This is a genomic window from Halobellus sp. MBLA0158, from assembly GCF_041477585.1.
Classification (GTDB): Archaea; Halobacteriota; Halobacteria; order Halobacteriales; family Haloferacaceae; genus Haloquadratum; species Haloquadratum rubicundus.
Window position 1 is genome coordinate 1 of sequence record NZ_JBGNYA010000002.1, and the last position, 56,636, is coordinate 56,636.

Consider the following 56,636-nt stretch of genomic DNA (forward strand, 5'->3'; position numbering starts at 1 on the left):
ATGCCCGAGAAACCAGACGACGATCCATTCCACGATTGCGAGTTAGATCCCGACGCGGTCCTCGGGACCCGAACCTTCCACGATGTCCTGTTCACCGACGATACCGAGACGCCGGTAAACCTGCTCACCGGCGAGACACCGGCACATTCGCAGGCCACCGTCGAAGAAGCGAAGGCGTTCGCTGCGAGTATCGATACGGACACACCACAAATCGCGCTCCCGGCCTCTGTCGAGACGCAGATCGAAACCCAGAGCAAACCCTACACCTCGGCTGCGTTCTTCCACTTCAAGGCGACCGGGTCGCTCGAACTGCACCGTGCCTACCACGCCGCCTACGAATCCGACGCGTTTAGCGTCGACTTCGAGGCCGACTACGAGTCGGGCGACCTGACGATCACCGTCGAGCAGACAGGCGATTCCTGAACGCGATCTCGCGAAGCGAGTTTTTCGAGCGCCGGCGATGGGTGCCGGCGCACCGAGCAGACAAAGCCGAGCAGCGCCCGGTGAGTCGGCGTTCCGAGGTGAACCAGATGCATATGGTCATCTACGCGCTGGTTGAAGCACCGACACAGCACGACGCATTAGTCGAGGGGAAAGCGGTCTTCGACCGTCTCGTCGGGGCGAACCCCCACGGCTGCGCCGTGTTCGACTACTACTGTACCTTCGACGAAGAGGATACCACGGTAGCTGGGAAGGCTCGCTGGGGAGACCTACCGACGGCAGCACCCATCAATTCAGAGGAGGGCGGTGAACTACTCGATCGAGCCTGGAACGCCACAAAGGAAGAGTTCCAGCGGAATCTCGACCGCGTGAAGGAGGCGCTCGACGAGCTCAGCGACGAAGCGATCATGCGCGACGAGGACCTCGCCCGACACGCCTTCCATCAGGTCGGCGCCTACGAGGGGCCATCAGTCCCGATGTACGACCAGCACGCGATGGGGATTCGCCACCGCGATCAGCTCGATCGTGTCCTCGAGGAAGAGGAAGACAGCCAGACACTCTGGATTGTCCCCGCAGACGTCCACTTCTGACTGACAATGCCCAGAATCACAAACTGGTCCCGGGAAAGTCGTACACCAACACTCGCGTATCGAAACACCGAGACTGGAGCGCGAGCCGTTCTACACCGGGCGCCGGACTCATACCGGTACAAGTGGCGCGGGGCGATTCTCGTCGACGGCTACCCGATCTGGTCGCGAGGCTTCGAGACGAAGGAGGCGACGACGTTCCGAGATGCACTTCGGGAGCGGCCAGCGCCCGAACTGAGCTGTCCGGAGTGTCCGAACGACGACATCCTCGTCGGTGAGAAGACAGCTGATGGAGCAAAGGTACAGCGCTGGTACGACTGTCCGGACTGTGGGTACGAAGCCCCCTCGCGCATCGTCTACGGCCCTGAACGCTGAGAACGTACACACGCAGGGTGTTTTTCGGCCGGGGCGGAGAGAGTGACCCGGTCGAACCGGGTCGGTCCAACAATGAGTCTCGAAGTACTCGACCGACACAGCGAGGCACTGTTCGAGTTCCTCTGGTGCCCCGTCTGCGGGCAGGAAGTGTTCACCCACATTCCCTTCGAGGGAGTGTTCTGCAAGAACTGTAACACGCAGGTCGTCCTCCAAGAGTCCCGAGAAGACCGTGGCTACGAGGAGGCTGTGCTCGCGTGCTTCGACACCGACTCAACGTGGAACCTTCACGTCGACGAGAAGCTCCGCCGCGACCTGCCTGACGGCTCGGCACGGGCAAAAATCCTCGGTGCACCGGGTGCCTATGAGATCGACTGGTGGAGTCCAGCACCTGGGGAGGATTGGGAGCCGGTCGAGCGTGGTGAATTCGACGGCGAGGAGGAGCCAGACGAGGTGTCACATCTCGCGTAGCGGATAGCAATCCCGCTACGACTGCGTAGTGTTGTTCCTGCGCCGGCGATGGGTGCCGGCGCACACGCGCCGGCGAGTACCGATGTCGACACGGAGTCAACTCCGATTCGTCCAACGAGTCGAACAGACCGGTGAGACAGATGGCAGCGCCGACCGCGTCGCGCAGGTGTACCGGCATTCGGACGGCTACCCGGGGAGCGTCCTCCGGGATCTCACAAAGCTGAAGGAGCTGCTCGATGCGACCCGTGCAGAGCGGGGACCGGGCTACACGGCGGCGACCTTCGTGTTCCTCGACAAGCTCTCGACAGTCGACCTCTATCTGGATGGTGACCCAGAGCGAACGATCGACGCGGCTCAGCCAGCGGATCTCCTTGAGCCGTCCAATATGGAGCATCTCGACCAGCCGCTGTTCCTGCTGGGCCACGGCGTCGAGAATCCGGCCGATGGCATCCACGGCGACGAAGAATACCTTTACGTGGTGGAACTCCCGACGGAGAACCCGCTCGACGAGCCGACCGAGTGGACAGTCAAAGTAAGCGGTCACTCCGCGTTCCCCCGCTGGGACGGCCCGACCGACGAAGCCTTCGAGCGGGCGAGCTGGCAGTTCCACGGGTCGCTCGAGGACGCGCTCGCAGAGCTGGTCCGGGACGAAGCAGTCGTCAAGTAAAATCCCAAATCATATTTATATATTTAGGATTTAGATAGACACAGATGATTTCGAAGGCCGGACTCGCCGTGGTTGACGCGCTGAGTACCGGCCGTGAAGCAACACCGGAGGAACTCACGACGGAAACCGGTTATTCACGAGACCATCTGTACGACGTACTCGACGAATTGCTCGCAGCGGGATTGCTCACAGAAACCCGTGGGTCCAGCAATCAGCGTCGTGTCCGCATCGCGGAACATCCAGTTACCGAAGCGTATCGAACGCTGCTGTCGGAGTTCAGCCACGTGGACTGGACGGAACTGCTCTCCCCAGCCACACTCCGCGTGTGTTGGTATCTCGATAGACCACGACACATCGCTGATATCGCAGACCGACTCGGAATCACCCGACAAGGTGTCCATAGCGCGTTATCGCCGCTCAAGCACCGAGCGTTACTCTCCCAATCCGATTCGAAGTACGCCCTCCGGGACGAGGTCTCGCCGCTGTTGGCGTTCATCCGGGCTACTGTAGAACACGAACATCGAGCTCGAGTCCGGGAAATCGCTCCCAGTGCCACGATCGCGTGGTGCGATCCGAAGCGAGCACTCGTTCGCCTACAGACCGACGAGGATACGGACGCACTCCAAGCAGCTCCGGACTGAGAGATGACCGGACTGGGTCGGTTTGCAGCGTATGGTTTACAGTTTTTCCTCGCCGGCGAGCCTCCGTTCTGGTATGCTCCGGACGAAGACCTAACGCCTGCTGAAGTCGTATGCCATACGCTCCTTCTGGATAGCGGATCTCGGCGGGTCAGCTATTCGATGCTGCTGATCGAGGCGGAGGATATCGATCAGGAGACACTCGTCGAGGCCGCACGGTGGTACGACCTGAAACCCACTGTGAAAGCGTTGTATCGGCCACTTCAGGGCGACTTCGACAGGACAGATGATCTGCCAGTCATCCTCCCAAAAAAGGACGAATATATGGCACTCAAAGACCAGTACGGAGTCGCGTAACACCAACCCCGCAGTCTGGCGGAAAATTGCGACGGGTTAGATGATGCCGCCGATCACGAGTAGTCCGACAACGAGCAGCAGCGTCGCAACCACGCTCCCGCCAGCCAGCAGCTTGTTCTCCATCGCCTTCTCGTGGATCGGCATCTCGGCGTACTCCTCGCGGAACGCCTCGAGGTTCTCCTCGTCGTAGAAGTACTTCCTCTTCAGCGCGAACCGGTCGGTCACTGCACAGCCGGTACAGACCGGGTCCCCTTCGAGCCGTTCGGTCTTGATGTGGGTGTCGCAGGCGATCGCCCCGCAGTTTGGACAGTAGGTGTACGTCTCGTCGACGCCGCTCGTCTCGCAGTGGACGCACCGATGGATGCCGTCCTCTTCGGTCACTCTGGACGGCCCTGCCGCGTAGTACTCGTAGGGATAGGTGTACTCTCCGAGGTCGGTCGTCTGCCGAACCTCAGGTAGATACACCGGCTCAATCGATTGCACTGAGATGTCCGAGAGGTTCGGCTCACACGTCTTGTTGTACGTGACGTTATTGTCGCCGGTGTAGGTTACCGTCGTCGTGTGGTAATCCTGGAGGCGGTCAACAGCCCACTCCTTGTACTCCGTTTGGGTCTGGCCGAACCGTCGTTCGTCGACGTCGTCGAATACCTCGGTAAACTGCCCGCTATCGAGGGGAACCGTCGCGTGGAAGTTCTCGGTGACCAGCGTCGCGACATCGTCGTCGGCCACCTTCGGATGGCCGCGCTCAGCGTGGACAACGAACTGTGTGCGGTCGTTGATCCGGTGGATGACACCGACGGAGGTCTCGAAGACAGCGTTCGTGTCGGCGGTGATCGCAACCACCGGTCGGAACGTCACTTGCGAGTGCGGCACCGACAGATCCGCGGCCTCGATGTTCTCGATGTCGCGGAACGCTTCCTGAACCGGCGCGTCGACGTCTGCCGCCGGGTCGTACGGTCGAAGCGTCTCGTCACAGAGGATCTCGATGCGCCCGTTGTAGAGATCGAGCCCAATCTCGTCGGCGATCTCCCGGAGGTCCTCGCCGTCGATCAGCTCGATGGGAAAGGGATCATCGTTCCGCTGGAGCCGATCTGCGTACTCCTCGGCAGGGTTCGTAAACCGGCCGGTCGTGACGACCATCCCGCGCTTTGGACCGTCGAAGTCGAACGTCGCGATGGCCGAGTGCAGCTTCTGGACGACCGGTCGGCCGACCGTTCCAGTGTGCTTGCACTCGACGATGATCGCCCGTCGCGTGCCGTCGACGACCTCCTCCATAATGACGTCCCGCCCCTCGTCGGCCGTCCGCTCGGCCTGGCGGACGTTTTCGTAGCCGAGGTTGCGGAAGACGTCCTCCATCAAGTCCTCGAACTCGAATCCAGAGAGGTCGTCCAGTACAGCCATCCTCAATTATGTGGACAGTACGTTGCAACTGCCAAATACGTTGCCGAACGCTGCGCCGTCCTGTTTGTTGAATCCCTGAGAGGGGTGCGGGGGTCACCGAACCGCCCGCGAGCAACGATGAACGGGAATGTACCTATGGCCAGTTCGGAATCGGTTCCAGTCGCATCGCCTGTACAGTCTCACCGAGACGCAGTCGAGTACGTCGGCTTCCGCGTCGACGGCCAAGCCGTCGTGCTGAATATCTCGGAGCATCGGCGACTCTCCCTCAAGCGGAGTCTGGACCTCGTCAACCACAGTTCGCGTATCCAACCGAAGCTACTTACGTGATACAAGCGTATCACAGCATATGAGCACTGACAGCGACGCCGGTGGCGACGGTGAAATGGAGAAAATCAACGTCCGAGTGCCACAGTCGCTGCTGGCACAGGTCGACGACGTCTGGGAAGAGCGTGGCTACGCGAACAAATCCGAGTTCATCCGCGACGCGCTTCGAGACGCCGTCAATCCGCCAACGCAGCTGTCCGAGGAAGCACTGGCGCATCTGGCCGAGAGCCGCAAGCAGCGGGAGCAGGGCGAGACGGTATCGCAGGACGACGTGAAGGACCGGCTAGGCATCGATGACTGAGGTCGAGTGGACACCGAAAGCACTCGATTTGCTGGAGGGACTCGAATCGGAAGCGCAAGAGCGGTTGGTGAAGAAACTCGACGAGGCGAAAGACTGGACCTCCCACCGACTCGAAAAGCTCACCGGCTACCCGTACTACAAGCTTCGTGCCGGTGACTACCGTGCGATCATCACGTGGGACCGAGACGAGGATGTCCTCATCGTCGAGGCGGTCGGGCATCGGCGGAATATCTACGACCGTCACCTCCCACCGTAACTCACGCTGTCTGCAGACCTGCTCGGGTCGGTGACGAACTGGATCTGAGATTCAAGTACGATTCCGCTCGGTAGTGTTTATTGCCCCCGAGAGGGACGCGGGGGAAGCCAGTCCCCGTTACCGAGCCATGACCGATTCAGAGTACCCCTGGCGAGACGAATCGCTCCTCTACGAACTCTACTGGGAACAGGAGCTGAGTACGAACGAGATCGCAGATAAGCTCGACTGTACGCAACCGACGGTGCATAAGTGGATGCAGAAGTTCGACATTCCTCGTCGAGACGCACGTGAGGCGGCCCCGAACCGTCGACGGCATCCCGCCGTGTTCACCGACCGTGGCTACGTCATCTGTGCCTCGAACTATCGTGGAACCACAGACTCCGTCGGGATTCACCGGCTCGTAATGGTGGCAGAGCGCGGGTTCGACGCCGTCGCGGACAAGCACGTTCATCATAAAAATGGCGTCCGCTTTGACAACAGACCGGAGAATCTCGAACTCCTCAGTCGGACCGAACACGCCGAACGACACGGCTTCGGGTCCGAGATTAAACCAACAGACCACGAGTGGGACGTGTCCGATCGCGAGCGGGACGAACGGGGGCGATTCAAATGACGACGGCATACGTCGGCCGACATCGACGAGGAGAGCTCGTTGTCACTCGCCGTCCCGAGGACACAGAACTCACCCCCGACCGCAGTCTCGACCTCGTCAATCACAGTCCGAGCGGCTTCGAGGTCGGGTATCGAGGCAGCGGGCCCGCCCAGCTCGCGTGCGCGCTCCTCCTCGACTACTACGACGATGAGCAGTTCGCCCGTGAGCACTACATCGCGTTCCGGAATCAGGTGGTTTCGCAGCTGGAGTGCGATGGTGCCGCGGCGTGCTGGCACCTCCCCGGGGAGGAGATCGACGCCGCGATGGCGACCCTTACCGACGACGTCGTCGCGCTCGCCGACGGTGGACGGCCGTCACCGACGCTCCCCGAGAACTGGAGAGCTGTCTCCCGCCCGGACCGGCGGGTCTTCCAGCGCGCTGATCGCGACCACTACATCGTGCTCGGGGATGGAAGCGACGAGTGGCTGGTCGTGCTCTGTAGCCAGGGTGACCGGGCATATCCTGCCCCGCTCGCACATCGGACAGTTGTCGAGGAGGCTGACGTGGAACGGGTAATCCAAGAACTCGCCGAAGAGAGCAACGACCTCATCGAACCCCCGGAGGGGGAGCACTGATGGAGACGCTTCGACTGGCGCGAGCCACCCATCAGCTCCTCGAACGTAGTGTCGAGGTGCTCGAGAAAATCGAGCGTGAACTGGAGCGATACAACGACCGACAGGAGCGCACCGACGACACCGACTCGTGACCCAAACTCACTCTCTGGACGGAATACGGAGTACCGGCTTCCAGTATACGCCTACCCCCGAGGGGTGCTCGTGTCCCATCCATCGGGAAGGCCAGCCGGTCACGGCGCCGCTCGGTTTGCGGTTCGCAGAGCGCGTCCATATCGAATCGATCCCACGCCACGTCGCTGGCGCGATCTACGAAGCACATCATTCCTATATGGACGATGTCCCCCGGACGAATCTCGTCCATCACGGACTCTGTTATCAGAACCAGCTACTAGGTGCGATTACGTGGCGCTATCCGCTGATTCGCTCGCTGGAGTACGACGGGGCGCGATTCGAGGGCGACGAAATCGTCGAGGCAGCACGGATTTGCATCGGCGTCGATTTCCCCAATCTCGCCTCTGCCGCCCTCGCCCGGTCGATGGAACAGTTCGTGCGTCGGCACGGCCGGCGACGAGGCGTTCGACTCCTGCTGACGTTCGTGCGAGCCGACTTCGACGGCTCGATGATCAAAGCGCTCAGAGACAAGGGCTGGCACTATGCCGGGAAAACCGAGCCCGGACAGGCAGGTAACCGGCCCGACAAGCAAATCCGAGAGCGGCCGAAGTGGCGGGTTCTCTGTGAAGTCCCAGCTGAGTCGGAACGGGAACAGACCTCACTCGCCCGGTGGTTTGGTTAACCAACAGATTACCCCTATTCTTGAATCAGTGTTGGTTAACCTCGAAGCAGGGCTTGGAACAGGCCGCTCACACCTTCGGCATCATTCGATCACTCAACCCATCTGGAGAATCCGTTGAGAAAACCATTGAATGTCTCGTTATTGGGGCTTTCCGCAATTCTACATAAGAGCGCCCTTAACCCTGCAGATCTGAACGGGCAAAAGGTATTACCAGCCGGCCAAGGTTATCGCTACCACGCAACATGGTATACGAACCCGAGTCAGTCTGGGAGTTCAGCACGACGGGAAACGTTACGTTCGGTCTGGGTGCCGCCGAGGAACTGAAAGCCGTGATCCGAGAGCACGGGGCGACGAACGTTCTCGTCGTAACGGACGAAGGCGTGGCCGAGGCAGGGATCGTTGACGAGGTGATCGGTCCCATCGAATCCGGTTCGTACACGGTATACGACGGCGTGGAACCGGATCCGGCGCTTTCGACGTTCGAGAAAGCCCGAGAGGTAGCGGCGGAGGTAGATCCGGACTTCGTGGTCGGTCTCGGCGGCGGAAGCGCAATGGACGTCGCGAAGACGACCAGCATCGTCCACGAACACGGCGGCGACATCCTCGATTACGTCGCAGCACCGACGGGCCGCGGCCAAGACGTTCCCGGACCCGGCGTCCCCACGGCGTGTCTGCCGACGACCGCCGGAACCGGTTCGGAGACGTCTCCCGTAACTGTCATCTCTCTTCCCGACGAGGACACCAAGGTCGGCATCTCCAGCGGATACCAGCGACCGAACGTCGCACTGGTTGACCCGGGACTGACAGTGTCGCTACCGCCAGGCCCGACTGCTTCCTCGGGAATGGACGCCCTTTGCCACGCGATCGAGGCCTACGTCACTCGACGGTACGACGCCAAGCCAGCGCCAGCGGGCCGGTCCGAGCGCCCGGATTACAATGGCAGGTCGGTTCTCACCGACCAGTTCGCTCGTTCGGCGATCAAACACGTCGGGGCGGGACTTCGTGACGCCGTGAACAACGGGCAGGATCTTGAAGCGAGGCGAAATATGGCGCTTGGAAGTCTGATGGCGGGGATCGCGTTTACCAACGCAGGCCTCGGTGCGACACACGCCATCGCGATGGCCGCCGGTGCGATTCACCACACCCCCCACGGGGTTACGATCGCGCTCACGCTGCCTCAGGTGATCAGACACAACGCCACGAGCGCGTTCGGTCGGTACGCAGAGGTGGCCGAGTTGCTCGGCGCGAACACGGATCGGTCGAGCCCGGTCGACGCGGCCGAAGACGCCGCGGTCGCAGTCGAGCGGCTCGCCAGCGACGTCGGTATCGATGGCGGTCTCTCCACGCTGGGCATCGAAGCGGGCGACGCCGTTCACATCGCCGAACGCGCCAGTACGCTCGAACGGCTCCTCGCCGGCAATCCCCGCCGCGTAACAAAGGCCGACCTTGAAGAGATCGTCCGTCGGTCCATCTGATTCACTATGGCACACCTACGCGCGGCGGCGCCGAACCCCGAGCTCGACCCCGCATTGAACCCCACACCACTCGGGCGACTGCTGTGGAACGCGACTGCCGTCGACGACGATCGAATGCTTCGATCCAGGATAGGGATCAAAGCGGTGCGAGCGCTGCGGTCGGTGCTGTCCGATTCGCCGGCGGATCTGCCCGCGGTGGACCACGTCGCCGAGTTCGCCGTCCCTGGACCGGGACGTGACGTCCCGGTCCGCGTGTACGTCCCGGACAGCGGGGAGGAGCCGGCACCGTGTCTGGTGTACTGCCACGGCGGCGGCTGGGTACTCGGCGGTCTCGACTCCCCGGAGGGGACGCTCCGACACCTCGCCAACGACGTTCCGTGCGTCGTCGTATCTGTCGGGTACCGTCTCGCGCCCGAACATCCGTTTCCCGCCGGATTGGAGGATTGTTACGCTGCGACGAAGTACGTCGCTTCCAATCCCGGGATGTTCGGCGTGGATCCGGACCGGATCGCCGTCGGCGGGCGTTCTGCGGGGGGAAATCTCGCAACGGCGGTCGCGCTGCTGGCGCGAGACCGGGGCGGCCCGTCGCTCGTCCACCAGGTCCTCGACGTGCCCATCACTGACCGCTCGTTCGACACCGACTCCTATTCCGAGAACGCGACGGGATATCTGCTCACGCGCGAGAAGATGGTCTGGTTCTGGCGGTGGTACCTGCAGACGGAACTGCACGACACGAATCCCTACGCTGCACCCCTGCAGGCAGACCTGCTCAGTGGACTCCCCCCTGCGACGGTGATCACCGCTGGATTCGATCCGTTGCGCGACGAGGGAATCGCCTATGCAAACCGGCTCGAGGACGAGGACGTCGACGTCCGCCTGCACAACTACCCGGACATGATTCACGGGTTCACTGGGAGGGCCTACGGCGCCGGACTGTCCCGTGGTTTCGAGGCACTGGACGAGATCGGGGACCGCCTCCGGTCGGCGTTCACCGCTCCATCTGCGTGAGGGGACTGACGCGATCAGTCGTCTGCCGGTGCGACCTCTCCGTCGTGTCGGACCTCGGTGCCGAGCATCTCGAGGAAGATCGACAGGATCTCCGGATGGTCGTCCCACCCCTGGGCCGTCACGAGGTTGCCGTCCCGGGTGACCTCGTCCACCCACGCGGCACACCCTGCGGCCTCACACTCGGGGCGCAGTGCGGGATACGACGTCATCTCGAATCCCTCCACGACGTCGGCGGCGTTGAGGATATGCTGGCCGTGACACAGCGCCCCTACCGGCTTGTTCGCGTCGAAGAAGTGCCGAACAGTCTCGAGGACTTCGTCGTACGTTTGGAGGTACTCGGGCGCCCGCCCACCCGGTAAGTATAACGCGTCATACTCGGCGGGGTCGACATCGGCGAGCGTCGCGTTCAACTCGAAGTCGTGTCCGCGATCCTCCATATACGTCTGGTCCCCGCGGAAGTCGTGGATCGAAGTCTTGATCCGATCGCCCGCTTCCTTGTCTGGACAGACCACGTCGACGTTGTGGCCGACCATCTCCAGCCCCTGGTACGGTATCATAACGTCGTAGTCCTCGCCGAAGTCCCCGGTGATGAGCAGTATGTCCTTGGGCATTGGGTTCACCTACCACACACCACGTGGCGAATGCTTAAGAAACCTGTCGATTGATCAATCGGATCAGTCGGTGTGAGAGCGACGAAAGCGGGTAGATGTTCTCACCCAACCGAATACGACGGGAACCGGTGACGTCCACGGAGAATCCTGACAGCCCTCAGCTGCGAATTTGCGTGCAAGCGATTCACCGAGTCCCGGACCGACACCTGCGATGACTGCTGTGTGTGCCATAGGTCGGTCTATGAACTGGACTGGCAAAGCCGTGGTGACACGTTCCACATTACAGTTGTCAGATAATCAGCGAAGCAAATGCCCGGAATGGTTTTTATTTGGATTCGTGACTCAAACAGATACCCGTGCGTCAAGTGGAGTTCGGTATTCAAACATTTGCTTATCGAGTATATTCGTGGCTGAAATCGGGTCTAAGGGAGACTATCTAGAATATCCTGATCTTAATGAAATATAAAGTAGTGATCAGATAAGCAGATTCTATGCGAAGGCGAACGCTTGCAGCCAATTTTCGGGGGTGCTTGCTTTGGCGTGACTGAAACAGTATGTGAACTAATCTTTTCATACATATATTTTTAAAATGAAACGTTTAGCGCTGCTCCGACTACCAGATTTCTCGTATTTGTAATTGAGGGCGTTCCGGTGAAGTCCTGCCTGCAGCCACGGTATAGAATCGACGAAGAACACTGAATTATCGACGAGAGGTTTGTCGCGGGGTTCCGCAAGGAAGATTTCGGTAATCGCTTGATTTCCCCACGGAGAGAGCCATATATGCGGCAAAGGGGTTGTGTCGGGATCGACTACGCCGTATAGCTAGAACCGTTCGTCTTTCAGTTGGATCACAGCCTCATCAACCGCGACATAATCTGGATCAGCGCACCGAGCGGTTGTTGATCGGGCTTCTGCACCCAGTTGTGAACGGTCGCTGGACAGCATTTGACACCTTACTTATCTAGATTCAATATGGTATCAGAAAATTATAATATAGCCAAATGAGGCCGGATACTGAGCTTCATCGCGGACTCAGGTCTCACTTCTCCCTCCAGAAAATCCAACTCGGAGCAGTCACTATCTCCGCTGAGGGGGGCGGTTTCGAACATAAACACTCACAATCGTTCCGCCTCATTCTTCATCTTGATCTGAAAACTGCCGCGGTAAGTTAATCGTGAGGATCACTACGACAACGAGGATACCGGCCAATATCAAGTAGCCTTCGTCAAAGTACCCGGCATCACCAATATAGCCGAAAACTATTGGTCCTGTTGCACCAACTGCTGAAACGCTGGTTCGAATTATTCCGAGACCAGTGCCGCGTACTCTTCTAGGGAATGTGTCTGCGAGGAAGGACTGGGTAATTGCTCCTGATCCAAGCATTGTACTTACAAGTGCGGTGGCGGTTGCAAGTGCCCAAAATTCAGTAAGAAGTGGAAGCAATCCGAGCCCGATAATCGGTCCAAGAAGAACGAAAATTAGCGATTTCCGCATTCCTAGTCGGTCGTATGCCGCTCCGGAGAGGGGTTTCACGATGATCCCGAACGCGAAAAAAGCGCTGAACAGAATACTGGCTGAAGAGGAAGACATCCCTTTCTCTTGAACTAAGTAGGTCGGAAAGAACCCAGTGAACGAGTGCCAAGTGAGGATGTACAGGAATAAAATAAGAATCATATACGCCATATTTGGCTGTCGCAGACTCGAAAGTAGAGTGGTTGTCGACGCAGAAGAGAGGGTTACTGAACTACCGGCGGAAGTTTTGGCGGGGAGTACCGCCCAAAGGCAAACTGCGGCAAGGAGAAGTAGAGGAACGAGAAAGGTCATCCCGGCCTGCCACGTGAGAGCCACCGCAAGTACTCCGGCAATCGGTGGTAGAATTGTCTGTCCCAGATCTCCAGTTGCCATTGTTACACCGAGAGCGCTTCCCAGATGATCTGGATAGATATCCGAAAGAATGGTGATCCGAGCAATCGGATACAAGGACTGGCCGACTCCAACAGCACCTGTCGCAATAAACAACAACAGTGGACTCGGGACGATACTAACGAATCCAAGCGCGATCGCTACGATTACAGCGCTTGCAATCATAACGAGTCGTTCGCTGTAGCGATCGGCGAGAATTCCACCCGGTAGTTGCCCCAATGCGCTTCCGAGAAGAAGAATCGTGATCAAGAATCCGGCCACTGTGAGGCTGAGGTTAAATGACTCGCGAAGATGCGGAAGAAGCACCGGGTAAATCATCCGTGATCCGACGAGTGTTCCCCACGCGCCGGCGATCGCTACAAGTGATTTTCCCTTTTGGCCGTTTAACAATTCTCTTACTATCCGATTAACGAATAAAGTGATATTCATTCAAGGTTATTGGGAGGGTATTGTGCCAGTATGTAAACTATCTCTTCTTCACTAAGTCAACGGACTGTTAATTGGGTACTTCGTGATGACGAACTGTGGCTTTTCACTACTGTTAATTTCCATCTTTTTATCAATATTGAATGATCTTAGGCGTCGAGTCAGTCAGTAGTATGTACTGCCTATTACTCAATTACTGGTCTCGTCAATAGTTCAGTCCGTTCGGGGAATCTAACGATCAGACAGGGTCAACCCAAAGATTAAGAAGTATCGATTTAATTGGTCGATTGATGGTAAGACAACCCCTTGAAGAGTATTCGGTCCTGGATCTGTCACAGGGTGTGGCTGGACCGACTGCAGGAGCTATGCTCGGTGATTTCGGAGCTGATGTAGTTTCTATTGAACCGCCCAATGGAGCGAGTCAGCGGTACCTCGCTGACGGTTCAGCGTTCCCGAACGTGAGTCGAAATAAAGATGCTATCGTCGTTGACCTGAAAACAGAGAAAGGAACTGAAATCGTCCATAAACTGGTTGCCGAGGCTGATGCTCTTATCGAAAGTAACCGTCCGGGGAAGATGGCCGATTTTAATTGCGATTACGACACCTTAGCCGAGATTAATCCAGAGCTTGTTTACTGTTCGATCACTGGTTACGGTGAGGAGGGACAGTACCGAAACCGGCCCGGGATTGACCCGCTTGCACAGGCGGTTTCGGGCCTAATGTGGATGACGGGCGAGCCTGATCGAAAACCGTCTAGAATTGGCGGCCCAACGATTGACGTTGCGACTGGAATCAACGCTGCCTTCGCGACGTTGACAGCGATGGTTCACGCCGAAAAGACTGGTGAGGGACAGAAAATCGAGAGTACCCTGTTTGATACAGCCGCGATGATTATGTCAAACTGGTACACGAAGTACAGTAAAGACGGGTCTGTACCGGAGCGACAGGGTCATTCGTGGGAAGTATATGCCCCATCGGGCGTATTCAATACGGGGACACGGCCGGTGTATATTGCCGTACCAGCCCAGCCATACTGGAAACGGCTATGTCGCGCTGTTGACCGTATGGACTGGTTCGACGACGATCGATTCGCTTCCAATGAGGATCGGCTTGCAAATCGAGATCAGTTGTTCGACGAGATCGAGGCAGAGTTCGAAAAGTACGACCGCGACGACTTACTTGCGGAACTAATTACTGCAGGTGTTCCTGCATCGGAGCTACAGACTGTGCAGGAGGCAGCTGAAGACGAGCATCTTCGGCAGCGAGGCACGGTTCGAGAAATCGAGGGTGCGGAGAACGAAGAAACTCTCGTGGTCCAAACACCTGTTCAATTCTCTAAGACTCCGGGAAGATTTGAGCACGTAGCCCCTGAGCTTGGCGCAGACACTCGGGAAGTTCTACGCGACTCCGGATTCAGTGAAGAGGAAATTGATGACTTCGTCTCCGCGAATGTCGTTGAGGAAGCCTGAATAGCCGTAAATCGGGTTTCTATTTCCGCGATTTCAGAGCAGGCGGAGCGGTTACTTTGGTACCACCATAATTACGATACCGACGAGTACCACAGCGATCTGAGCCAGACGTCCTATTGCGGGCGTTACGTCTTCTGGAAGTCGCGCACTGAACCCTCGTGAGTTGAGCCCGATCGAGAGAATTGTTGTCCCAATGATGACAACAATAGCAGTCACGATCATATTCAGAGAGACTTCTGATGAGACCAGTTGTGGACTGTAGATAAACGCAAATGGAAGTACAAAGACTGGAATAGCGATCTTCATCGCTTCAGCACTACTCTTCCAAAAGTCAGCATCGGCAATGCCACTAGCGATGACGATTCCGGGAGCGATGGGTGGAGTGATCGCGGCTAAGATCGCGAAGTAGAGAACGAAGAAATGTGCTGGTAGTTCGGGAATGCCGAAGTCAATTAGGTTGGGTGCGATGAGGAGTGCAACGACGAGATATGACGCACTCGTCGGCATTCCCATCCCGAGAACGATGCAGAGGATCATCGTTATAACCAACAAAAAGAGTAACACACCCCCGGAGATATCGATGAGAGCAAATGCGAGAGTGGCAGGTAACCCGGTAGTGAACAGTGTATCAACCATCAGCCCAATGGCGGCGACGACGATGGTAAGTGGGGCGAGAGATTCGAGGCCGTCACGAATCCCGGAACCCAACTGAGAGAGTGTTGTCTGAGGTACGGCTACGAAATCTTCTGTGTGGTCAAGGAAGTTACTCGCGATTAAGAACCCAACGCCGGTGAGAACCATTGTTCCTGCGGCAAACATTCCAGCGCGCATTACCGTGGTTCGGACGACGCCCAGTTGATAGAAGAGGACACCGATCGGAATAAGAAACTGAAGTACCTCCAAGAGTCGGTAGCTGAGGGAGTGTTGCTTGGGATGGTCTTTTTCCAGCCAGTCTCGCATCTCGGGGATTTCTTCGATGACTCGTGACTTCGAGAGCGACTGGGAGTCTGTTTCTCGTTTGTTGATCTGGTACACGGAAACCGAGATGGTGAGATAGAAGATCAATGCTGGAATGGCGGCGGCCACGAAGATATCGACTAAGGGTCGAGCAAGGATGTCTGCCATCAGGAACGCTGCAACCCCCATTACCGGTGGCATAATCTGTCCGCCGGAAGACGACACGGCTTCGATTGCAGCTGCTTGTTCCTTTTTGATTCCTGTACTTTTCAGGACTGGAATCGTGAACGACCCTGTAATTGTTGTATTTGCGAGGGCGCTACCGTTGATAGAACCGATGAGCAGACTGCTGATAACAGCCATTTGGCCGATTCCGGTTTTGACCCGGGTAGAAAACCAGAATGCGCCACGAACGATCAATCCGAACCCGCCGAAACTGCGGAGTAACCCGGCTAGCAGTAGAAATGGAGCAACCATCGTGCCCATTATCTGAGTTAACGTTCCGTATACCCCTTGGAAGTCCAACATACCCACTTGAAGGCCGCGTTCAACACTCAAACCGCCGTGGTAGAGCCAAGAGGGGAATAAATACCCGAACTGACTATAGAGAAGCACCGCTATGATCATTCCCGCGAAAGCTGCACCGTACGCGTCATACGTCAAGTAGAGAATAGTGGCTATGAATACAGCCGCAAGAACGTAGTCCGCCTGGGTAGCATAGCCAACGCGGACTGTCTGGAGCACGCTAAAGTTGAGAACTACATACGATGAGACGAGAATGTTGACAACCAACGAGACAGCCAACGCAGCAGTCCGGCCTGCATTCCCTTGAGATCTCGCTTGAGAGATGTTTTTCACGGCGTACGCCGTTACGGCTCCACCGAGTACGATGACGCCGAATAACGGTCTAGCGAGTTCCTGTCTGACCGTTTGCCAAGAGATGAACAACCAGAAAGCGACTGCAAGTGCGTACAAGATCATCTCAAAGCGAGGCAACGAACGGATTGAGAGGGGTTTTGATGCCGGGTTCTTAGAGGACATAGCGCGTATGGTAGTCAGTTTGGAATTAGGATCTGGAGTTTCTTTCTATCGGCAGTTATCGCTGTGTGGGGTTACCGGATTTCACTGTGACCCAACTGCCCATTCGTCAAGGGAGATTCCACGGCTTTCGAGGTATGCCGCTGCTCCGGGGTGGAGGGTGAAGCTGGGGAGTAAGCCACTCACAAGGGCCTCATCGGTTGCATCCAAGACGCCGCCATATGTGTCCTTAACCTGATCCCAGTTCTCAATCCACGTTCGAGTCGTATGCTCAACAAGCTCTTCGGGAAGGTGGTCGCCATAAATTACGTTCGCGGTATCAGTCCACGCTGTGACCTGATCGATGTTTTCGAACGGTTCTGGCTGGATGGTTTCGATAGGCGGAGATGTGATATCTGAAACTTGCTCGCGTTGTTCGTCAGTCATTTTCACCGCCTTCAGGTCAACACGATTCATTAGCTCTTGCATTCCTCCAGACGCAGACGTCCCACGGAGCGTAGTATACCCACCACAAGCCTCGATCCTCCCGTTTTCCAGCGCAGATCCGAATTCGTTCAACGGAATCTCACGGTGCTCATATTCTCCTTTAATTCCGAGTTCCTCAAACACGGTCATAGTCAACTGATAGAGTGCAGAACCGGTCCCGAAGGTTGTAATTGTCCGGCCTTGAAGATCATCGAATGTCTCGATATCGCTGTCGGCTTTGGTCAACATAAAACATTCTGCGCCCGTAACTGAGAAACCAGCCCAGAGCGGGTTGCTCGGGGGCTGCTCAGCAAAAGGCCCAGTCTCTTGGAGGGCATCGTAGTGAAGATTGTTCGAGATGATCGCCAGATCATAGTCACTTCCAAGCGATCGGGCGTTTGCTACCTGACCTCCTGACGATTGTGCTGAGAGGTTGACCCGATCGCTCTGTTCCCGAATAACACTTTGGAGAGCCTGTCCTATCGAGAACGTGGAAGTTCCCTGTTCACTTGTTCCCATAACCCAGTTTGCGGATTCGCCGCTGGAGGTGCCTTCGTCTCCGGAACTGTTTTCGCCTCCGGAGCTGCAACCCGCCAAAGAAGCAGCGCTTGCGACACCTACTGATTGAAGAACTTTCCGTCGGCTTACCAGTGAATTGTTGTCATCGATCATCCGTGAATCCATCCGTATCAATCTAACACACTCTAATAAATATTTTGGTTACCCGTAGTCGCTAACGGGGAGTTGTTCTATCGACCAGAGAACGGCTACTCAACGATAACGACGTCCTCGTCAATGAGATTGTCAATAACCTCGGGGTCAAATCCAACTTCCTGCAGGATTTCTTTAGAGTGTTCACCGAGTCGTGGAGGGCGCTGATTGATTTGCGGTGGCTCACCAGACATCATCACCGGAGTCGAGAGAGCGAGAACGTCATCTCCCTCGTGATCTTCGGTTTGCTGAATTGTTCCACGCTGGTGGAGGTGTTCATCTTCGGTTGCTTCGGGAACTGTGTGTACTTCTGAGGCTGGCACACCTGCCTCGAGAAGCCGGTCTAATAGCTCCTCACGGTTGTACTTCGAGAATTCTTCGTCCATAACCGCAATGAGTTCTTCTCGGTTTTCTCGTCTTGCGTCTTCAGATTTAAATCGTGGATCACTGAGCCAGTCTTCACGCTCTACAGCTTCACAGACTCGTTCCCAGAGATATTGGAACGGAGTCGCCAGATAGATCTGCCCCGTCGAGGTCTCAAATATTCCAGCAGGCGCGTACGGCTCCCAGGAATGCCCTTGCCGATGTGGGACTTCCCCAAATTTGCTATAATGACTGTACCAGACGCCCATAAAAGCAGCAGCAGTATCGAAAAGCGAAGTTTCAATTTTTTGTCCCTCTCCAGTCTGTTCCGCCGTCCGAAGTCCCGTGAGAACGCCGAAGGCAGCATATACCGCGGTCCCCATATCACTCACCGAGACCCCGACACGCGAGGGCTTCCGATCCGGTTCACCAGTCATCTCCATAATTCCCGACATCGCTTGGGCTAGCGGATCAACCGTAGGTCGATCTTTGTACGGACCTGTTTCTCCATATCCTGTTATCGAACAGTAAACGAGCTCGGGATTGATCTCGCTCAACTTGTCATACCCACACCCTAGGCTTTCCGAAACTCCTGGGCGGTTATTATGGAGGAACACGTCAGCATCGGCGACCAACTCTTCTAACACAGCCTGTCCCTCTTCGGTTTTAAGATCCACGGCGATAGACTGCTTGTTCCGCGAGATGTTCGCGAGGGCGGCCCCACCAGCGTAGCCACGGGCGGTTTTCCCCTTAGGTGGTTCCAACGAAATCACCTTTGCCCCGAAGTCTGCAAGCATCGCTCCTGCTGCTGGTCCGGCAATTCCTTGTGATGCATCGATCACGAAAACATCTGACAGGGGTTTGTGTGACATATTAGGGTTCTAGCTCGGTAGTGTTGGGTGAACTGTTGCGGATCTTCTGTCTACGGATTCGGGTGGGTAAATCGGTTCGGATCATTGGGGGATTTGAATCACTCCTTCTGCCAAGAGAGATTCAATATCGTCTTCATTGTATCCGCACTCTCGAAGGACTTCCCGTGAATTCTCTCCCAATTGCGGCGGCGCCGAAGACTGGGTTGCTGGAGCCTCAGAAAGTCGAATCGGCGGTGAAACCGCCTTTACCTCATCTCCATTTGGATTCTCTATTGTTTGTATTGTTCCCCGCTCCTGGAGATGTTGATCGTGGAGTGCTTGCTCCACCGTATTCACTTCTGCAATAGGGACATTGGCATCGAGGAGAAGATCCATCAGTTCAGATCGAGAATAGGATTTGAACTCTTCGTCTAATTCAGAATGGAGAGCTTCGCGATTCCGGAGGCGGCTTTCCTTCGTCTCAAACCGAGGGTCTGCTACCCAATCTGGCCGGTCAACGGCTTTACAGAGCCGTTCCCAGAGATGTTGGAATGGAACGGACATATAGATCGGATCAGTATGCGTTTCAAACACGCCGGCAGGAGCGTACGCATCCCAGGTATGGCCTTGTCTCTGAGGGGGCTGTTCGCCCATACTGACATACGTATACCACTGTGACATAAACATCGCCGCCGTATCAATCAGTGATGTTTCGATTCTCTGTCCGCGTCCGGTTTCTTTCCGTTTATAAAGGCACATCATTATCGCATACGCAGCATAGATTCCTGTGCCGATGTCGATTGTGGAGGCACCGATTCGGGAAGGTTTCCTGTCTGGTTCACCAGTCATCGACATTAATCCAGAAACTGCCTGTGCAAGCGGATCAAAACCGGGGCGATCTTTATACGGTCCAGACTCCCCGTAACCTGTAAGCGAACAGTAGATCAGCCTAGGATTGATCTCGGAAAGGGTGTCGTAATCACACCCCAACTCCTGCATTTTACCAGGTCGGTTGTTATGAATGACGACATCAGCCGCCTCTACTAACCGGTAGAGAGCTTCGGTCCCTCGTTCGGTCTTGAGATCCAGCGCGATCGACCGCTTATTTCGATCGAAGTTAGGTAGTGGCGAGCCTTTCGCAAACTCTCGCTGCGAACTACCGCCAGGGGGTTCGACGCTCACTACGTCTGCACCAAAATCTGCTAGTAGTCCCGCCGCACTTGGTGCTGCAATGGCTTGACCGAGGTCAAGCACTGTGACATCAGTTAAGAGACTATCATCGGTCCTCATTTTTCACGCTATACTGGATTTAGAGTTCTGGTTAATATATATGTCGGTGAGAGTGAGCAGAGCTACATTAGAAAGTCTTCTTATGAGCCATACCTTGACTTTCCGTTTCCGTTTTTGTAGTCTCATAGATCTCTTTTTCTTTGTTGGGTGAGTGGTGTATTCTTTAACATCATTTTGTCCCCCCTGTGAGAAACCGGTCAGCATAGTCGGGAACGATATGGAGCCTCCTCTGCTTGCTTCTATGAGAAATTTAGTATGGCTAAATTATACTCTCGAGAGTTTCGGTCATTTTTGATTGATAATGAGGGTCCGAGATATAACAGAAGTACATATGTGATTTTAGAAAGCTGTGGACGACGCTCAGCACAATCAAAGGGCAGAAGAGAAATCTGACATTTGGCGATGCTAAAAGAAAGTGTCACCTGTCTGTAAATTAACTTCACTAATATTTGCTACCTGCTTCACCTTCAGAGGTAATTCCTCCTCAAAAAATTCGTCTTGGAGTCTGGTTGTTGGCCCGCTTAAACTAATAGAGCCCGCAATTGATCCATCATCGTGTTTAACAATGGTACCCACAGAACGGATACCGGTAATGTGTTCCTCCCGGTCATAGGCGTACCCCCGTTCTCGGATCTTTTCCAGTTCTCTTAACAACTCGTCTGGATTTGTAATTGTATTTTCAGTTTGCTCTGTAAGTGACGATTGTTGAATGAGTTCTTCAGCCCGGCTTTCATCCATCTCAGCTAAAATTGATTTACCACTTGCCGTGCAGTGTAACCAGTCATGCGCCTTTTCTCTGCGTTTGATATGATAGTTTTGGCTAACTGCATTCTCCCCGAAGATCTCGTGAAGGATAAACAATCGACCATTTTCTTCAATGTATATGTGTCCTATTTCCCCAGTTTCCATCGCCAGTGAATCGATCTCTCCTTTTGCAGCTTGAAGGACCGGAGCGTGATTCCGTACGTGAGCTCCAAATAAAAGACATTCAGGCCCAATAACATACTTTTTACCGCGCTTTTTTACCATATTAACCGATTCTAGTGTCGATAGATGATTGTGAATTGCCCCTGGGGAGAGTTCAACTATCTCAGCAAGTTCAGTAATAGTAGCTCCTTCTTCATCCCTTAGAGCCCTTAGAATGGTGTACGTGTTAATAACACTGTTAACCCCGTTCTTCGGTGGGTTTTTGTTCATACACTATCCTGTACATTAGAAGACTAATATTTTGCGATGCTAAAAGTTAGTGTATATACCTAATAAACGGCTAGTAGAGTAGATCTGCAAGCCATTAGCCGAGGGGGTATTCGAGATAACTGTGGGTTAAGACTAGCAAGGTCCTCATAACTAACACAATATAGCGGAAGAGCATTATTCGAGAGTTTCGGTCATCGCATCCTCAACCTGTTTGCGGATTTCCTGAAGCTCTGTACTCACTGTGCTACACAAATACAGCATAGGATAATCATATGCAAGATCTGCGTACAGATACTGCGGAAGGTCACCTTCGTTGGGAGATATTTCAAACTCTGTTCGGTAACGGTCGATATCGACTTGTCGTTCCTTCGTAACTTCCTCACACACATCTTCAAGCCTTCGCAAATAGTTCCTGTGAGCCTCTAAATTACCGAAATCTTGTTGATTAATGGCAATCTGATCGTATGAACAGAGGGAATGGTGTATTGATTTCAGATCGGCAGTCACATTTTCCACCGAACGTCGCTCGCGCTTACATCCTTGGAGAAACTCTTCACGCTGCTGTGATGCTTCGTTGATACGCGTCAATAATGTGTCTTGGGCTATTGGGGTCAGACACTCCGCAGTGAGAAGAAGCGTAGCGATTTCCGGACCGAACTCTTCTCGAATGGATTCGGAATACGTTTCCCCATACTCTTCATCAAAGTATGAAAGTGACATCACAGTAGATTCGTACGCCTCTCTAATCTCTGCAGTAATATTTGGGCGACTTCGAGTCGTTTGCGGTTGCGGTTGAATAATGGTCGCATCTTTTGAGTCAAGTGGCGCCGAGCACACTCCAGCACCTGATTGGCTAACTTGATCACATATCTCGTCCACGCGGGAACCGAAATTATCGAAGGCTGTTTTTTCCGCGCGTGTACGATCTATTTCCTCCTGTATCGCGTTTAACATAGCATCTACAATATCCTCAAACATTTGCTTATCGAGTGTAGTCGTTACTGACATCAGGTGTAATAGGGACTATCCAGAATATTATAATTTTAATGGTAGATGGGGTAGGGTTCAGATAAGCTGCTTCTATGCGAAGGCGAACACTTGCGCCCAATTTGCAGTAGTGATTGCTTCAGCGTGACTGAAACAGTTTGAGGACTGTTTTATTCGTCATTATATTTATAGAAACATATGTTTGACGTTGTTCCGAGTACCAGATTTCTCGTATTTGGAACCAAGGCCACGCAGGTGGAGTGATGTTTGCCGCCACGGCGCAGAATCGACGAAGAAGGCACTGTATATTCAAAAATTCCTGGGAGCGTGAGCGGACGGCGGCAACCGTCAGGGCGTTCGCTGTCCGACTCTACGCGACTAGCTGTTCACTCAGAGAGACAGCTGCGATTCTTAGCTCGATCGGTGTGGAACGGTCTCATCAGACAATTTAGCAGTGGATACATCGGCTGGCTGACAGCGTTCCCGACCCGGTGACGGCGCAGCCGACGCGGGTCGCCGTCGACGAGACCGCTGTCCGAATCAACGGCAATCTGTCTTGGGTATATGCTGCAATAGACCTTGACTCAAAGTTACTCTTCGAGGGTGCTCTCTTCGACCGACAGGGTACCGATCCAGCAATAGAGTTTTTTGAGCAACTCACCGAGAAACACGATCTCTTGAACACTGAATTTCTGGTTGATGGCTATGGATACCTGACTGCCCTCTTTCGATTAGACTTGAACGGTCACCTTGACTACGTTGACTGAAACCTCATCGAAAAGTGGTGCCACACCCTCCAAATGAGAATCGACTATTTCCATAATTCGTGGGTCGGCAGTCGGGCTTCCATCGCCCAATGACTTGCACAGTTCGTGTATTATTATTAATTTCCAACGACCAAATCAAGCGGTAGATAATCGAACGCCAGCTGGGGTCGTTAACTAGACCGTGTCACACAAAATCAATTATAATATATTTTAGTTTGTCAAAAAATAATCAACAAAATAATATTAATCGTTTGCCTTGGCGTAGAACCAGCTAATCTGAACACTACTCGTAGCACCGGTCTGTTTTTCGTACCCCCGAGAGAGCGAGGGCTCCATCGAGAATCCTCAGAGTTGACATCTTGTGAGTCTACAACAGAATGTCGACAACGTCTCAATTGACGATATCCCCGTCGATATCGACAACACGCAATCGGCGGAGGTCGATCCCGCCGACGTCCCCGACGAAATCGAGTCCATCACCCGTGGGCTCGCCGGTGAGCAGCCACCGACGAGTCCCATAGTAGTTCTCAAAGCGGCCCGGTGGTGGTATCTACACGGCAAGGGCGGCACAGATCCTGCCTTCCAGTGGGCTATCGAGTGGGTACGTCACCTGGCGATCGACACGCCCAGTGACGTCGAACGGTTCGACGCGTTCCTCAAGTACCTCGTCACGGTAGGCTTCGCGGACGAACGTCACGAGCTCCGCTGACCGAAGCCCGCGGTTTCGTTTGTAGGATCGAAGGGAGCTCAGTCACCTTGTAACATCAAGATCAAGGAGCTGATTGGGAGCTTCCGGCACTAACCACGCCGGGACGACTCGCGTGAGGACGACCATCCCCGTTAGTTCGACGAGCGTCTGGGTGACCACGACCGCTGGTGCGAGCGCATAGCCCGACGGCAACGCGAGTGCCAGCGGAAGAATGACCAGCGAGTTCCGGGTGATGGAGGTGAACACGAGCGCCCGGCTCTCGCCAGCTTCCATCCCGAGCACTCCCGCCACGAATCGACCGAGGAGCGGCATAATGACCAAGAACGCGACGTAGACGGGGACAACCGACGCGATCTGTCCGATCGAGTCCTGCACGCGCGGCAGCTGGGAGGCGATGACGACGAACAGCGTCGCCCCCATCATCGGGACCGGCAACCACCCCATCGTGGCCTGCCACTGTGCGCCGCGGCTGGAGTGCTCCGCCCAGTATTCGGTCGCCCACGCGAGCGTCAGTGGCAGCGCGATGATGACGATGAACGCCTCGATGAACGGCCCGGCCTCGATAAACTCGGCCACCTGCTGACCCATAAACAGCCAGAGGTACAGGGGGAGCAACAACAGCTGGATGAGCATCAGCGCCGGCGTCGCGGCCGTGATCTGTTCGGCGTCACCGCCCGCGAGTTCGGTGAACGTGATGACGTAGTCGATACACGGCGTCAACAACATCATAAACGCGCCGACGAGAATTACCGGCTCCTGCGGAAGGAACCGCGTGAGGCCGAACACGACGACCGGCACGACCACGAAGTTCATACCCAGCGCAGCCGCCATAAACCGTCCGTTTCGGAATGCTCTCCGGATCCGGACGAACGGTATCTCAAGGAACGTGACGTACAGCAAGACAGCCAACACCGGATTGATGAGCGGTTCCAGCATCGAACTCGCACCGGGGAGCCCGAGCCCGACCCCAATCGCGAGGAGAACGGCGACAGCGTAGATGGCGACCTGATTGTGCTGAATCCACTGTTTCGAGAGTGTGGTCATAGATGAGCGGAGAGAGGGGCCAGTACCTACGTCGATCAATCCGGCCCTCGTTTTGTAGAGATAGTAGGAGCAGTCGTAAGTCCCCATCGGTGACCGAGCGGTCGTTATTATTCTTCGAGTGTTCTCCCGCAGAGTCGCTAAAACCAGTCAGTTGCGCTGTGGAGATGTGTTTTTTGAACGCCCCTGAGGGGTGCGGCGCGGTCTGAACAGACGCAGTCGCCGTGAACTCGATTCGGTGATCATAATGTCTACGACCAGAGACTCGTCGGTCTCCTTCGACCAGACCGACACGCGATCAGACGAGATGAACAGTACGATCGAACAGTGGATCGACGACCTCGTCGCCGGCGTCGACAACGCGCAGACTAGTGAGGAGTTCCAGGAGTGGCTAGACGTCCAGAGCCGCTTCCACGACTACTCGTATCGGAACACGCTCCTCATCAAGCGCCAGTACCCGGAGGCAACCCGGGTGGCGGGCTACCGGACGTGGCAGGAGGAGTTCGACCGGCACGTCCAGGAGGGGGAGTCGGCCATCTGGATCTGGGCGCCGATCATCACCAAGCAATGTCCAGAGTGCGAGAACTCGCCAAGCTACCACGAGGACAGCGACTGTGAGTACGACGAGACACCGCCCGAAGAGTGGTCCGAGGGCCTCGTCGGGTTCAAGCCCGCGCCGGTGTTCGACGTCTCTCAGACCGAAGGCGAACCGCTTCCTGACCTCGACACGGAAGCCACCGGGGACGCCGGCGACCTCGTCGGTCGGCTGACTGGAGCCGCCGACGAACTTGGCGTGACGGTTCGGATCGTTCCGGAAGCGGAGTGGACGCACGGCGAGGCGAAAGGCATCTGCGAGCAGCTGAGCCTCGTCGATATGCAACCGCGTGTCGAGGTACGTGATCGGGAGAACGAGGCCGACCTTGCGCGGACGTTGATCCACGAGTACGCCCACGCCCTGCTTCACTTCGACGTCGACGACGACACCGAGCGGTCGAAACGCGAAGTCGAGGCCGAAGCCGTCGCGTACGTCGTCGGGCGGTACTGTGGGTTAGATACCAGCGGGTCGGCGTTCTACTTGGCTGCGTGGGAGTCGGACGATCCCGAGATCGTTCGCGACCGTCTCGACCGGATCAGTTCCACAGCAGAAGAACTCATCGACGTGCTCGAAGACGGCGCTTGAATCCTTAACCAACGCACGGTTCCACACCCCGATTCTGTTGGTTAAGTCTGCTCGTCTCCGCTGTCCGCGGCAGTCACAAGGCTAAAGCAAGCCCGTGTTTATACTCTATGTAAGAAACGCAGGTATGAGTGCCATAGAACAAACGCAAAATATACGCCAGGGGCTCTCGACTCGAGAAAGTCGACTCCTTGCACGACTCGCTGGCGCGGGTCACCAGATCATCTCCGTCGACGACATCGAGACGACGCTGGAGGTCCCCCCAAACACCGCCCGCGAGATCGCCTCCCGGCTCACCGAGAAGGGCTGGCTCGACCGGCTCTTCCCGGGCACGTATCTCATCATTCCACTCACTGCCGGCGAGGAAGGCATGTACACGACCCACGAGTACCTCATCGCCGCCCACGTCGCCGAGCCGATGTACATCGGCTACTACAGCGCTCTCAGCCACCACGGACTGACCGAACAGGTCCCACGGACGGTGTACGTCGTCACGCCGAGCCGAGCGCAAAGCCGAGAGATCCACGGCGTCCCATACCGCGTCACGACAGTCACCGAGCGGAAATTCTTCGGCGTTGAGCCGACATCGATCGAGGGCACGACCGTGCAGGTCAGTGACCTGGAGAAGACGCTGGTCGACTGTGCGGACCACCCCGAGTTCAGCGGTGGCCTTCCGGAACTCGCAACCGCGATGCGTACTGCCGACGAACGGGGTTGTGACTGGCTCACTGTCGGCGAGTACCTCGAACGCCTCGACAACGGCGCTGCGACTAAGCGGATCGTCTACCTCGCCGACCAGCTCGGAATCGACCTCCCCGCTCGCGAGGAGCTCGTCGCGTCGTTCACGAGTGGCTATTCCCCACTGGACCCGACCCGGCCCGACACCGGATCGACCGACAGCACATATCGCCTCCGGATCAACGTCGAGCCAGCCACGCTGGAGCCGACGGAGTCCTGATCGCGATGATCAGCCAGGACCGGCTCCGGATTCTCGCTCGCGAACTGGGCGTTCGGCAAGGGTACGCCGAAAAGAACTACGTCAACTCGTGGCTCCTCTGGTGCATCTTTACGAGCGACTACGGCGACAACCTCCTGTTCAAAGGCGGGACCGCGCTGTCCAAGCTGTATTTTCCGCAGTCGTGGCGGTTCTCGGAAGACCTTGATTTTGGCGTCGGAGGGGAGTACCAGGGGTCCCAACAGGAGCTCCGAGCGGTCCTCGATACGATTGCCGACCGCTCTGGCATCGAATTCGAGATTCGAGAGCATCACGAATCTCAGCAAGACCACTACCCGACCCACTACGTCGACATCAGCATTCAGTATCGCGCCGTCCTTAACCACCCCAACACGACCAGCATCGACGTGATGGTCGACGAGCACGTCGCCTTCGACCCTGTTCAGCACACGCACGCGTACGAAGACGTGCCCGAGTTCGACCTCCAGGCGTACAGCGTCGAGGAGATCTTCGCCGAAAAACTCCGAGCGATCTACCAGCGCGGGGCCGCCCGTGACTACTACGACCTCTATCAGCTGCTCGAAACCGATTCGGTCGCGATCAACTTTGCAGACGTGGGGCCCGCCTTCGACGCGAAGTGCAAACACGATGGGCTCACCGTTGATCTGAACGACGGACTCCCGGACGAACAACAAGAAACGATCCGCCACCAGTGGGAGACCACGCTGCCGGATCTAACCGGTGATCCGCCGGCGTTCGAGATGGTCTGGGAGCAGTTGGACACGGCGATCTCCCGACAGGGATCGTCGTAGGCAACGGCCGATGTCGGTGTTGATGCCCGATGGGTGTCCCATCCGGAGCTCTGGTGATTAACCAACAGTTCGGGATCTCTGGCTGGTGCGTTGGTTACGTTTTTGGAGCGCCCGCCGAGGGGCGGAGGCGCATTCCAGCCTCACCGAATCATGACAGAGCGACATCTCAGAGCCGTTCTAACGGAAGCGGAGCGAGTCGCAGAGCAGTACGACCAAGTCGCCCAAACCACGAACTCCCCTGTACACGAGTATCTCCGGTACGCGGTACTCCGACTCCTCGAAGGCGATGCCAACTCGATCCCCGAGGAGGTCCCGCAGGTCGACGGCGTGACGGTCGGATACGGTCGGGATCAAGCGATGTACGACAGCTGGGGGTCCGACGTCGAGTGGTGGGACACAGTACCGCCACAGGACGACTGTACGCGCTTTCGAGTGTTCTATCCTGAGGAACGGACAACAGTTCCCCGGGGCATCCTCACCGTGATGGCCGCGCTGGGGGCCTGGCGAGTCTGGGAAGGGAGTGCCGCTGCCTGTGGCTCCTACGATCATCGAGAGCGTCGAGAAGTCCACTTCCTCTGGCCGGAGGGGAACCTTGCGGAAGCACTCTTGGAAAGCCGGATTCAGGAGACGGGCGGCGCTGTCGCTCCAGACGGCGGACAGGCGGGAGACGTTCGCGACCGAATGCTCGTATCGGATGGCTCCACCTCAGCTGAAGATCTCGAGCCACGAACGAAACGCGCTGTCGAGGAAGCGATGACCGTCTCTCTACTCGCCAAGGGTGGTCGCTACGAAGTCGAAGCGGCGTCCGGAAATCGATACGAAGTCAATATCATCGGGCAATCCTGTACCTGTCCCGATTGGCAGCAGCGCACTCCAGACGGTGGCTGCAAACATATGCGTCGCGTCGACCACGAAATCAAACAGGGGAAGGTCCCACGTCCAGATGGTCAGCTTCCACCACAGGCGTAGGTCCTATCTTGCTCCTCAGTTTTTCCTGCTCAGTAGTTTACTCTGGGGTAAACTACTTTGGCTACTCGATTGAACACACGAATATGGACGATGGCCTTGGGAACGGTGAGAGCACGACACCACGGGAACTCATTCATTTTGTCACCCAACAGACGCAGTTCGCGCTGATCAACAACATCCTCCAGCACCCCGACCAGCTCCCCTCGATGTACGAGCTCGAGGAGCTCAACCCCAGCGTGAGCGATGCCACCGTCTACAAGCACATCCAAAAGCTCATCGACGCCGGCATCGTCAAGGAGGTCGTCCTGGGTGACGATCAGCGCCGGCAGGGCTACCCCTGGAAGTTCTATGGACTCACGGAGGAGGGACGGTAATTCCTGGAGGAACACAACCTGCTCGCTGCGGAGGAGACGCTCCAGCAGATCTACGACAGCATCTCCGACAAGCCCGAGAAGATGGTCAAGTACGAGAACGCGCCCCGTCCGGAAGAAGCGTAACTCCCGAAATTCGTTCCAAATTAGCACTCGATCATTATTCGATTTTGTAATCAGCCGCCAGCTCCTGGAACTCGTCCCACTCCGGGAGCCGAGCATCGTCGATCTCGCCGCGCGTCTCGAGGTCGACGTTGAACTCGTAGTGGCCGTCGTCCCTCCCGACGAACCTACTGTCGCGAAACCGCTTGAGGACGCGGTTGATCGTGTTGCGGTAGTTGTCGCTCCGGGTGGCGATCTCGGAGACAGTTCGCGGCTGGTCGAATTAGTACAGCACCTCGAGTGCCTTCCCGGTCGGCAGCTCGGGAAAGTCGATGTGGGCGTGCTGGCGAACGAGGTCCCGATAGAGTACGAAACTAACGTCGATAGATGGTCCTTGTGGCAATCTGTTAGTAACGTCTCGGTCAACGCCTTGTTTCTGACAATAGAATTAATAGATTACATCTACCTATCATTTCGTTTTGTCGAGACAGCGTTTAAACCAGTAATAATACACAAATTTCAATCGTAATAATTTAAATATAACAAATAATAATGAGATCAAGCCCAATTAAGAATTTTGGAACGAGCGAGTACAAGGCACCGATCGAATACAAATCCAATTATCATCATCACGATTAGACTTGCGTAGGTTTGAGTGGAGTTAAAATCTCTGACCCCCGATATTTCAAGGAAGCCAAGACCACCTCCGCCTGCCGTCATCTCGAAGACAAATGTAATAATAAGCGATAATGGAAGTGCAATCTGAACTCCGGAAATAATTCCAGGTGCTGCCGCTGGAATCACAACCCTACGGATTAGTTCCCGATCTGACGTACCCATCATTTTTGCCGACCAGATGATATTTTTGTCTATATCTCGGGTTGCGTTACGGGCGTTGATTGCTACAGGCCAGAAACAGCCAACAATAACAAGAATAACCTTTGAAACATCCCCAGAGCCAAACCAGAAGAGAAATACTGGGATCAATGCGATAATCGGAACGGGATAGCCAATTTCAATAACAGGATTCCAAAACCACTCCATAACCCGAATTCGGGCGGTCAATACTCCAACAACAATACCTAGTATACAGGCAATTATCAAACCGATAATTGCTCTCTTAACTGTTAGGTAGGCATGATGCACCATAACCCCGGAGACTGTAAGTTCATACAATTCGAGAAGAATATCAGAAATCGGGGGGAGGAAATAATAATGAATCAATCCAAACTGTCCGATGATTTCCCAGAGAACAATAAAGAGTGCAATTGAATAGATGGATGTTAGGAAATCAACCACATCGCCATAACTAATAGAATAGTTATTGACTAAATCCATTGTACTAACCTCCGTTCACCCAATTCGTACAAACGTACCGAGAAGAATGCGATAAGTGAGATCACGACAATTACGGCGAACATAGAGGTGTAATTACCAATTTGTCCGTGTCGAAGAATCTCGAAACCAACGCCTCTGTTTGATGCTACAAGCTCTGCACCAACAAGTGAGATGAACGCGATTGGGATAGCCTGACGTATACCAGTTAGAATACTTGGAATTGTGGCCGGAACTACAACTTTCAGAGGTATTTTCCAAGATTCCATTCCCATCATTTGTGCCGACCAAATCAAATTCTGATCTACGTTTTGGGCAGCATTGTATGTATTTAGCACAATTGGTAGTAGACAGGCTAAGAACACAATCACTACTGATGTTGCTGTTCCAACTCCAAGCCATAGAATCGCTAAGGGAACTAGCGCTATTTTTGGGAGAGGATAGATTAGTGCTAGAGGGATCTCAAAGAAGTTCTCAATAGCCTGTACCCTAGCCATACCGATCCCGAGTAATACAGCTACTGTAACACTTAGGGCTAGGCCAGAAGCGACTCGGAAAAGAGAAACCTGGATATGTGGTACTATCTGTCCCGTAATGGTAATATCCCAGGTAGCCAGAACCACATCTGAAAAAGGTGGTAGAATTTCACTTGAGACAACAGACCCACTTATTATCTCCCAAAATCCGGCGACAATTGCTATTGGTATCCACTTAAAAATGAACCAGCAAAGATTCCGAATCGGATCCGGGAGTGCTCTTTTTAACTGGTTAAGTTGAGGATTCTCGTATGACATATTAGATCTCACGATTGTGATTAGTTTCTTCGCGAAGTGATTTCCATACCTTATTTTTCATATCTGTATATTCATCGGATATAATAACGTCTTCACGGCTTTTGGATCGATCAAGGTCGATCTCAAAACTCTCTTTCTTAGTTCCGGGGTGGCGAGTCATAACCATAACCCGTTCAGAGAGGTAAACAGCCTCCTCGACGTCATGTGTGATGAATATTACTGTCTTGTTGAGATCCCGCCATATATCAAGTAGTTGTTCCTGTAGCAACTCTCGAAGTGGTTGATCAAGCGCTCCGAATGGTTCATCCATCAGGAGAATTTTCGGATCGTATGCTAGCGTTCTAGCAAGCGAGACACGTTGTTTCATCCCTCCTGAGAGTTCTTTTGGGTATTTATCCTCAAACCCATCGAGATCCATCATATCTATGAACCGTTGGGCTCTCGTCTGCTGTTCTTCTTTATTCATCCCTTTTTGCTCGAGCCCATAGGTGACATTACCCATAACTGTTCGCCACGGAAACAATGCATAGTCCTGAAAGACAACTCCACGGTCGGTTCCAGGCCCGCTAATTGGATCACCATCGACTGTGATTGTACCCTCACTCTCGTCAAGGAACCCTGCGATAAGATATAATAATGTACTCTTCCCGCAACCACTCGGTCCCACAACGCTTAGAAATTCACCGCTAGGGACCTCGTGAGAAAGATTGTCAATTGCTTTCGTTCGTTCAGCACCTGTGCCATACACTTTATCGAGATCTGAAATTGTGACTTTTCCTTCTACCATATTTTATGTAAATTAGTTTTGAATATTAGGGACACTACACGGATTTCGTTTCTGTCTGACACATTCATTGTTGGTAATATTAGTCTATATTTGTTTCTTAGCTGCTCCACGGAAACCTCCTGTCAAATGGCATCATAAATCACACTCAATTAAGCGAATATAAAAATACCGGTATTTTTTCTACTTAAAGTCACTCAATAAGCACAGTTTGGAGTTGATAAAGCGGTTAAGGGCTTGGTATAAAAATGCGCAAAGATTGCTCATCAAGGATTTAGACGATGAATTAACTAACGCTCTTCGGAAGCAGGTTGTTGGTTGAGTAGAGCTGGCGCTGTAGAAGCGTAGCGGGCAAGGGTGACGCGGCAGCGTCACCCGAATGCAATGTTCCCGTTTGAGTTGCTGAACTCAGAGGCGAGCGCCGCGAACCTGCTCCAGCAGGTTCGCTGGCGCGACGGCCTCTACTGCCCGCGCTGCCGGTCTGCGTCAGTGATCAAACACGGCAGCTATCGAGAGTATCAACGGTATCTCTGTAAGGATTGCGACCGCACGTTCAACCCCAAGACCGGCACGATCTTCGCGCACGCGAAGATCGGCCTTGACAAACTCTTGTTCGCGTTCTACGCGTTACTCCGATTCAACACGAGTATCCGCCAGCTAGACGCTGAAATCGACGTCTCCTATCGGTCGCTCCGGCGGCGCGTCGAGCAGTTCGCCAGAACGCTCGACGCGCCAGCCATCGATCTTGTTGGCCCGGTCGAAATCGACGAAGTCTACGTAACTGCGGGACTGAAAGGCCGCGAGCGCGACCAGGAGTCGCGCTCGCGTGGTCTCTCGAAGCGTGGTCGTGGAAGCTACGTTGAGGACAAACCACCGGTGTTCACACTCGTTGATCGTGGCAGCGGTCAGCGATACGTCGTGCCAGCGAAATCCGCTGACGAATCGACCGTGCGACTCCTGCTGGCCGACCGCCAGCAGGAGTCGCTCACCGTCTACACTGACGGATTTCGAGCGTACGATCCGCTCGAAGATGACGAGAATTACCAGCGAAAAGCAGTGATTCACAGCGATGGTGAATACGTCGACGGAGACGCGCACGTGAATACCTGCGAGAGCCACGCGTCGCTGATGCGACGGTGGCTCTCGCCGCACCGAGGCGTCTCAAAAGATAAGCTCACGCCATATCTCAGAGCTTTCCGACTGCGCTGCCGAATCTTACGTAAACCTGGTCGAGAAGCTCTCAAAGAAATCGTCCGAACCATTCTCTGACTCACCAACAACGTGCTTCACATGAGCGATTAACTAATATTGATCGAACGCCAGCTGAGGCAGGTTGGCTATATGGGGCTAAGCAAGCACTCCGAATGAAATAAAAGCGGAGATCGGCTGTTGGACTCTGGAAACCTAGGATTTGTTTGTTACACGATCGTCCCAAGTGGTTACGGGAGGTATTCGTTTGTGGCGTATTCAGTCACATCAAATGATTCTTCGATAACATTAACTTCGTTAACTAGGTCAACCGCATACTGAAGTCCTTCCATATCAAGCTCAGCAGATCCACGGTAGTAATCATTCTCTGTAAGATAGAATGCATCGACAGTCTCTTCAGGAATCTCGAAGTGCTCGCTAGCAAGCGACACTATTTGGTCCCGATTATTAAATGCATAGTCAATCAGTGCTTGATAATCTTCAAGGAAGGCACGCACGCTATCTTCCTTTTCGTCTAGCACATTATTCCCAGATGCGAGGAACGCATGCGGGTATGGATCAAGGATATCTTGGCTACTAAATACCTCTGTGAACCCTTCAGAGCGTGGCTCTGGGGCAAACAGCGCGGGGAATATTGCTGCGTCAAATATTCCGTCTCGTAGGCCCGCGGTAAACGTCGGGAACCCTTGCTCGACGAATTCAACGTCTTCCTGACTAAGTCCGACCTCCCGTAGTTGGTGCATCCAAACAGCGAATATTCCGCCCCCAAGAGTGTTGACAGCGAGGGTAGCACCTTCAAGATCTTCTGGGTCAGTTATGTCAGAGTCCGGAAGAGAATATACGGTAAACCCATATTGGTCCTCATAAGCGTCTCCGAACCCGCTCGCAATTGCTGTTAATCCACCAGGGACTGCTTCACCGAGGACAGTATTTGAATAGCTGACATTTGCCACCAACACTACATCTGTTTCTCCGGCAGCTAACGCATTTACCGAATCTGTTGTGGCGCCATCCCGTGAGACGGTGAGTTCATATTCCTCACCCACATTCGGTAGTTCATCCTGAACCTCAGGGATATCAAACAGCGAACCCGTATTCTCAATTGGTACCGTGAAGTTAAATCGGAGCTCCTGAGTTCCCCCGCCACCAAGGATACTACTACAACCTGCTAACCCCGACAGACCGATTGTCGTCCCCAGAGCTGTACCTCGCTTTAGTGCTCCCCGCCGAGTATAATCTGGCATACTACGGTTTATCATTACATTTCCGCTATAAATATCTTTTCTTTTGGAGTCTGGTTGTATTTAGTTACGGATGAAGAGTGAGGACACGTACAACTATTGTGTCGGGAAAGAGGGGTGGTAAGTGGTGCAAAGATTGGGTTCTGTGAAGTGGATGAGAAAAGTGATCCGGAAAGGATCAACATCCCCTCAGTGGCTGTTGAGAATTTAGAGAAGACGGTCACTCAAACGTCAAATGAATGGGAAAGTACCGTTGAAAAAGAGCCGTTGGCATTGACGATGAGAGGAGAGCAGTTTTCCTCACTGACCCACGAGGTGTATGATGTAGAGTTGATCTAAGAGCAGCGATAACTACCAGGCGAAATTACTGTTCGGTGATACCGAACTATATCGGGGAGGTTGTCATATTATATTAACATACCTAAAATAAATAACAGGCGTACGCTTGTGATTTCAATCTATATTTCAGTTTTTAGCACGGTAACTGCCTCTAAACAGGATCCGTGAGAGAGATTTGTTCGCAATCAGCGAACAATGAACTGCTCAGATGAACTGATTGAAACAGACGGCAAATACTTCGACCCACGTTTCCGCAGTTTCTGGACGAACGAAGTGTTCATAAAGGCATCCATCCGGCGTTTGAGCGCCTTGAAGACACGTTCGACAACATTCCGATTCCGGAGGACGTATTGGAATCGGAGCAAATGGCGGCAGGCGGCCGGCAACCACGGCGCTCTATCGGTCAGAAAGATCGCGTTAAAAACGAGATATTTCTCGCGGAGTTCTATTCAACCAGTTGGTTGAAAAGCATATCTGCTATACGTCGTCTTCTTTCTTCGAGTGAAGTTGGCTCCCACCATCGACTTCAAGAACAGTTCCTGTAATGTATTGGGCTTCGTCAGAGGCCAGAAACGCCGTTGCTTCAGCTTGATCTTTCGGATATGCCCATCGGTTCAGAGGTACATCCTCGGCAAATGCATCTCGTTCTGCCTGTGTTGTTGTCCGTTCAGCTAACGGGGTAAGAGTCAAAGAGGGACAAACCGCGTTTGCCCGGATACCGTAACCTCCTAAATCGAACGCTGTGTGCTTGGTAAGTCCGATCATTCCCCACTTTGAGGCCGTGTAGTTTGCTGCACCGTTATAACTGATACCCCGGCCCGCCATTGAAGAGATATTCACAATACGCCCATCTTCTTGTTGGATCATCGCGGGGATTGCTTCCTTCGTACAGATGAACGCTCCTGTCAGGTTAATATTGATAATACGCCGCCACTCAGATAGAGATAAATCCTTAATGGACCCCGTCGTGGCGACGCCGGCGTTGTTGACCAAAACATCTACACTCCCGAAACGGTCAAGCGCGCGGTCAACCATCATCGCCACGTCGTCTTGGTCCGTCACGTCGCAATCCACGGTCTCAACGTCACATCCGGTGGCTTTTAATTCGCTTGCAGTTGATTCAAGTTTATCAACATCAACGTCAGCAAGAACGAGGTCAGCACTGTACCCACTGAGCGTCTCCGCGATTCCACGTCCTATACCCCTCGCGGCACCTGTCACCAATGCTGTCTGACCGCTAAAATCCGGCATAGATTATCGTACTTCATACCCTATCTTTTGTACATTTAAATTTTGTGGTGATATTGGCGGTAGTGTTTAGTTAGGAACATTGAGCCAGGTGGCAAATGCTTGGAGCCAATTTTCAGCAGTTTCAGGCTGTACGTGGCTGAAGCAGTTGGAGAACGACGAAGTTCGACGCTTAAGTTCTCAAAAGATTCGCTCGATCCCATTCCGATTTCCATTGCGTTCAGTTTGAAATCGGAGCCCAACTCCGGCCAGCGCAGTTTGGAGGTATTGAGCGACATCGACCAGAAATACGGCGGATTCGACGCCATATTTTTGCCGAAGTTCTCGGAGAAAGATCTCAGTTAATGCGGTCGTCGTAGTTGAAAATAACCGCAAATAAAGCAGATCGTTTGTGTCGAGATCAGCTCCAGTATACAGCCAGAATTGCTGATCGTTGATTCGAATCACAGTTTCGTCGACCGCAACGTGATTCGGGCTTCGACCCTCGATCGGCTGTAGATCGGCCTTTTGCACCCAATCGCGGATTGCTTTGCGAGATCGCTCGACACCCAACCCTTCGAGAACAGAGACGGTATTCGACAGCGACAGCCCCGCTAACTGCCATTGAATACCGAGCTTCATCGCACGCTCGGGTGTCCGCTACCGCTCCACAAAACCCAAATCAATCCAGTCCGTACATCCACTGAGGCGGTTGATTTTTGCCATAGACCGGCAGAAAATCACGCCGCCTCACTCTTCATCCGTAACTAAACACGACCCGATCTACCGAGGAAAGATTTATACACATACAATTTATTTTATTGGTATGGTTGGAGTAGAATACTCCCACGTGACGATAGTGGTCGAAAATCTCGACGAAACCGCCGAGTTCTATGAAGAGGTCTTCGATGTCGAGGAGTTACCGACACCTAACTGGGACGTTCCCGTCAGATGGTACCGAATTGGTGAAGCCCAATTGCACCTCCTCAACGATCCCTCTGCTCCAGCGGCAGTCAGCCACTACGGACTCCACGTCGACGAGTTCGAACCCGTCTATGAGAGCGTCCTAAACCACGAATCTGCAACCTTCGAACCGTTCACAGACCGAACAGGCCACGGGATTGTCGACGGTCATCCGCCGGTGTATTACCTTCCTACCGGTACCGTACAGTGGTATATCCGCGATCCTGCGGGGAATATGATTGAGATCAACTATCCCAATGTAGAAGATATCGATGAATCAATAGTTCCCAACATCGTTGAGCGGACTGACGTGGAGCCAGGTAACGGTCCTCACCCAGGCGATATTTACGGGAAGTTCGGTATCCAGCCCGCAGACGGCTAAGGAAACGAATAGGTACGTAGTCAATACCGTGGTAGACGCCACAATGGAAACGCTTCCCCCTGTGATGTTTTTGCACGCTCTTATGAAGCACGTTGTTGATTTTCAGAGGGCAGCATCGAGAGCATATTTGAGCGCTTCGTCACCTGATTTTCTGTAGAGTTCGCGGTGGAGTTGGAAGGCTCTGAGATACGGTGTTAGATTGTCTTCTGATACTCCTCGGTGAGGCCAGAGCCACCGTCGCGTCAGCGACGCGTGGCTCTCGCAGGTGTAGACATACACCTCGCCGTCGGCGTATTCTCCTTGGCCGTGGACGACGTATTCGCGGGCGAATGCGTCATCTTCTTCGAGCGGTTCGTAGGCCCGAAATCCGTCCGTATAGACGGTCAAAGACTCCTAATCGTGATTTTCGAACAGGAGTCGAATGGTCGATTCGTCGGCGGATTTCGCTGGCACGACGTACCGATCGTTCGAGCCACGATCGACCAGCGTGAACACTGGCGGTTTGTCGCCGTCATACGATCCTCGTCCACGCGTGGATAGGCCACGCGAGCGCGACTCCTGGTTGCACTCACGGCCTTTCTTCCCGGCAGAGACGGATACTTCGTCGATTTCGACCGGCCCGGACAGCGTGATCGACGCGCCGTCTCACCGTCCGGTACGAGAGATCGAGTTCCGCCTCGATCTGGCGAAGGCTGGTGTTGAACCGTAAGAATACGTAAATCGTGAAGTACCATTCTTTGAGTTTGAGCTTCGAGTGAGCGAAAATCGTGTCGGTTTTGTCGTTAACGTGCGACCGCAATTCTTACACAAATACCGCTGATACACCCGATAGCTGCCGTTTCTGACCGTCAGGTCAGAACGGCGGCGGGGGCACTCAACGCCATCACGCCAGCGAACCTGTTGGAGCAGGTCCGCTGCAGCCGATTCCGACACGAACCGGCTTATTGGGAACATATCGGGCACCGCTGGCGCGGTGCCCTTGCCCTCTTCGACTTTCAGCCGTAGCTCTCGCTATCAACAATCTCCTTCGCAAGAGCGTTTTTTGCAACACTCTCAGACAAGGGGTAGTGTTCGAATTGAGGCGCGAGGAAGGGCAAATACTCGCCCACAATCTCCTTGACGTGATATAGCTACACTCTTGCATCTGCCTACAGCTGAACAGTAGTTGCCGGTCGACTGAGAGGTCTGTTGACAAGGGATCGTGTTATCAGCTCAGCCTATATTGACGCGTCTGACGGGCAAAGCGACTGGTATCTGCCAGCTAAGGACCTCCAACGAGGACTGTTCTGGCAACAGTTTCTGCACGAACTTCGCCGGAAATACGATGTCGAATCCGCTGTGTTTCTGGCCGATGGGGCCCAACACCTTCAAACTGCGTTAGCCAGTCTTCACTCCGATTTCAAATTGAACGCAATGGAAATCGGAATGCCATCGAGCGAATCTTTCGAGAAGTCAAACGTCGAAAGCCCTCGTTCTCAAACTGTTTTAGCCACGTTGAGCCTATGACCGCTGAAAATTGGCTCCAAGCATTTGCCGCCTGGCTCAATGCTCCCAACTAAACACTACCGAAGGCTATAATTATGCAATAGTGACTTTAAAATTTTATCAGCTCTACCAGAACAGTGGCGATGCAATATGGACGCGATAACTAGTACTGTGGACTACTACGGGTTCAGCACTATCTTGATGCCCTCACGGTCGGCTTCGGCCGTAAACCCAGATTCGTAGTCGGTCAACTCAAAAGCTGGACCTACAACCGGAGTCAGATCGACCGATTGCGCCAACGCCAGTGTCCGCCGCCAATCTGCCTCTCGACGGCCATTAATCGTCTGAATCGATACTTCCTCATTTAGTAGGCCGGTGAGATCTACAGGTACCCGGTCATCGTGGTAGACACCGATCTGCACGATTTCGCCACCCGGTCGCGTACTTTGTTCCGCAATTTTTAATGCAGATTCGTGTCCTGAGGCCTCAATGAACACGTCTACAGGGTTAGTGAGTGGTCCCGCCGAGACGTTTCGAGTCTCTGTTGCACCCATTTTCTCTGCAGTTGGGAGACGCATTTCCTCGTCGACGTCAGTACCAATCATAATTACTTCGCTTGCGCCCGCTTCGTTGGCGGCGATAAGGGCACTCAGCCCAGCCGATCCCGGTCCGGTAACTGCAACACGGTCACCAACTCCGAAGGTGGACGCCTCGATCGCGTGGACGCCTATGGCCAACAATTCGAGGAAGACACCTTCGTCAAAGGAAATACCATCAGGAAGTCTGTAGAGGTTCCGTGCTGGGACGATAACGTATTCAGCGAGTGCACCTGGAGTATCTTTGTCGATACCAATGGCCTTCCGACCATGGGGAGAGAAACCCGATACTTCAGTGCAGAGATTCTGTCGACCCTCGCGGCAATTCTGACAGTGGCCACAAGAGAAGCGTGGTTCAACGGCAACCCGTTCGCCACCTTCCCAGTTTGGCACATCCGGTCCGACCGCGTCAACTACTCCAGAAAATTCGTGGCCGAATATTTGAGGCAGATGCGGTTCATACCGGTGGAATGATTTTTCCCAGCGGTAGAACGGCCCTTCAACACCACCATCAATACCAACTGAACGTACCGCGATGCGAACTTCTCCCTCTCTTGGCTTTGGTACAGGACGTTCGGCTAGTTCCATACCTGGCTCGGCGTTACTCTTTTCTAATACGGCCATCTTCTTGTCACTCATTGACAACCATAACGTCCTGAATCTATAGTAATGAACTTTTCGAATTTATGGAATTACTGTAGAGGATGAGTCAGTGGAGACCAAGACGCTGAGGATCAGATAGATTAATCTCGATATCGTCAGCTGTCTCCATAATCTGAGATGCGAGAGTGTCCTCACAGTATTCACGGGTAATGCGGCTGGCTGCTCCGCCAATTGTGATAGCCCCCACCACTTCACCGTTGGCCGCCGTGATCGCAACCCCAATAGAATTGTAGCTCTTCCGTTCCTCGCCAATATTAAGCGCATACCCACGATCACGAATTTGATCAAGTGAGCGATACAATTCACTAGAATTTGTGATTGTTTGTTCAGTGAGTGGGTTGAGCCCATACGTATTGATGATTGAATCGACCTCTTCACGGGACAATTTTGCCATAATAGCCTTTCCCGACGCGGTACTGTGGATGGGTTTGACTGTCCCGGTTGCGATGTCGGCGTTCAGAGAGCTATCTTGAGCATACCCGTCAATCGAAATCGTATCCCCATTTTCGTATTTCACGCAACAGGTGATTTCTCCAGTTTCGCGGGAGAGAGTTTTGAGTTCGGTTCGGGATGCCTCATAGAGCGGATAATGGCTGCGGATTCGGTTACCGGTAACAAAGAAGCGTAATCCAGCTTGATACTTCCCATCACGCTTAACAACATATCCATATTCTCGCATCGTATTCAAGTGACTGTGGATGGTGCTCTTCGCAAGCCCAAGTTCCTCTGCGAGTTCTGTTACTCCTGTGATGTGTTTATCGCACAGTAACTCAATAATTTCGAACATCGTTTTCGTTGACTTGACGGATCGTTCAGAATCCATACTGTGTGGCTCACGTGCGCGACTAATATAAGCCTAAGGAGGGATAGAGAGTCGTGTTCAGTTGAAGTGATGGAAAGAGGTAGCTGATTTTGTGGTTCTCTATGCCAAAAGTTAGTTGCCTCAGCAGATGCACTAACTGGATTAATTTGGATTCTGTGCAGCGACAGCGGACACCCGAGCGTGCGTTGAAGCTCGGTGTCCAACTCCTGTTAGCTGGGCTGTCGCCCCGGAGTACTGTCTCGATTCTCGAAGAACTGGGTATTGAGCAATCCCGTAAAACAATCCACGATTGGGTGCAGAAGGCCGAGCTACAGCCCGCAGACGGTTGAGCCCGAATCACGTTGCACTCGACGAAACCGTGATTCGAATCAATAACGAGCCATTCTGGCTGTATGCTACCAACGATCCCGAGTCAAACGAGCTGCCGCATCTGGGATTGTTTTCAACGGCGATGACTGAACTCACCGATATATTTATGATCATTATTTTACAATTCTGCGTCGGATTTATGCTGTTTCTGGTCGATATCTCTCAACACCTCCAAACTGTGCTAACCAGCCCCCCAATTTCAAACTATACGGACTGGAAATTGGGAGGCCATCGAACGGATTTTTCGAGAGTTCAAGCGCAGAGCATCATTGTTCTCAAACTGTTTTAGCCACGTTGAGCCCTAACCGCCGTTAATTGGCTCGAAGAATTTGCTGCCTGATTCAATGCTCCAAACTAAACCCTACCCGTAGTTCGCCAAACGACTTTACAGCTGTATTCTATCGATCAATCTTGTCTCGTGTCAGTTCAATCGAATGACTTACTTCTGTTATCGAGGTCACAAAAATCGCAGTTCCTATTTTCAATGGTGACTATTGAGCGGAGAAATGTCACGTACGCAGCTTCAATTCACCATATACGACTTAGTAGGGAGGTCTGCAATAATTCGGTATTTTGATTTGAGCAGTTTTACGAAATAAGCAATTAGTATAAGTGTGTGCTACTTGTGGGATCAAAATATGCGCGCGATACGTTATCACAAACCTGGTGGTTCAGGGAAACTTCAAATTGATGAAATCAACCAACCAGAACCAGGCCCAAATGAAGTTTTAGTCAAAACACGTGCAGTTAGCGTCAATCCTGTTGATCTCGTTATTCGTAATTCCAGCCATACGAATCATCCGAAGACAATAGGATCAGATATCGCTGGGGAAGTAGAGTCGATTGGAGATGATGTCACGACATTCCAAGTTGGGGATCGCGTATTCGCGACAGGCCTACACGCTGGACATTTCTCGAGGGGTTCATTCGCTGACTACGTACTTATTCCCATTGATTTGCTTTCATCACTTCCAAAAGATGTGAGTTTTGAACATGGGGCTGCGATCGCCCTCGTCGGGGTTACTGCTTGGCGTGCGTTCATCCATCATACTAATATAAATCCCGGAGATACAGTTCTTATTCACGGAGGAAATGGTGGCGTTGGCCATATCGCGATCCAGATTGCAAGTCTAATAGGTGCCACAGTAATAGCAACTTCACGACGGAAGCACCATTCTATTTTAAGTGATCTTGGCGCCGATTACGTGTTTGACTATACCTCTAACGATCTCGGACAGGAAATTAAATCTAATTGTAATGGTGTAGATGTCATATTAGATAGCCATCCACAACAATATATATGTCTGAATACAGAACTACTGAATTTAAATGGGGATATTGTTATAATAAATGGAGCTGAAACAATTATTCCAGATATCACATCAATGCGTCAAAAAGAAATTGATCTACATATGATGAGTATGACGAATCTTGTCATACACCAAAATTTACCGGATATTGGATCAGTACTTAAAGAAATAGGGCAACTTATGTCGAACTCTCAACTCACTGTAAGAATACACCGGGAGTATAGTTTGGAATCCGCAGACGAAGCATACTCATTTCTGCAAGAGAATAGTGTCCTCGGCAAGGTTGTTGTTAAACCCTAATTCGTTGTCTGGTTAAGGATGAAGAATGATACAGTGAGATTCTTGATGATCTAGAGCCTGTCATAGAAAGCGTCACGTACGAAGCAGCAGGGTGCGGAAAGTGTGTCCAGCACAACCGCAACCCTGCAAGATGTGGATTCGGTAGACGACTTCTTGAATGTCGCGGCTACCGAGACAGTACCGCTGTTCGAGCACCTTGAGTTCGAGTTTCTGCTGGAGTACGACGTGTTCGCCCCCACTTCGAGGGGGCGAACACGAGTTCACGAGCCACCAGATCTCTTTCGCGGTTTCCTCCACTGCTACTACGAGGATGTCTACGGTACGCGTCCGGTTACACGAGAACTCCAGCACGGCCTCGTCTGGTACCACTGCGGGCTCGATAAACCACCATCCAGAGACACGGTTGATCGCTTTCTCACCGATCTCGAACACGTTATCGACGATATCTTCGACAGACTCGTCGAGCAGGCCGCCGCCCGCGGCCTGCTCGACTCCACATACTCTATCGATTCGACCCACGTTGAAGCGATCCAACACAACGACGCTGCCTCGTGGAATTACGATCCAACTGCTGAGGAGTACTACTACGGCTTCGGCTGTACGATCGTCTCAACTGGTGCAAAGATCCCGATAGCAGCGGAGTTCACACAAACCAAGCAAGCGGATCAGGAGGCGGCGATGCGCGTCACGCGTGACGCGCTCGCCGTCGATACACCGGTCTGGATGCTCGGAGACAGCGCCTACGACATCCTCGATTGGCACGACCACCTGCTGGCCGCAGGGGTCGTGCCAATCGCTCCATACAATCCGCGAAACACTGACGACCCGAAAGACATAGAGTACAGGGTCGAAGACCGAATCGAGGAATACAGTGAGGACGTGCAGCTGAAACGATCCATCTTGGAGGAGACGTACAACAACCGGACAGGAGTCGAACGAACCAACGACGCAGTCAAGGACTGCGGCCTCGGGCACATCCGCGCCCGAGGCCGCGTCCACGCACGAACACAAGTGCTCCTTGCGCTGTGTCTCCGACTCGTCGTGGCCATCACCAACTACGAGCGAGGAAACAATCCGGGCTGTGAGAAGCTATGAGATGGATTCTATGACAGGCTCGATATATATTGGTTCCGAGCATATGCATTGTTCAGATTAGCTGATTGAAGTAGGTGGCGAATGCTTACGACCAGTTTTGGATATTGTCTGGTTAAGGATTCTGAAGTGGTTGGCAAACGTTTCAGATCGGTGTGTTTCAGTTCTTTGAAAAAAACGTTCGACGGCATTACGAATCCCGTGGGTGACGTGGTGGAACCGGAGTGAATGACGATGCCAAGCCGCCTACAGCTACGGTGGATTATCGACCAGAAAGATCGCGTCAGAAGCGATGTGTCTTGTGAATTACCGTGAGGAACATCTCAGTCAGCGCGGAGGTCTTGGTCGAGAGCAATCACACGTGCAGAAGGCGATTCGAGTCGGGGTCAACTGAAGCAAACAACCAGTAGCGGTAGTTATTCACGCGGATTACGGTCTCACTGACCGTGACGTAATCCGGATCGTGATCCTCCACAGTCAGTAGATTTGCCTTCTGAATCCAGTCATAAACGGTGGATCGACAGCGCTCGACACCGAATCCATCAAAGACAGAGACGAAAGATCCACCTACTGAAGTTGAATACCCACTTATCGCCGGAGGGTGTCGCTTCTTGCTGCATAAACTCTAACTCTGGAAAGTCGCTACACTCGGTGAGGCGGTGTGGTTCTTGCATAGCACCGACGAACTACGACCGCCTCATTTTTCGATCTTATTTGAATAGTCTCGCTTAACCAACACTTAGTACAAAACACTATTTAAAAAATACCCCCATAAATTTAAAACTCTGTATTCCAATCTTCATTTGATGGAACAGAAAACCCAGAGTATGCGAGTTCTAGCAAAAACGGAACCTCAATCCGGGATGACCCTTCAGGAAAAACCAGTCCCAGAACCGGATCCCGATGAAGTTCGGCTACGTGTTAAATCAGTTGGAATTGATGGTGGTGTAGAGGCGCCGCTTTATCAGTGGGAGCCTAGCTACCAGCATTACGAAGAGCATCTACCACAAGTATTTGGCCATGAATTTGCTGGTGAGATAGACACGATCGGTGCTAATGTATCTAATTACAACATAGGAGACAGAGTAGCTGTCGAACCAAGTATATTCTGTGGGAACTGCCGTAATTGTAGAACAGGCGATTGGAATGTTTGCACCGAAATATCAGGATATGGGCCGTCTGGACAGAAGTCCATTGGAATAGATATCGATAGTGATGGCGCCCTTGCAGATTACGTAACTGTCCCGGCAAGTAATTTATACTCAATCCCGGATACAATAACATATGATGAAGGAACTTTCTTAGAATTACTAGCAATCGGGGTACATGCAATTGAAAAATCCGAATTTAAGCTTGGAGACCGGGTTGCAATAACTGGCCCTGGCTCAGTTGGGCTAAGTGCGTTAATTGCTGCGTCTGTTGGAGGGGCAAATAGTATCACAATGATTGGTGCTAGTTCTGATAAGAAACACCGTCTCCCGATTGCTGAACAGATGGGTGCATCACAAACGATAAATATTGAACAAGAGTCCATTGATGAGCCAGTGGATGTATTCATTGAAGCATCAGGACATACATCAGCGCTGAAAGCTGCAGAAGAAAATACAAAGAAAGGAGGAGAGATTATCCAAATAGGAGTCTACCATAACAAAGACACTGTACCGATAAATGTTAATTACCTGCTCAACAACGGTATTTCCATTAAAACTGTTTTTGGAAGAAAAGAATCTAGTTGGCATCGGGCAATCTCAATTGCAGAACAAACGGATCTATCGCCAGTTGTAGGTCCAAGCTTTGATTTGGAAGAGTATGAAAAAGCATTCGCTGCAGAGAATAATAGGGAAGGAGTCAAAGTCACTCTAAATCCATAGGCCCGATCGATTTTATTTAAAAATCTCCTCTACTAAGAGCGGTCGTGTTTAGTTACGGATGAAGAGTGAGGCGAGACGATTTCTTTATACTCTATGCCAGAAATTGTCCGCCTCAACGGATGTGCGGACTGTACTGATTTAGGTTTTGTAGAACGACAGCGGACACCCGAACGTGCGATGAAGCTCGATAATCAGCTGAAGTTGGCGGGATTGCCCCTGGTGGCTACCGTCTCTATCCTTGATAGGTTCGGTGTTGAACGATATCGCAAAGCAGTCCACGTTTGGACTCAAAAAGCCGACCATCACCCCGAACCGAAGCTCGCGCCAAAACCTCCTGGCGTGTCGATGCCGATCGAAGAGATCCTCGACATCCTGAATAACGCTTGGTAACCCTTGAGACAGCGTCCAACCTAGCGTGAAGTGAACTACGGTAGCACCTGATTTTCCAAGTCGGTCCACGAGCCAGATTCCTGAACGCGCTCAAGATTCCGGGACAGAATGTCAGCACGGCGCGACCAGTACTCAGGAGTATAGCCTGCAACGTGTGGCGTGATATAGACATTCTGGAAGTTCCAGAGTGGGTGATCCTGGGGAAGAGGCTCTGGATCCGTCACGTCAAGCGCAGCACCACCAAGTTGACCACGACGGATTACCCGCACCAAAGCGTCGGTGTCGACTACCTCTCCGCGGCTGACATTTACTAACATACTCTCAGCTGAAAGAGCATTGAGCGCGTCTGTGTCGATCAATCCCCGCGTCATTTCGGTCAGTGGGCACGCCAGTACGAGATAATCCGTTCGAACAAGTGCAGATTCGATCTCTTCGAATCCACAGACCTCGTCTGTTGGACCCCCCTTTTCGGGGGTGTAACGGACGCCAATCGTCTCAACCCCGAACGGGTCTAATCGGTTGGTGATCGCAGTTCCAACGGCCCCGAGACCCACAATAGTGACTGTTGAACCCCGTAATTCACCGTCTGTTTGAAAATGGTGCCACTCTGATCGCTCCTGTCGTCGTAGTCCTTCGTCAAGCCCCCGGACGGACATAAGCAACCAGCCAATGACGTGTTCGGCAATGTTTGGACCGTGAACTCCAGATGCGTTCGTCACGGTGATTTCCATCTCATTGAGGCGCCCCAGTGGAAGGTGATCGTATCCAGCCGAGACTGCAGCGAAGAGCCGGAGCTCCGTCGCTGCCGAGAGTACTTCTTCTGGGAGGAAAAGCCCTGTAATGACCTCGGCATCGGACGCAGCCTGTATTGTGTCCGCCGTTGTTCGTGGGTGAACAACGGTTGCCTCAGGCAGGCCTTCGGACAGTGCGTCGACGTACTCACTCACGGGGAGCCCGTGTACAGCATCATCGAGTACGAGAATTCGTACCATTTGTCGTCCAGTTAGTATTCAAATAGAGTAATCAAAATATTTCCCCTTCATTAGCGGGCGCTATTCAGATAATAATCACGAATGAGGCGGTGCAATTCTCTGAGTGGGCATTCCGTCGCCTGTACGATTACGTCTCCTACAAAGCCGAGGTACGCTGGGTTCAGGTTGAGCAGGTAAACCCGAAGAACACATCGAGGCAGTGTTCATCTTGTGGGTTCACACACGAGAACCGTCCGTCACAATACAAGTTCTGCTGTCAGCCTGCGAGTAGGAAAACCGCCCAGACTACAACGCCGCAAAGAACGTCGACTATCGACTCCTTCGCAACCATATTCTGGGCGATGGAGACGCATCCGTAGGCGTACGCTTGAACCCCGAAATGCTGAACGGAAACGGATCCAAGCACCTCTTCGGCCAGAGAGGGAGTCCACGGTGAACGCTACAGCCCATAGTGGACCTACTGTGGTAGTGTCTCCTCGTGGTCAGCCGCCAGCTCCTGGAACTCGTCCCACTCCGGGAGTCGGTCGTCGTCGACCTCGCCGTGCGTCTCGAGGTAGCGGAGCAAGGCGTCGATATCGTCTTCGAGGCCATACTTCGCCGCCTGCTCTCGGAGGTCCGCCTCGTCGACGTCGACGTGGCTGAGCAGGAGGAGACAGTACGAACGGTGGCGGCTGCCGTCGTCGATTAACAGTGTGTGACAGCAGAGCTCCGCCGGCGAGACTGCGTCGAGATCCTCGGAGTAGAAGTAGTAGCGATGGCCGGTGAGCAGGAACTGGAGGTCGAAGCCCGCGAATCGAGCGAGGCCGGTTTCGTGGAACGCCTCCGCATCGATCTCCGTCTCGGTCTGGGCGAGGAATTCGTCGTAGTCCTCCCAGAGAATCGTGCCCTTCGGGGCGACGGCTTCGAGGCGTTGGCGATGCAGATGGTGTGCAAGTTCACGTGCGAACTCGTGGAGGCGGTCGAAGTCGGCGTTGAACTCGTAGCGGCCGTCGGCCGTCCCGACGAGACCACGGTCGCGAAACCGCTTGAGGACCCGGTTGACCGTGTTGCGGTAGTTGTCGCTCCGGTCGGCGATCTCGGAGACGGTTCGCGGCTGGTCGAGGTAGTACAGCACCTCGAGTGCCTTGCCGGTCAGTAGCTCGGGGAAGTCAATGTGGGAGTGCTGACGAACGAGGTCCTGATAGAGCTCGACGGCGCGAGCATCCGACGGGATGACTCGTTTTCGCCGGCCATCGCGTTCCGTGTAGACGAGTCCCTTCTCGACGAGGTCGCCGACGGCACGAGAGAGATAGCTCTCGCTGTGGTCGAGCTTCGTCGCGAGTTCGGAGACCGTGTCGCCGCGGTCGACCGTGGCGAGGACCTCGAGTTCGATGCGCCGGAGCACGGTGTAACATAGGACGAAACTTATATATAAAGAATTTTCGAGTAGTGTTACAGTCAGCAGGCACGAGAGTCGTCTCCATCGTCTTAACCAACAAACCTATGGATTCGTGGGGAGTGTTGGTTAACACGAGAGTAGCCGATATCCTACGAACCCTGAACTGAGAGCCAAGCCGCCCCGACCAAGAGAAGGTCGCCCGCAGTCGTCAGAACTGCCGTGACCTTGAACGGCGTTTGATGGTTCACCACGTGTGCAACGTGGTCGGGATTGCCGACTAGGAAGTGAAGCGTGCCTTCGAAAGCGAGGCTGACGACGCCGGCACCGAACAGGACCGCGGCTCCGACTCGGTGATGACTACGGGCGACGAGTCCCGCACCTACGACGGGGAGAACGTATAGCGCGACCACAGCGACAACCGCGGTCCGTCCATTCGGGAAGACCGGGATTGCGACGTGAACGAATCCGTGGAGGGCTGTCAGCAGCAGATGGCCGGCCACCGCGGTGAAAACGAGTGTCCGTCGCTCCATCGAATTACACTGCCGACTCCGTACGAGAGTCGGGTCCGCTCGCGCCCGGCTCCGTGAGCCACTCTTCCCACGTGACAGTTCCAGTACGGTGGTCGGGACAGGTCGCGTGGCCGGCCCGGAACGCTGCCACCGTTTCACCGGGAACTGGTAACCGGATTATCGGCCGCCAGAGGCCGCGCACGTCGCGGTAGGCCCGCGCGATGTCTCCGACGGAGCAGATTTCGGGGCCACCGACGGGCTCGACCCGGCCGCTCGCTAAGTGCGTCGCATGATCCGCGATGACATCCGCAACCTCGCCGACGTCAACGGGCTGGAGTTGCATATCCGTGGGGAACGGCCACACCGGTAGTTTCGCCACAGAGTCCAGTATGTCCGCGATAAACGAGTGGAACTGTGTCGCGCGGACGATTGTCGTCGGAACGTCGCTCTCCTCGACTGCCGTCTCGGCGGCGCGCTTGTGTTCGTAGTAGGAATAGGGGATGTCGTCGATACCGACGATTGAGGGATAGAGGACGTGCTCGACGCCGGCCGACTCGGCCGCTTCGAGAAGCCGTTTCGTCCCCTGCACGTCGACCGCGGCCGTGTCGCCCTGCGGGGCCGTCGCCGCGTGAACGACGACATCGATATCTTCGAGTGCCGCTTCGAGGCCCGCCTCTTCGCGCACGTCGAGCTCCACCCAGTCGAGGTCTCCCCGGGATTCTTCGGGGGGCGAGCGGCTTGCCGGCCGGACGGTGTGTCCGGCCGCCGCGAGCCGTGGGCGGAGTGCCGTTCCGAGCGTTCCCGTCGCACCGGTCACCAGCGTTCTGACCATACACGAGAGTCGTGCTCTCGTGTCGAGTCGTTACTGCCGCGTGTGCTCGGCGGGTTTAAGTTCCGCATCGCGTATCGTCGCGTATGAAACACGTCCGGGTGCGCCTCGCGGCCCGCGGACGGGCGGGGGACATCCACCCGATGTACGGCGTGATGGCCGAATCGGCGTTCGTCGAACGGGCGACGGCCATTCAGTGGAACTACACCGGTGACGCGCTGGGCATCCTCCACTACGTCGTGGGCGATCCCGACGCGCTCGAACGCGCGATGCAGGAGATTCCGGAGGTACTCGGCTACGACATGGAACGCCTCGACGAGCGGTCCTGCTACGTGTACGTCCGGGACGCGACGACCGACTCGCTCCAGGAGATGTTCGACCCGATTTCGTCGGGCGGGCTGGTCGTCGTCCCGCCCATCGAATACGCCGCCGACGGGACGGTGGCCTTCTCTATGTTCGGGCCCGACAACGAGATTCAAACCGCAATCGAGAACGTCTCGGTTCCGGTCGACGTGACCATCGAATCGGTAGGCGGTCTCGCGGGTACAGCGGCCGCCGTCGAAACCCGCTTGACCGACCGCCAGCGCGAGGTCGTCGAAACGGCAATTGAGGTAGGCTACTACGACGTCCCGCGAACCGCTAGCCAAGAGGATGTCGCCGCCGAGTTGGGCTGTGCGCCGAGCACCGCCGCCGAACACCTGCGCAAAGCCGAATCGCGGATGCTTCGGGCGCAGTTCGCCTGAGGATGCTCGTACCGAAGCGACGGCTGCGACGTCTCACGTCCCACTCACACGTATACTGCAGACAGAGGTATGCCCGTTGGCCGCGTAGCACTCTCACTCACCGTGCCCTCCCATCAGCCAACTGCTGCCGATCTATCCTCTTCGCGCCGGAAGGCGGTCCTCTTCTGTCCGAACTGCGGCCACGAAAGCGACGTCACGGGCGACTGGCACGTCCGCACCGAGGGCAAGCACCGAATCTACGACTGCCCGGACTGCGGCACGCCGATTACGAGACGGACCCGCGACGAGCCGCTCCTCGCGCCCTGTGCGTATCTCTACCGCCCGGTTTCGGGGTGTACGGAGGCAGAATTGCTTATCCGGCAGTTACGGGGTAACGACGAGTTTTCCCACGTAACCACCTGTGAGTATCTCTTGGTGCGCCCGAGCAGCGTCGTCGAACGCGTAGGTGTCGGCGACGACAGGAGCCAGTACGTCCTGCTCCATCAGACGGGCGAGTCGTTTTAACACCGGCCGTCGGGACGGGTGATTATCCATCTTCAGCGGCTGAATGGTCACTTCCTTGTTGTAGAAGGGACGCCCGTTCGTCTCGGGGATGTGCCCCATCGTACTGATAATCGTCCCTCCCTCGGTGACGACTTCGAGATCGAGGTCGAGATACTCCTCGAGTTGGTGGTCGAGAATCGTGTCGACTCCAGCACCGTCGGCCGCGGCCAAAATGTCTTCTGCGAGGGAGTCGCTCTCGTAGTCGAACACGACGGACGCTCCGAGATCCGTGAGCCGGGCCCGAACGGCCTCCGACCCGGCCGTCGTAATGACCTCCGCCCCGCTGTGTGCTGCAATCTGGACTGCGGCGTGGCCCACACCACCAGAACCGCCGTGGATGAGGACGCGATCGCCGGCCTGGACGCCAGCAAGGTCTTCCAAGGCAGTCCAAGCAGTAGCGCCGACGTTGCCGATGGCACCCCCGTCAGCCCAGGACACACCGTCGGGAAGCAGCGCCAGTTTCTCCGCCGGGATTATAGCGTACTCGGCGAAAGTGCCGCCCTCGGCACGGTCCATGCCTGACGCGAAGACTCGGTCACCGGGTTCGAAGGCAGCGACGTCCTCGCCGACCGCTGCAACGAGTCCTGCACCGTCACCGCCGGGAATCGATGGCAGCGGGAGGTCGCCGTACTGGCCGGAACGGAACATCACGTCGACGCGGTTGACGCTGGCGGCCCGCATTTCGACGAGGACTTCGTCGCGGTCGGGCGTTGGGCGGTCGACCTCGTCGATTTGGAGCACGTCTGCGCTCCCGTAATCGTGGTAGCGAACCGCTCTCATCTCTCAGTCACCTCAGACTGGTAGGTTGCCGGGGTGCTAATCGCTAGCGCGCTGCGCCATCGCATATCGTTCGTGGTCGGAATCGGCGACATCACATCCAACACAAAGGGGACAGTCCGAGTAGCGGTTGTGTGGACGATACTCCACGGGTTTATGTTGGGGGTGGACAGCGTGGATGGCCCCGAAGACAGTGGAATCGAATCTACAGAAACGCCCAGTCGAGGAGGTGAATTTTAGCCGTGGTGACGCGTCATACAAGATGTCGTCAGTCGCTATGAAACACATCCGGATCACAGTCCGTCCCGATCTCGACCGGGCACCCCCGTTTCTACGGTACTTACTGGATGCAGAGGCGCATGAGGAAGCACGGGCTATCGACTGGAACCGCGGCGATTCGGAGCGTTCGACGCACCTCTACGCGATCGCCGGCGACGGCAACACCTTCGCCGAACTGGCACGGGAGACGGACGGCGTCGAATCAGTCGAACTCTCGGCCCCCGACGCTCGCGTGTCGTACGCGCTCATCGAACTACAGGACGCGGCAGTCCCGATATTCGGCGGGTCCGCAACGGCGATCGACCGCGCCGGACTGGTGGTTCGGCGACCACTCGTCTACCGCGATGGCCGCATCCACGGCCACATCGTCGGCGATCCGAACACACTACAATCGACGATTGATGACCTCCCGGGGAGTGTTTCCGTACAGATCGAGACGATTCGACAGTTCCCGAGCGCCGACGTGAATCCGGCCACGACGCTGAGCGACCGGCAACGAGAAGCGCTTCAAGCAGCTGTCGCGTTGGGATACTACGATACGCCGCGCGAGGCTACACACGCCGACATCGCCGACGAGTTAGACTGCGCGCCGAACACAGCGAGCGAACATCTTCAAAAAGGCGAGGCGAAACTCGTCAGGGCCGGGCTAGCAGCGTTCACGTCGTCACTGTGATGAATCATCCAACTCCCTGACCGCTCGACTTGCGTTGCTTCAAGTACTATTGTCCACTGTATGAGACGTTGTAGTATTGCTTCGACTTGATGTGGCGTTCGGCTTCAGCATCCCGGTTCTCCTCGTTCATACCCGTATTCCGTGAGTTGCGTCCTTGTCTTTTGGTCCCCGCTCCCAAGGAGACCTACCGAGATGGAACGATTCAGACGAGGGGCCCCGCACGGCCTCCCGACCTGTGGACTAGGTAATAAACCTGCCCGCGTTACTGGGAGCAAGGGTGAGCGGGCGCCACCCCATGTATTTCAGATGTGATGTGCAACACAGACGGCGATACCGCGACCGGCGGCTGTTGTGGCGCAGGCGAACAGAAACCCGAAGACGGGGCCGGCCACTGGCTGGGCGATGTCACCCTCGACCAGCAACTCCCCGCAGACCTGCAAGCGGCGCTCGGTCGGTTCCTCGGCGTCGGGTCAGTCGATACACTAAACGAGTGGAGCGCACTGATTCGGGGGCAAACCGGTGGGGCCATCAGTGCTGACCACCTCTGTCACACCGACGAGGAAACCGGCCACTGGGGCGAGGTGGACGGCGAGCGCCACCACTTCCAGTGTTTCTACGACGCAGTCGTCCTCGCCGCGCTCACGGACCGGCCGGTCGACATCCACACCGTCAGCCCCGGTGGAACTGCCATCGAAGCGCGTGCCGTCAGCGGGGAGGACCTATCGGTTACGCCCGAGTCGGCCGTCTTCTCGCTTGGCATCGCGTCGGACGCCCACGAGCGGTCCGGGGGCGCCCCAACGCTGCAGGATAGCTACGCCGCCATCTGCCCGTACGTCAAAGCCTTCCCGAACCGCGACGCGTACGAGCAGTGGGCCGACGAGGTTCCGGCCGCGACGGTAGCCACACCCCTCTCGGGCGCGACGGCGTTCGCCCGGGCGCTGACCACGGAGGGAGACGATGACTGATGCGGATAACTGCCAAGGAGAGGAGAAAGGTGGTGAAGTCGCCGAAGGCAGTCAGTCGCCGGGGACGGGAATGGACGCAGTGTCAGTGACTGTTTCTCCGACTTGGGTGTACACAAGCACGAGCCCGATGAAACCACCGAAGGTTGCGACGACGAACGGGACAGCGAAGGAAAATCCGACGAGAATCCCCGAGAACAGCGAGCCAAACGCAACCCCCAAGCCGAATCCCATCGTCAGGATAGACAACGTCGACCCCGACTGACCCTCCTTGGCGAGATCGCCAGCCAACGCCAGTGACGGAGCGAATACGGCTGCCACCGCCACGCCTTGAAGCAACCGAGCAAGGGTCATCAGCATCGAAGACTGGACGAACCCCTGTACGAACGTCGTCGGTAACAACAGAACGAATCCAGCCAGGAGAAACGGGCGGCGACCGTAGCGGTCACTGAGTCGCCCAAGCGGAATCTGAAACAGGACGTTCGCCAATACGGCGGCGCCGAACTGGACTGAAAAGAGGAATGCTCCCTGGTCTAGGCGTGCATTGATCGTGTTGGCCAGCGGGGCGAATATCGTGAGACTCACTGCCATTACGATAGTGGCAACGCCGAGAGCAAAGACGGGATCCAACCCTGATCCATCGGGATTCCGAACGTTGATCGAAATCTCATCTGCGGCCTTATCGCGGGTCTGCTCCGGATCATGGATGAGCAACGCGATCAGTCCGAACCCCAAAACGGCTCCGGCAACGGAGACCAGAAACGCCGCATTGAATCCCGAGAGTGCGACGTCGGCGATTTCGTATGGGCCGGAAGCGACGACGACACCCGCCACGAGCGGCCCGGTCCCGAACCCGAGCATACGGAACGCGTTGAAGATGCCGAAATTTCTCCCGCGTTCATCCGTATCCGAGAGCTCGTTGACCAGCGCGACGGCTACCGGAATCGTAAACGCTGCTCCGATACCCTGTAATGCCCGCATTAGGACGATAGCAACATAATCGGTGAAGAAAATATAGCCCGCACTACCGACAGCGACGAGCGCGAGGCCGACGAGCAGAAAGATCCGGCGCCGACCCGTGCGGTCCGAGAGCGCGCCGGTGAACGGCTGCCCGAAACTGTTGAGAAACCCGAATAGTGAGAGGACGATCCCGATCAGTAATTCGGTCGTCAGGGTGAACCCGACGGGGCCGATCTGGAATGCAGTCCCAACAAATGAGGGGAGTGCGACCACCTGACTTCCGATATATAGCGGAAGGACGACCACGAGAAAGGAATTAGCAATACCATCAACCATCCGGGCAGACCCTAAAGCCAGAATTCGGGGGTCGAAATCGAAATCCATCGATTACCCTCGGTTTTTGTGGAGCGGTGACGGTTGAACCGTTGCGCGGACCTCCGTGTTGACGTGTCGTTCGACACTGGGCCTTGGGGACTGTTCCTGGCCGTGAATAATGGTGACTTCGGTCCCTGGCTCGGCAAGTTCTACATCGATAACGCCGACACCGATCATCGCCCGCTCAGGATAGAGGTATCCGAATTCTTTCAGTATCCCGACAGGATCGCCATCTTTCTCTATTTGATCATAATGAGCTACCGGTCCTGCGACAGTCGGGTTCGGTAACTCCAAATACTTATGTGACTCACCGGGTTCAAATAGTGAGGCGTAGATGTCGATTACATCCTCGTCGTTCCAGATGAATGAGACGCGTGTCCGATCGGGGTTCTCGACTTTGTCCCGCAGTGCGTCCTTACCGATGAAGTCGTGATCGAAGTCGATGATATGCTCGTAGCCGAGTGCCACCGGATCGAGATAATACTCGCTGATGTCATTGGCATCGAAACTTCCAGCGATACCGTAGTTTGCCTCGAGGCTCTCGACGGTCAACCAATCGCGATACGCTTCGAGTTCATCGCGCTCGTAAATCGCGGGATGGTATCCCGCTATCCATCCGATTTCGAGATCGGATGTCAGATAGCTTTTCGAGCCGAGTTGCCGGACCCCATACTCCTCCCCGGCGGTGAGAATCGAACGCCTCGACAACGGCGCTGCGACCAAGCGGATCGTCTACCTTGCCGACCAGCTCGGCATCGACCTCCCCGCCCGCGAGGAACTCGTCGCGTCGTTCACGAGTGGGTATTCCTCACTGGACCCGACGCGACCCGACACCGGGTCGACCGACAGTACGTATCGCCTCCGAGTCAACGTCGAGCCAGCCATACTGGAGCCCACGGAGTCCTGACCTAGGTACGACGTCGGCGTACCTTCT

General features: G+C 54.7%; 54 protein-coding genes and 14 pseudogenes. 38 read left to right on the top strand and 30 right to left on the bottom strand.

What is annotated here, in order from left to right:
- From OS889_RS15825 to OS889_RS15850, 6 genes and pseudogenes are all read left to right on the top strand, one after another.
- A complete protein-coding gene (locus OS889_RS15825) occupies positions 1-423 on the top strand; it encodes a DUF8025 family protein (protein ID WP_372391675.1) in 423 nt (140 codons plus the stop codon).
- 107 nt (positions 424-530) lie between these two features.
- Positions 531-1,031, top strand: coding sequence for a DUF7995 family protein (locus OS889_RS15830; RefSeq protein ID WP_372391677.1), 501 nt, complete (start codon positions 531-533; stop codon positions 1,029-1,031).
- Positions 1,032-1,037: 6 nt separating this feature from the next.
- Positions 1,038-1,403 (top strand): DUF7568 family protein, encoded by a 366-nt coding sequence (locus OS889_RS15835; protein ID WP_372391679.1) that lies wholly within the window; start codon positions 1,038-1,040, stop codon positions 1,401-1,403.
- Between the two features lie 72 nt (positions 1,404-1,475).
- A complete protein-coding gene (locus OS889_RS15840) occupies positions 1,476-1,871 on the top strand; it encodes a DUF7567 family protein (protein ID WP_372391681.1) in 396 nt (131 codons plus the stop codon).
- Positions 1,872-1,953: 82 nt separating this feature from the next.
- Positions 1,954-2,538: a hypothetical protein gene (locus tag OS889_RS15845; protein WP_372392007.1), complete on the top strand. Its 585-nt coding sequence runs from the start codon at positions 1,954-1,956 to the stop codon at positions 2,536-2,538.
- Positions 2,539-2,582: 44 nt separating this feature from the next.
- A pseudogene (locus OS889_RS15850) lies at positions 2,583-3,533 on the top strand (MarR family transcriptional regulator).
- Between the two features lie 36 nt (positions 3,534-3,569).
- Here OS889_RS15850 and OS889_RS15855 read toward each other — a convergent pair.
- Positions 3,570-4,934 carry a restriction endonuclease gene (locus OS889_RS15855; RefSeq protein ID WP_372391683.1) on the bottom strand — a complete coding sequence of 455 codons (1,365 nt, stop codon included), beginning with the start codon at positions 4,932-4,934 and terminating at the stop codon, positions 3,570-3,572.
- A gap of 346 nt (positions 4,935-5,280) precedes the next feature.
- On the opposite strand from OS889_RS15855, the gene OS889_RS15860 reads away from it, so the two are divergent.
- From OS889_RS15860 to lipP1, 9 genes and pseudogenes are all read left to right on the top strand, one after another.
- Positions 5,281-5,559 carry a ribbon-helix-helix domain-containing protein gene (locus OS889_RS15860; RefSeq protein ID WP_089649942.1) on the top strand — a complete coding sequence of 93 codons (279 nt, stop codon included), beginning with the start codon at positions 5,281-5,283 and terminating at the stop codon, positions 5,557-5,559.
- The gene (locus tag OS889_RS15865; protein WP_058984726.1) at positions 5,552-5,815 is read left to right on the top strand and encodes a type II toxin-antitoxin system RelE family toxin; all 264 of its coding nucleotides are present in this window, start codon (positions 5,552-5,554) and stop codon (positions 5,813-5,815) included. Before OS889_RS15860 ends, OS889_RS15865 begins: the two co-directional genes overlap by 8 nt.
- A 127-nt stretch (positions 5,816-5,942) precedes the next feature.
- Positions 5,943-6,428, top strand: a complete 486-nt coding sequence (locus OS889_RS15870; protein ID WP_372391687.1) for an HNH endonuclease — start codon at positions 5,943-5,945, stop codon at positions 6,426-6,428.
- Positions 6,425-7,042, top strand: coding sequence for a DUF6166 domain-containing protein (locus tag OS889_RS15875; RefSeq protein ID WP_372391689.1), 618 nt, complete (start codon positions 6,425-6,427; stop codon positions 7,040-7,042). The genes OS889_RS15870 and OS889_RS15875 overlap by 4 nt, the downstream gene beginning before the upstream one ends.
- On the top strand, positions 7,042-7,173 hold the full coding sequence (locus tag OS889_RS15880; RefSeq protein WP_372391692.1) for a hypothetical protein: 132 nt from the start codon (positions 7,042-7,044) through the stop codon (positions 7,171-7,173). The genes OS889_RS15875 and OS889_RS15880 overlap by 1 nt, the downstream gene beginning before the upstream one ends.
- Before the next feature lie 116 nt (positions 7,174-7,289).
- Complete coding sequence (locus OS889_RS15885; protein WP_443673231.1) at positions 7,290-7,835, top strand: hypothetical protein; 546 nt, start codon at positions 7,290-7,292, stop codon at positions 7,833-7,835.
- A 41-nt stretch (positions 7,836-7,876) separates the two neighbouring features.
- Positions 7,877-8,002, top strand: a pseudogene (locus OS889_RS15890) (IS1595 family transposase); the annotation flags it as partial.
- A 75-nt stretch (positions 8,003-8,077) separates the two neighbouring features.
- Entirely contained in the window at positions 8,078-9,310 is a 1,233-nt protein-coding gene (locus OS889_RS15895) for a hydroxyacid-oxoacid transhydrogenase (RefSeq protein ID WP_372391695.1), read from the top strand.
- Between the two features lie 6 nt (positions 9,311-9,316).
- Entirely contained in the window at positions 9,317-10,318 is a 1,002-nt protein-coding gene (gene lipP1, locus OS889_RS15900) for a LipP1 family hormone-sensitive lipase (protein ID WP_372391697.1), read from the top strand.
- 14 nt (positions 10,319-10,332) lie between these two features.
- Here the strand turns inward: lipP1 and OS889_RS15905 are convergent, their stop codons facing one another.
- The 4 genes and pseudogenes from OS889_RS15905 to OS889_RS15920 form a co-directional block, all read right to left on the bottom strand.
- A complete protein-coding gene (locus tag OS889_RS15905; protein WP_372391699.1) occupies positions 10,333-10,929 on the bottom strand; it encodes a DJ-1/PfpI family protein in 597 nt (198 codons plus the stop codon).
- 147 nt (positions 10,930-11,076) lie between these two features.
- Positions 11,077-11,160: pseudogene (locus OS889_RS15910) on the bottom strand (short-chain dehydrogenase); the annotation flags it as partial.
- A gap of 258 nt (positions 11,161-11,418) precedes the next feature.
- Positions 11,419-12,038 (bottom strand): annotated as a pseudogene (locus OS889_RS15915) (transposase domain-containing protein).
- Positions 12,039-12,060: 22 nt separating this feature from the next.
- Positions 12,061-13,281 carry an MFS transporter gene (locus OS889_RS15920; RefSeq protein WP_372391701.1) on the bottom strand — a complete coding sequence of 407 codons (1,221 nt, stop codon included), beginning with the start codon at positions 13,279-13,281 and terminating at the stop codon, positions 12,061-12,063.
- A 287-nt stretch (positions 13,282-13,568) separates the two neighbouring features.
- Here OS889_RS15920 and OS889_RS15925 point away from each other — a divergent pair, with 287 nt between their 5' ends.
- Positions 13,569-14,747, top strand: a complete 1,179-nt coding sequence (locus tag OS889_RS15925; protein WP_372391704.1) for a CaiB/BaiF CoA transferase family protein — start codon at positions 13,569-13,571, stop codon at positions 14,745-14,747.
- A 51-nt stretch (positions 14,748-14,798) separates the two neighbouring features.
- Here OS889_RS15925 and OS889_RS15930 read toward each other — a convergent pair whose 3' ends face one another.
- The 6 genes from OS889_RS15930 to OS889_RS15955 all read right to left on the bottom strand — a co-directional run bounded on the left by OS889_RS15930 (position 14,799) and on the right by OS889_RS15955 (position 22,627).
- Positions 14,799-16,745, bottom strand: coding sequence for a TRAP transporter permease (locus OS889_RS15930; protein WP_372391706.1), 1,947 nt, complete (start codon positions 16,743-16,745; stop codon positions 14,799-14,801).
- An 81-nt stretch (positions 16,746-16,826) separates the two neighbouring features.
- The gene (locus tag OS889_RS15935; protein ID WP_372391708.1) at positions 16,827-17,891 is read right to left on the bottom strand and encodes a TAXI family TRAP transporter solute-binding subunit; all 1,065 of its coding nucleotides are present in this window, start codon (positions 17,889-17,891) and stop codon (positions 16,827-16,829) included.
- An 83-nt stretch (positions 17,892-17,974) separates the two neighbouring features.
- Entirely contained in the window at positions 17,975-19,153 is a 1,179-nt protein-coding gene (locus tag OS889_RS15940) for a CaiB/BaiF CoA transferase family protein (protein WP_372391710.1), read from the bottom strand.
- Positions 19,154-19,234: 81 nt separating this feature from the next.
- The gene (locus tag OS889_RS15945) at positions 19,235-20,422 is read right to left on the bottom strand and encodes a CaiB/BaiF CoA transferase family protein (protein WP_372391712.1); all 1,188 of its coding nucleotides are present in this window, start codon (positions 20,420-20,422) and stop codon (positions 19,235-19,237) included.
- Between the two features lie 405 nt (positions 20,423-20,827).
- Entirely contained in the window at positions 20,828-21,619 is a 792-nt protein-coding gene (locus tag OS889_RS15950) for an IclR family transcriptional regulator (protein WP_372391714.1), read from the bottom strand.
- A 174-nt stretch (positions 21,620-21,793) separates the two neighbouring features.
- A complete protein-coding gene (locus tag OS889_RS15955; RefSeq protein WP_372391716.1) occupies positions 21,794-22,627 on the bottom strand; it encodes a DUF7260 family protein in 834 nt (277 codons plus the stop codon).
- A 242-nt stretch (positions 22,628-22,869) separates the two neighbouring features.
- On the opposite strand from OS889_RS15955, the pseudogene OS889_RS15960 reads away from it, so the two are divergent.
- Together OS889_RS15960 and OS889_RS15965 are read left to right on the top strand one after the other, a co-directional pair.
- Positions 22,870-23,551: pseudogene (locus OS889_RS15960) on the top strand (IS6 family transposase).
- A gap of 183 nt (positions 23,552-23,734) precedes the next feature.
- Positions 23,735-24,082 carry a DUF8013 domain-containing protein gene (locus OS889_RS15965; RefSeq protein WP_372391718.1) on the top strand — a complete coding sequence of 116 codons (348 nt, stop codon included), beginning with the start codon at positions 23,735-23,737 and terminating at the stop codon, positions 24,080-24,082.
- Between the two features lie 42 nt (positions 24,083-24,124).
- Here the strand turns inward: OS889_RS15965 and OS889_RS15970 are convergent, their stop codons facing one another.
- Entirely contained in the window at positions 24,125-25,126 is a 1,002-nt protein-coding gene (locus OS889_RS15970; protein WP_372391720.1) for an arsenic resistance protein, read from the bottom strand.
- A 244-nt stretch (positions 25,127-25,370) separates the two neighbouring features.
- On the opposite strand from OS889_RS15970, the gene OS889_RS15975 reads away from it, so the two are divergent.
- From OS889_RS15975 to OS889_RS15995, 5 genes and pseudogenes are all read left to right on the top strand, one after another.
- Positions 25,371-26,303: an ArdC-like ssDNA-binding domain-containing protein gene (locus OS889_RS15975; RefSeq protein ID WP_372391722.1), complete on the top strand. Its 933-nt coding sequence runs from the start codon at positions 25,371-25,373 to the stop codon at positions 26,301-26,303.
- A 124-nt stretch (positions 26,304-26,427) separates the two neighbouring features.
- Complete coding sequence (locus OS889_RS15980) at positions 26,428-27,258, top strand: type IV toxin-antitoxin system AbiEi family antitoxin domain-containing protein (RefSeq protein WP_372391724.1); 831 nt, start codon at positions 26,428-26,430, stop codon at positions 27,256-27,258.
- Between the two features lie 5 nt (positions 27,259-27,263).
- On the top strand, positions 27,264-28,067 hold the full coding sequence (locus tag OS889_RS15985; RefSeq protein ID WP_372391726.1) for a nucleotidyl transferase AbiEii/AbiGii toxin family protein: 804 nt from the start codon (positions 27,264-27,266) through the stop codon (positions 28,065-28,067).
- Positions 28,068-28,217: 150 nt separating this feature from the next.
- Positions 28,218-29,036, top strand: a complete 819-nt coding sequence (locus OS889_RS15990; RefSeq protein ID WP_372391728.1) for a hypothetical protein — start codon at positions 28,218-28,220, stop codon at positions 29,034-29,036.
- Positions 29,037-29,119: 83 nt separating this feature from the next.
- Positions 29,120-29,533: pseudogene (locus OS889_RS15995) on the top strand (PadR family transcriptional regulator).
- Between the two features lie 115 nt (positions 29,534-29,648).
- Here OS889_RS15995 and OS889_RS16000 read toward each other — a convergent pair.
- The 4 genes and pseudogenes from OS889_RS16000 to OS889_RS16015 all read right to left on the bottom strand — a co-directional run.
- A pseudogene (locus OS889_RS16000) lies at positions 29,649-29,876 on the bottom strand (transcriptional regulator TrmB); the annotation flags it as partial.
- Between the two features lie 191 nt (positions 29,877-30,067).
- On the bottom strand, positions 30,068-30,847 hold the full coding sequence (locus OS889_RS16005; protein WP_372391730.1) for an ABC transporter permease: 780 nt from the start codon (positions 30,845-30,847) through the stop codon (positions 30,068-30,070).
- Complete coding sequence (locus tag OS889_RS16010; RefSeq protein WP_372391732.1) at positions 30,838-31,638, bottom strand: ABC transporter permease; 801 nt, start codon at positions 31,636-31,638, stop codon at positions 30,838-30,840. The genes OS889_RS16005 and OS889_RS16010 overlap by 10 nt, the downstream gene beginning before the upstream one ends.
- Position 31,639: 1 nt before the next feature.
- A complete protein-coding gene (locus OS889_RS16015; RefSeq protein ID WP_372391735.1) occupies positions 31,640-32,425 on the bottom strand; it encodes an ABC transporter ATP-binding protein in 786 nt (261 codons plus the stop codon).
- Between the two features lie 381 nt (positions 32,426-32,806).
- Between OS889_RS16015 and OS889_RS16020 the strand changes: the two genes are divergently transcribed.
- Positions 32,807-33,691, top strand: coding sequence for an IS1595 family transposase (locus OS889_RS16020; RefSeq protein WP_372391736.1), 885 nt, complete (start codon positions 32,807-32,809; stop codon positions 33,689-33,691).
- Between the two features lie 170 nt (positions 33,692-33,861).
- On the opposite strand, the gene OS889_RS16025 is transcribed toward OS889_RS16020, so the two are convergent.
- The gene (locus tag OS889_RS16025; RefSeq protein WP_372391739.1) at positions 33,862-34,875 is read right to left on the bottom strand and encodes an ABC transporter substrate-binding protein; all 1,014 of its coding nucleotides are present in this window, start codon (positions 34,873-34,875) and stop codon (positions 33,862-33,864) included.
- A 114-nt stretch (positions 34,876-34,989) separates the two neighbouring features.
- On the opposite strand from OS889_RS16025, the gene OS889_RS16030 reads away from it, so the two are divergent.
- Entirely contained in the window at positions 34,990-35,211 is a 222-nt protein-coding gene (locus tag OS889_RS16030; RefSeq protein WP_372391741.1) for a hypothetical protein, read from the top strand.
- Between the two features lie 477 nt (positions 35,212-35,688).
- Here the strand turns inward: OS889_RS16030 and OS889_RS16035 are convergent, their stop codons facing one another.
- Both OS889_RS16035 and OS889_RS16040 read right to left on the bottom strand, forming a co-directional pair.
- On the bottom strand, positions 35,689-36,462 hold the full coding sequence (locus OS889_RS16035; RefSeq protein ID WP_372391743.1) for an SDR family NAD(P)-dependent oxidoreductase: 774 nt from the start codon (positions 36,460-36,462) through the stop codon (positions 35,689-35,691).
- Between the two features lie 66 nt (positions 36,463-36,528).
- Positions 36,529-37,164, bottom strand: a pseudogene (locus OS889_RS16040) (IS6 family transposase).
- A 100-nt stretch (positions 37,165-37,264) separates the two neighbouring features.
- Here OS889_RS16040 and OS889_RS16045 point away from each other — a divergent pair.
- Positions 37,265-37,783, top strand: a complete 519-nt coding sequence (locus OS889_RS16045; RefSeq protein WP_372391745.1) for a VOC family protein — start codon at positions 37,265-37,267, stop codon at positions 37,781-37,783.
- A gap of 102 nt (positions 37,784-37,885) precedes the next feature.
- On the opposite strand, the pseudogene OS889_RS16050 reads toward OS889_RS16045, so the two are convergent.
- Positions 37,886-38,737 (bottom strand): annotated as a pseudogene (locus OS889_RS16050) (IS1595 family transposase).
- Positions 38,738-39,079: 342 nt separating this feature from the next.
- Here OS889_RS16050 and OS889_RS16055 point away from each other — a divergent pair.
- Positions 39,080-39,342, top strand: a pseudogene (locus OS889_RS16055) (IS6 family transposase); the annotation flags it as partial.
- 105 nt (positions 39,343-39,447) lie between these two features.
- Here the strand turns inward: OS889_RS16055 and OS889_RS16060 are convergent.
- Positions 39,448-40,503 (bottom strand): zinc-dependent alcohol dehydrogenase, encoded by a 1,056-nt coding sequence (locus OS889_RS16060; protein WP_372391747.1) that lies wholly within the window; start codon positions 40,501-40,503, stop codon positions 39,448-39,450.
- A 70-nt stretch (positions 40,504-40,573) separates the two neighbouring features.
- The gene (locus OS889_RS16065) at positions 40,574-41,350 is read right to left on the bottom strand and encodes an IclR family transcriptional regulator (RefSeq protein ID WP_372391749.1); all 777 of its coding nucleotides are present in this window, start codon (positions 41,348-41,350) and stop codon (positions 40,574-40,576) included.
- Between the two features lie 101 nt (positions 41,351-41,451).
- Here OS889_RS16065 and OS889_RS16070 point away from each other — a divergent pair.
- The 3 genes and pseudogenes from OS889_RS16070 (at position 41,452) to OS889_RS16080 (ending at position 44,424) form a co-directional block, all read left to right on the top strand.
- Positions 41,452-42,059: pseudogene (locus OS889_RS16070) on the top strand (transposase domain-containing protein).
- 274 nt (positions 42,060-42,333) lie between these two features.
- Positions 42,334-43,329 (top strand): quinone oxidoreductase family protein, encoded by a 996-nt coding sequence (locus OS889_RS16075; RefSeq protein ID WP_372391752.1) that lies wholly within the window; start codon positions 42,334-42,336, stop codon positions 43,327-43,329.
- 102 nt (positions 43,330-43,431) lie between these two features.
- Complete coding sequence (locus OS889_RS16080) at positions 43,432-44,424, top strand: transposase (RefSeq protein ID WP_372391754.1); 993 nt, start codon at positions 43,432-43,434, stop codon at positions 44,422-44,424.
- 85 nt (positions 44,425-44,509) lie between these two features.
- Here the strand turns inward: OS889_RS16080 and OS889_RS16085 are convergent.
- Positions 44,510-45,095: pseudogene (locus tag OS889_RS16085) on the bottom strand (transposase domain-containing protein).
- A gap of 132 nt (positions 45,096-45,227) precedes the next feature.
- Between OS889_RS16085 and OS889_RS16090 the strand changes: the two are divergent.
- On the top strand, positions 45,228-46,292 hold the full coding sequence (locus tag OS889_RS16090; protein ID WP_372391756.1) for a zinc-dependent alcohol dehydrogenase: 1,065 nt from the start codon (positions 45,228-45,230) through the stop codon (positions 46,290-46,292).
- A gap of 93 nt (positions 46,293-46,385) precedes the next feature.
- Positions 46,386-46,682: a hypothetical protein gene (locus OS889_RS16095; RefSeq protein WP_372391758.1), complete on the top strand. Its 297-nt coding sequence runs from the start codon at positions 46,386-46,388 to the stop codon at positions 46,680-46,682.
- Between the two features lie 35 nt (positions 46,683-46,717).
- On the opposite strand, the gene OS889_RS16100 is transcribed toward OS889_RS16095, so the two are convergent.
- A complete protein-coding gene (locus OS889_RS16100; RefSeq protein WP_372391761.1) occupies positions 46,718-47,674 on the bottom strand; it encodes a D-2-hydroxyacid dehydrogenase in 957 nt (318 codons plus the stop codon).
- A gap of 89 nt (positions 47,675-47,763) precedes the next feature.
- On the opposite strand from OS889_RS16100, the gene OS889_RS16105 reads away from it, so the two are divergent.
- The gene (locus OS889_RS16105) at positions 47,764-48,033 is read left to right on the top strand and encodes a zinc ribbon domain-containing protein (protein WP_372391763.1); all 270 of its coding nucleotides are present in this window, start codon (positions 47,764-47,766) and stop codon (positions 48,031-48,033) included.
- Positions 48,034-48,131: 98 nt separating this feature from the next.
- On the opposite strand, the gene OS889_RS16110 is transcribed toward OS889_RS16105, so the two are convergent.
- The 3 genes from OS889_RS16110 to OS889_RS16120 form a co-directional block, all read right to left on the bottom strand.
- A complete protein-coding gene (locus OS889_RS16110) occupies positions 48,132-49,058 on the bottom strand; it encodes a helix-turn-helix transcriptional regulator (RefSeq protein WP_372391765.1) in 927 nt (308 codons plus the stop codon).
- Between the two features lie 143 nt (positions 49,059-49,201).
- Positions 49,202-49,582, bottom strand: a complete 381-nt coding sequence (locus tag OS889_RS16115) for a hypothetical protein (RefSeq protein WP_372391767.1) — start codon at positions 49,580-49,582, stop codon at positions 49,202-49,204.
- 4 nt (positions 49,583-49,586) lie between these two features.
- On the bottom strand, positions 49,587-50,393 hold the full coding sequence (locus tag OS889_RS16120) for an SDR family oxidoreductase (RefSeq protein WP_372391769.1): 807 nt from the start codon (positions 50,391-50,393) through the stop codon (positions 49,587-49,589).
- A gap of 140 nt (positions 50,394-50,533) precedes the next feature.
- Between OS889_RS16120 and OS889_RS16125 the strand changes: the two genes are divergently transcribed.
- Complete coding sequence (locus tag OS889_RS16125) at positions 50,534-51,133, top strand: helix-turn-helix domain-containing protein (RefSeq protein WP_443673233.1); 600 nt, start codon at positions 50,534-50,536, stop codon at positions 51,131-51,133.
- A gap of 69 nt (positions 51,134-51,202) precedes the next feature.
- Positions 51,203-51,397: pseudogene (locus tag OS889_RS16825) on the top strand (DUF8106 domain-containing protein); the annotation flags it as partial.
- Between the two features lie 99 nt (positions 51,398-51,496).
- Here the strand turns inward: OS889_RS16825 and OS889_RS16130 are convergent.
- Positions 51,497-52,456 carry a quinone oxidoreductase family protein gene (locus OS889_RS16130; protein WP_372391773.1) on the bottom strand — a complete coding sequence of 320 codons (960 nt, stop codon included), beginning with the start codon at positions 52,454-52,456 and terminating at the stop codon, positions 51,497-51,499.
- Positions 52,457-52,631: 175 nt separating this feature from the next.
- Between OS889_RS16130 and OS889_RS16135 the strand changes: the two genes are divergently transcribed.
- Positions 52,632-53,405 carry a helix-turn-helix domain-containing protein gene (locus tag OS889_RS16135; protein ID WP_372391775.1) on the top strand — a complete coding sequence of 258 codons (774 nt, stop codon included), beginning with the start codon at positions 52,632-52,634 and terminating at the stop codon, positions 53,403-53,405.
- 311 nt (positions 53,406-53,716) lie between these two features.
- Positions 53,717-54,370 carry an organomercurial lyase gene (merB, locus tag OS889_RS16140; RefSeq protein WP_372391777.1) on the top strand — a complete coding sequence of 218 codons (654 nt, stop codon included), beginning with the start codon at positions 53,717-53,719 and terminating at the stop codon, positions 54,368-54,370.
- A 51-nt stretch (positions 54,371-54,421) separates the two neighbouring features.
- On the opposite strand, the gene OS889_RS16145 is transcribed toward merB, so the two are convergent.
- Entirely contained in the window at positions 54,422-55,711 is a 1,290-nt protein-coding gene (locus OS889_RS16145) for an MFS transporter (RefSeq protein WP_372391778.1), read from the bottom strand.
- Between the two features lie 3 nt (positions 55,712-55,714).
- Entirely contained in the window at positions 55,715-56,254 is a 540-nt protein-coding gene (locus OS889_RS16150; protein ID WP_372391780.1) for a hypothetical protein, read from the bottom strand.
- 139 nt (positions 56,255-56,393) lie between these two features.
- Between OS889_RS16150 and OS889_RS16155 the strand changes: the two are divergent.
- Positions 56,394-56,609 (top strand): annotated as a pseudogene (locus OS889_RS16155) (type IV toxin-antitoxin system AbiEi family antitoxin domain-containing protein); the annotation flags it as partial.
- Positions 56,610-56,636 lie beyond the last annotated feature (27 nt).

What these genes read in the sequence shown, in the direction of transcription:
- OS889_RS15970 (WP_372391720.1), bottom strand. Translation starts at nt 25,126, where the DNA reads ATGACCACACTCTCGAAACAGTGGATTCAGCACAATCAGGTCGCCATC.
- OS889_RS15985 (WP_372391726.1), top strand. Translation starts at nt 27,264, where the DNA reads ATGATCAGCCAGGACCGGCTCCGGATTCTCGCTCGCGAACTGGGCGTT.
- OS889_RS16125 (WP_443673233.1), top strand. Translation starts at nt 50,534, where the DNA reads ATGTACGGCGTGATGGCCGAATCGGCGTTCGTCGAACGGGCGACGGCC.
- OS889_RS15830 (WP_372391677.1), top strand. Translation starts at nt 531, where the DNA reads ATGCATATGGTCATCTACGCGCTGGTTGAAGCACCGACACAGCACGAC.
- OS889_RS16090 (WP_372391756.1), top strand. Translation starts at nt 45,228, where the DNA reads ATGGAACAGAAAACCCAGAGTATGCGAGTTCTAGCAAAAACGGAACCT.
- OS889_RS15950 (WP_372391714.1), bottom strand. Translation starts at nt 21,619, where the DNA reads ATGAACAAAAACCCACCGAAGAACGGGGTTAACAGTGTTATTAACACG.
- OS889_RS15870 (WP_372391687.1), top strand. Translation starts at nt 5,943, where the DNA reads ATGACCGATTCAGAGTACCCCTGGCGAGACGAATCGCTCCTCTACGAA.
- OS889_RS15840 (WP_372391681.1), top strand. Translation starts at nt 1,476, where the DNA reads ATGAGTCTCGAAGTACTCGACCGACACAGCGAGGCACTGTTCGAGTTC.
- OS889_RS16035 (WP_372391743.1), bottom strand. Translation starts at nt 36,462, where the DNA reads ATGCCGGATTTTAGCGGTCAGACAGCATTGGTGACAGGTGCCGCGAGG.
- OS889_RS15945 (WP_372391712.1), bottom strand. Translation starts at nt 20,422, where the DNA reads ATGAGGACCGATGATAGTCTCTTAACTGATGTCACAGTGCTTGACCTC.
- OS889_RS15835 (WP_372391679.1), top strand. Translation starts at nt 1,038, where the DNA reads ATGCCCAGAATCACAAACTGGTCCCGGGAAAGTCGTACACCAACACTC.
- OS889_RS16100 (WP_372391761.1), bottom strand. Translation starts at nt 47,674, where the DNA reads ATGGTACGAATTCTCGTACTCGATGATGCTGTACACGGGCTCCCCGTG.
- OS889_RS15825 (WP_372391675.1), top strand. Translation starts at nt 1, where the DNA reads ATGCCCGAGAAACCAGACGACGATCCATTCCACGATTGCGAGTTAGAT.
- OS889_RS15955 (WP_372391716.1), bottom strand. Translation starts at nt 22,627, where the DNA reads ATGTCAGTAACGACTACACTCGATAAGCAAATGTTTGAGGATATTGTA.
- OS889_RS16120 (WP_372391769.1), bottom strand. Translation starts at nt 50,393, where the DNA reads ATGGTCAGAACGCTGGTGACCGGTGCGACGGGAACGCTCGGAACGGCA.
- OS889_RS16010 (WP_372391732.1), bottom strand. Translation starts at nt 31,638, where the DNA reads ATGTCATACGAGAATCCTCAACTTAACCAGTTAAAAAGAGCACTCCCG.
- OS889_RS15925 (WP_372391704.1), top strand. Translation starts at nt 13,569, where the DNA reads ATGGTAAGACAACCCCTTGAAGAGTATTCGGTCCTGGATCTGTCACAG.
- OS889_RS16115 (WP_372391767.1), bottom strand. Translation starts at nt 49,582, where the DNA reads ATGGAGCGACGGACACTCGTTTTCACCGCGGTGGCCGGCCATCTGCTG.
- OS889_RS15990 (WP_372391728.1), top strand. Translation starts at nt 28,218, where the DNA reads ATGACAGAGCGACATCTCAGAGCCGTTCTAACGGAAGCGGAGCGAGTC.
- OS889_RS16095 (WP_372391758.1), top strand. Translation starts at nt 46,386, where the DNA reads ATGCCAGAAATTGTCCGCCTCAACGGATGTGCGGACTGTACTGATTTA.
- OS889_RS15860 (WP_089649942.1), top strand. Translation starts at nt 5,281, where the DNA reads ATGAGCACTGACAGCGACGCCGGTGGCGACGGTGAAATGGAGAAAATC.
- merB (WP_372391777.1), top strand. Translation starts at nt 53,717, where the DNA reads ATGTGCAACACAGACGGCGATACCGCGACCGGCGGCTGTTGTGGCGCA.
- OS889_RS16145 (WP_372391778.1), bottom strand. Translation starts at nt 55,711, where the DNA reads ATGGATTTCGATTTCGACCCCCGAATTCTGGCTTTAGGGTCTGCCCGG.
- OS889_RS15920 (WP_372391701.1), bottom strand. Translation starts at nt 13,281, where the DNA reads ATGAATATCACTTTATTCGTTAATCGGATAGTAAGAGAATTGTTAAAC.
- OS889_RS16020 (WP_372391736.1), top strand. Translation starts at nt 32,807, where the DNA reads ATGTTCCCGTTTGAGTTGCTGAACTCAGAGGCGAGCGCCGCGAACCTG.
- OS889_RS15845 (WP_372392007.1), top strand. Translation starts at nt 1,954, where the DNA reads ATGTCGACACGGAGTCAACTCCGATTCGTCCAACGAGTCGAACAGACC.
- OS889_RS15940 (WP_372391710.1), bottom strand. Translation starts at nt 19,153, where the DNA reads ATGTCACACAAACCCCTGTCAGATGTTTTCGTGATCGATGCATCACAA.
- OS889_RS15865 (WP_058984726.1), top strand. Translation starts at nt 5,552, where the DNA reads ATGACTGAGGTCGAGTGGACACCGAAAGCACTCGATTTGCTGGAGGGA.
- OS889_RS15880 (WP_372391692.1), top strand. Translation starts at nt 7,042, where the DNA reads ATGGAGACGCTTCGACTGGCGCGAGCCACCCATCAGCTCCTCGAACGT.
- OS889_RS15875 (WP_372391689.1), top strand. Translation starts at nt 6,425, where the DNA reads ATGACGACGGCATACGTCGGCCGACATCGACGAGGAGAGCTCGTTGTC.
- OS889_RS16130 (WP_372391773.1), bottom strand. Translation starts at nt 52,456, where the DNA reads ATGAGAGCGGTTCGCTACCACGATTACGGGAGCGCAGACGTGCTCCAA.
- OS889_RS16015 (WP_372391735.1), bottom strand. Translation starts at nt 32,425, where the DNA reads ATGGTAGAAGGAAAAGTCACAATTTCAGATCTCGATAAAGTGTATGGC.
- OS889_RS15855 (WP_372391683.1), bottom strand. Translation starts at nt 4,934, where the DNA reads ATGGCTGTACTGGACGACCTCTCTGGATTCGAGTTCGAGGACTTGATG.
- OS889_RS16060 (WP_372391747.1), bottom strand. Translation starts at nt 40,503, where the DNA reads ATGAGTGACAAGAAGATGGCCGTATTAGAAAAGAGTAACGCCGAGCCA.
- OS889_RS15930 (WP_372391706.1), bottom strand. Translation starts at nt 16,745, where the DNA reads ATGTCCTCTAAGAACCCGGCATCAAAACCCCTCTCAATCCGTTCGTTG.
- OS889_RS15895 (WP_372391695.1), top strand. Translation starts at nt 8,078, where the DNA reads ATGGTATACGAACCCGAGTCAGTCTGGGAGTTCAGCACGACGGGAAAC.
- OS889_RS16025 (WP_372391739.1), bottom strand. Translation starts at nt 34,875, where the DNA reads ATGCCAGATTATACTCGGCGGGGAGCACTAAAGCGAGGTACAGCTCTG.
- OS889_RS15935 (WP_372391708.1), bottom strand. Translation starts at nt 17,891, where the DNA reads ATGGATTCACGGATGATCGATGACAACAATTCACTGGTAAGCCGACGG.
- lipP1 (WP_372391697.1), top strand. Translation starts at nt 9,317, where the DNA reads ATGGCACACCTACGCGCGGCGGCGCCGAACCCCGAGCTCGACCCCGCA.
- OS889_RS15975 (WP_372391722.1), top strand. Translation starts at nt 25,371, where the DNA reads ATGTCTACGACCAGAGACTCGTCGGTCTCCTTCGACCAGACCGACACG.
- OS889_RS16065 (WP_372391749.1), bottom strand. Translation starts at nt 41,350, where the DNA reads ATGGATTCTGAACGATCCGTCAAGTCAACGAAAACGATGTTCGAAATT.
- OS889_RS16045 (WP_372391745.1), top strand. Translation starts at nt 37,265, where the DNA reads ATGGTTGGAGTAGAATACTCCCACGTGACGATAGTGGTCGAAAATCTC.
- OS889_RS16135 (WP_372391775.1), top strand. Translation starts at nt 52,632, where the DNA reads ATGGCCCCGAAGACAGTGGAATCGAATCTACAGAAACGCCCAGTCGAG.
- OS889_RS15980 (WP_372391724.1), top strand. Translation starts at nt 26,428, where the DNA reads ATGAGTGCCATAGAACAAACGCAAAATATACGCCAGGGGCTCTCGACT.
- OS889_RS16005 (WP_372391730.1), bottom strand. Translation starts at nt 30,847, where the DNA reads ATGGATTTAGTCAATAACTATTCTATTAGTTATGGCGATGTGGTTGAT.
- OS889_RS15905 (WP_372391699.1), bottom strand. Translation starts at nt 10,929, where the DNA reads ATGCCCAAGGACATACTGCTCATCACCGGGGACTTCGGCGAGGACTAC.